The organism is Galbibacter orientalis DSM 19592, assembly GCF_000260115.1.
Classification (GTDB): domain Bacteria; phylum Bacteroidota; class Bacteroidia; order Flavobacteriales; family Flavobacteriaceae; genus Galbibacter; species Galbibacter orientalis.
The window spans coordinates 230,686-288,356 of record NZ_JH651380.1 but is presented as its reverse complement, the minus strand read 5'-3'; the positions used below and the strand labels follow the sequence as shown (position 1 = coordinate 288,356).

Below are 57,671 nucleotides of genomic sequence, written 5' to 3'. Positions count from 1 at the left end.
ATAGCCTCTGGAAATGCAGTTTGAACAGTTTGATAACCGCATTTAGGAATAAAAACAGTTACTAAACCTGCTCCAGCATGCATAGAAGCCTCACTTGACATAAGTACTGCCCCAATTTTTCCGTAGCTTCCTCCTATAATTAATGTATGTCCATAATTTCCTTTATGAGAAAAACGCCCTCTAGGCTTATACACTTGCAATACATCAAATTTACTAACATAATTCTCATTGGCAGGCTCTTTAAATATATACTCAGCATCTTGACCAATATCTAAAACCTCCCAATACTCCGTATAAATCCCAGTTTCTGGAAGCAAAAAAACAAGCTTTGGCAACTGAAATGTAAGCGTGTAATTTGACTTGATAATTGCATCATTTTTTCCTACAGCTTTATCCATATAAAGTCCTGATGGAATATCTACAGAAAGTACAAACGCTTTTGATTTATTAATATGAGTAATAAGTGCAGCCACCCAATTTTCTGCAGGTCGGTTAAGTCCTATTCCAAAAATGGCATCAACTACAACATCATTAATTCCTATAGAAGGTAAATCGTCATTTTTTGTTAAAAGTTGTGGCCAATATTTTAAATTTTTAATTCTGTCAAAATTCAGTAAAAAATCTTGCGACCTGTTATCGCTAAAATTTACAACATACACATTTACATCATAACCTTGTTCAAGCAAAAGGCGCCCAACCACCAAACCATCTCCTCCATTATTTCCTACTCCACAGAAAATGTGAATTTTTACTCCACTGTTTGCTAATTGCCTATTCATCCAATTATAAATAGCTTTTCCTGCTCTTTCCATTAAGGCATCACTAGTTATATTTTGTCTTTCGATTGTTAATTTATCAGCAACACGTATCTGTTCCGTTGAAAAAATCTTCATTATACAATAATTCTTTAGTTAAATTATTAAATTCTTAATAATAAACATTTAGTTTTTTTAATACTATAAAAGTACTACATTTGAACTCTATTACGAGTAAACACATGCAAAGTTTTAATAACATACATACTACTTCTATATTCTCTTCTGAGAATACGTGTATTATTGCAATTATTCGTAACACTACTATTATTACCCCTTTTGGGGTATAACTTTTTTCATATCGTCCATATATTATATTTGTTTGAATCCAAACATAAAAATTTTCAGTTATAGAAATTTTACCAATGCAACAATACAAGCATCAATATAATAAAGTAGCTTATTGCAGCATTCAAAACAAATTTTTAACGTTGAGTTTTCGTACAAATTATAATTATCTCATAAACGCCATAAAATTTAAATCAACCAAACTAATAAATACCATTTTGGGTTGTTTTCAAAAAGGAAGACCCCGAAATACAAAAAAAACTAACAGATGAAAGTATTAAAATTTGGCGGCACTTCGGTCGCTAATGCACAGAATATAGAAAAGGTGAAAAATATAGCTGCAAAAGCTTCTAACACAGAAAAAGCTGTTATTGTAGTTTCCGCTTTTGGTGGAGTAACAGATATGCTTGTAAAAGCTTCTCTACTAGCTGCTGCTCAAGACGAAACATACAAACAAGTTCTTGAAGAAATTGAAGCAAGACATATCAATACAGCGCAAGAGTTAATAGACATCAACAATCAAAGTAAAGTAATAAGCAACATCAAGCGTGAGCTAAATGTACTAGAAACCTTACTTGAAGGCGCTTTTTTAATTGGCGAAATTACTCCTAAGCTTTTGGATAAAATTGTTGGCTATGGAGAATTACTTTCTTCCTTTATAATTAATGAATATTTTATAAAAGAAGGATTAGAAAGCGTTCATAAAGACAGCAAAACACTCATAAAAACTGATGATGATTTTGGTAAAGCAACAGTAGATTTTAAAACTACAAACGAACTTTGCGAAAATTATTTTGGAACAGTTACCTATCAATTAATTGTAGTTCCTGGCTTTGTTGCCTCTTCCTCAAAAGGAGAATCCACAACTTTAGGTCGCGGTGGATCCGACTATACCGCTGCTATTATTGCTGCGGCTGTTCAGGCAGATGCACTAGAAATATGGACAGACGTAAGTGGTATGTATACTGCCAATCCTAAATTGGTTAAACAAGCTTTTGCTATTCCACACATTTCTTATGAAGAAGCTATGGAATTATCGCATTTTGGAGCCAAGGTTTTATATCCACCAACTATCCAACCTGTACTTTCAAAAGGAATTTCAATACACATAAAAAACACATTTGCTCCAGAAGAGGAAGGCACATTAATTACTAAAAACACCAACGGGAAAGCCCGTGCTGTTAGAGGAATTAGTCATGTAGAAAACATCTCTTTAATCTCTCTAGAAGGAACAGGTATGGTTGGAATCCCTGGTATTTCCAAGCGTTTCTTTGAAGTATTATCTGAAGCAAAAGTAAGTGTTGTATTTATTACACAAGCATCATCAGAGCATTCTATTTGCATTGGAGTAGCTTCTACGGATGCTGAAAAAGCTAAAAATGCTCTAGAAAAAGCATTTGAATATGAAATGAGTCTGAAGAAAATCAACCCTGTTGTGGTTGAAAATGATTTAGCAATTGTTGCCTTGGTGGGAGACAACATGAAGAGTCACCAAGGACTTAGCGGACGCATGTTTAGCGCTTTAGGAAAAAACAATGTCAATATTCGTGCTATTGCACAAGGAGCTTCTGAGAGAAACATCTCGGCAGTTATCAATAAAAACGATGTTAAAAAAGCATTAAACACCCTACATGAACAATTTTTTGAAGACAACGTAAAACAACTAAACTTATTTGTTATGGGCGTTGGTAATGTAGGAGAGAAATTTTTAGCTCAGATAGAAAAACAACGTAAGTTTTTAAAGAAACAATTAAAACTCAATATTCGTGTTGTAGCCTTATCTAATTCTAGAAAAATGGTTTTCAATGAAAACGGACTCGACTTGCAGAATTGGAAAGAACAGTTGGAAAATGGAGAACAAACAGGTTTAGATGTTTTTTTCAGTAAAGTAAAAGAACTCAATTTACGCAACAGTATTTTTGTAGACAACACAGCAAACGAAGTGGTTGCAAACACCTATGAAAAGTATTTAAACGATAGTATTTCTGTAGTTACTTGTAATAAAATTGCCGCTTCCTCGCCATATAAGAACTATATTCATTTAAAGGAACTTTCTAGACAATACAACGCCCCTTTCCTATTCGAAACTAATGTTGGTGCGGGACTTCCTATTATCGACACCCTAAAAAATCTAATCGCTTCGGGGGATAAAATCACTAAAATTCAAGCAGTCCTTTCTGGAAGCTTAAACTTTGTATTTAATAACTTTAATGATCAAACTAATTTTGATGAAGTGGTAAAACAAGCGCAAGAAGAAGGATACACAGAACCAGATCCAAAAATCGATTTAAGTGGGGTTGATGTAATGCGAAAAATATTAATCCTTGCTCGAGAAAGTGGTAACGAACTGGATATCGAACAAATCGAAAATGAATCTTTTCTTCCTCAGGAAAGCTTGGAAACAACAAATGTTGAAGACTTCTTAAAATCTTTAGTTAAATATAAAGATCATTTTGATAGTATTTATAAAGCCGCTGCCGATAAAGATTGTCGTTTAAAATATGTAGCACAGTTTGAAAATGGAAAAGCAAAAGTTGGACTACAACACATCCCAATAGACCATCCATTTTATAATTTAGAGGGTAGCGACAATATAGTATTATTTTTTACGGAAAGATATAGCGAGCAACCTCTATTAATTAAAGGAGCTGGTGCTGGTGCAGATGTTACTGCTTCAGGTATTTTTGCAGACATTATAAGGATTGGTAATTTTTAATCGACTAATTAAGGTTTACAAACACCCAAGGCTTAATCAATTCCCTCATGATTATATTTCGAGGCATTAGAAAGAAGCTTTAAAATCTCACTTAGTGAGTTAATTTTTATAAAAATGAATGAGATAAAATTATTCTGCCCAGCAACCATAGCCAATGTTTCTTGTGGTTTTGATGTTTTAGGACTTTGTTTAGACAGTACTGGCGATGAAATGACGATTAGAAAAATGCCAGAAAAGGGCGTTCGAATTTCCAAAATAATAGGTCAAGATTTACCACTTGAAGCCGAAAAAAATGTAGCAGGAGTTGCTGTACTTGCATTGCTTAAAGAAGTAGAAACCACCTTTGGTTTTGAAATCGAAATAAATAAAAAAATAAAACCAGGAAGCGGAATTGGAAGTAGCGCAGCCAGTGCAGCAGGAGCCGTTTTTGGAGTAAACAAACTCCTCGGTGAGCCTTTTTCAAGAGAAAAACTAGTAGAATTTGCAATGATGGGAGAAGAGCTTGCAAGTGGCGCTCCACATGCCGATAATGTAGCTCCTGCCCTACTTGGCGGTTTTACACTGGTAAAAGGATATGAACCTTTTGAAGTTTTAAAATTACATACTCCAAAAGAGATTTTTGCTACCGTTATACATCCGCAGATAGAAGTAAAAACTGCCGATGCACGGTCGGTAATTAAGCAGAATATACCTCTTAAAAAAGCAATTATCCAATGGGGAAATCTGGCAGGTTTAGTAAGCGCTCTTTATACTGAAGATTACGGATTACTTTCTAGATGCCTACACGACGAAATTGTAGAACCTATGCGCAGCCCTTTAATTCCAGGCTTTTATAAGGCAAAACAAGCTGCTAAGGATGCTGGAGCGCTGGGTAGCGGAATTTCAGGTTCTGGGCCTTCTATTTTTGCATTATCTAAAGGAGAAGAAACAGCTAAAAAAGTTGCAAAAGCAATGGCTGAAGTATATAAAGATTTTGGTGTTGATTACGATATACATGTATCTAAAATTAATACCGAAGGAGTTAAAGAATTATGAATTTGAATGATAAATTTCCGAATTTATTTATAATTCTATCCTCCTATTTTGGCAAATAGACCCAAATAAAAAATAACGATTAGCAAAAAATAAAACATGAAATATTATAGCCTTAACGATACACAAGAAAACAAAACCTTTACAAACTTTGAAGACGCTGTAGTAAAAGGGATAGCTCCAGATAGAGGTCTTTATTTTCCTAATGAAATAAAACCGTTAGATAAAAACTTCATTGAAAATATTGAAGATTTTAGTAATGAAGAAATAGCTTTTAAAGTTATTCAACAATTTATAGGTAACGAAATCCCTACAGCTATTTTAAAAGACATTGTAAAAGAAACATTATGTTTCGATTTTCCAACAGTAAAAGTAGAAGAAGATATCTATTCCTTAGAACTCTTCCACGGACCAACTATGGCTTTTAAAGATGTAGGAGCTCGGTTTATGGCACGCTGTTTAGGGTATTTTAATAAAGACAAAAAAGAAGAAACCGTAACTGTTTTAGTAGCTACTTCTGGAGATACTGGTGGCGCTGTGGCAAGCGGATTTTTAGGGGTAAAAGGTGTAGAAGTAGTTATTTTATATCCTAGCGGAAAAGTGAGCGATATTCAAGAAAAACAACTTACCACTCTCGGTCAAAACATCACTGCCTTAGAAGTAGACGGCGTATTTGACGATTGTCAGGAAATGGTAAAAACTGCTTTTTTAGATAGCAATTTAACAGCAGAGAATTTAACTTCTGCAAATTCTATTAATGTGGCACGTTGGCTCCCTCAAATGTTTTACTTTTTCTTTGCGTACAAACAATTAAAATCGCAAAACAAAGAGTTGGTTTTTTCTGTTCCTAGCGGAAATTTTGGAAATATTTGTGCCGGAATGATGGCTTACAAACTAGGCTTACCAGTTAAGCACTTTGTAGCTTCTACAAATATTAACGATACCGTTCCTCAATATATGGCTACGCAAGAATACAGTCCGAAGCCTTCAAAGCAAACCATATCAAACGCAATGGATGTTGGAAATCCAAGTAATTTTATTCGTATTCAAAGACTATTTGATAATAATTTTGAAGCATTAAATCAGCTATTTTCTTCTTTTAGTTATACTGATGAAGACACTAAAAAAACAATGCAAGCTATTTACAAAACTTCTGGTTATGTAGCCGATCCACATGGGGCGGTTGGTTATTTAGGACTTAAAAAATATTTAAATGCTGACACTAACAGTACCGGTGTTTTTCTAGAAACAGCACATCCTGTTAAATTTTTAGATGTAGTTGAAAATACGTTGGATGTTACAATTCCTATTCCAGAACAGATTAAATCGGTTATTGATAAGAATAAAAAAAGTATTACCATAAAAAGCTATGACGATTTAAAAGCCTATTTAAAAAATCGATAAAATTATTTTTTTTAATTCACTTTTGGTTTTGCTGCAGTATAGTTCGTTTAGATATTACTGCAACAAAACCATTTTCTCTCTCATTTTATATTTAATCCCATTTCATTTTCTGTAATCTTACAGCATTCAAGATTGCTAACAATGCTACCCCAACATCGGCAAATACTGCTTCCCACATTGTTGCCAATCCACCAGCTCCTAATATTAATACTATCACTTTTACTCCAAAAGCCAACCCGATATTTTGCCATACAATTTTTCGGGTGGATCTTCCTATATTTATTGCTTTTACTACTTTGGAGGGTTGGTCTGTTTGGATAATAACATCTGCAGTTTCTATAGCAACATCACTCCCTAAACCTCCCATTGCAATTCCCACATCACTTGCGGCTAGTACAGGAGCATCATTTATCCCATCCCCTATAAATGCAATCTTACTACTTTCAGAATTCTTTTGTAAAAGCTCAACTTCATTTAGTTTATCCTCAGGTAACAAACCACCTTTAGCCTGTTCAATATTTAGTTCTGATGCCACTTTTTGAGTAATAGAATCCTTATCACCAGAAAGCATTATAATATTTGTAATACCTACTTTATGTAAGTTGATTATTGTTTCTTTAGCATCTTCTTTCAACTCATCTGCAATTACTACATAACCTGCAAAAACCTCATCTATAGCTACTAAAACAATTGATTCTTTAATACTTTCTGTTTCTTTGGTAACTTGAATATTATTAGTAGTCATCAACGATTTGTTACCTACTAAAACGGTTTTATTATTTACAGTTCCTTTTAATCCTTTTCCGGCAATTTCCGAAACTTTGTTAGCCTTAAAATATTCATTCCCTATTTTATATTCTAAAATTGCTTTGGCTATTGGATGCGTAGACTGCTCTTCCATTGCCATAAGATATTTCATAAATTCTGCTTCTTCATATCCAATAGCCTTAACTTTTTTTATTTTAAAGACACCTTTGGTTACTGTTCCTGTTTTATCCATTACTAAGGTGTTTACTTTAGTTATTGCATCAAGAAAAGAAGCTCCTTTAAATAATATCCCATTATTAGATGCTGCCCCTAATCCGCCAAAATAGCCCAATGGAATCGAAATTACTAAAGCACAAGGGCATGATATTACAAGAAAAATTAAAGCTCGATATAACCAATCTCTAAACACATAATTATCTATAAAAAAATATGGAAGAAACGTTACTCCTATAGCTAAAACCACCACAATAGGTGTATAAACTCTTGCAAATTTTCTAATAAATAATTCGGTTTTTGATTTCCGTGCCGTAGCATTTTGAACCATATCAAGAATCCGAGCAATAGAACTATCTTTAAATTCTTTGGTAGTTTGAATTTCAATTACACCATCCATATTGATACTTCCTGCAAATACTCTCTCTCCTTTCAAAACACTATCTGGTTTACTCTCGCCTGTCAAAGCTGCTGTATTAAAAGAACCTTTTTTGGAAAGTAAAATTCCATCTAATGGCACTTTTTCTCCAACACGAACTTGTACTTTCTCACCGATAGCAACCGTTTCAGGGCTTACAGAAATATAATTATTAGTACGATAAACTAAAGCTTCATTTGGACGAACGTCTAACAATGCTTTTATATTGGTTTTTGCTCTCTTTACTGCAGCGCCTTGGAATAATTCGCCTATACTATAAAACAACATTACGGCAACTCCTTCTGGATATTCACCAATGGCGAAAGCGCCAATAGTAGCAATGGACATCAAAAAGAATTCTGTAAAAACATCTCCTCTTCGGATACTTCTCCAACCCTCTTTTAAAACAGGATATCCAACTGGTAAGTAAGCTATGGTATACCAAACAATCTGAGTCCATTTTTCAAAAAAATCAACATCAAAATAGTTTAATGCAATGCCAATAATGAGCATTGTAAAACTTATTACTGCTGGAATATAAGTCTTAAATCCACTTGAGGAACCATCATGATTATGACCATTTTCAGAATTAGATTTAATATCTTTTAAATTGACTTTCTTTTTTTTCATAGTTTCTTTAATTTACTACCTCGTGGTAAACTCACGCGGTCTTTATAGAATAATAATTTAATCCATTTTGACTTAAAACGTTAGGAAATAAAACCCTCAATGAGGGATTTAATCCATTTCGGCGTAAAACATCTAGGAATTAAACCTTCAATGAGGGATTAAATATTTTGTAAAACTATGGGAAAATAAGATGCAATGGAAGTGCATTTATTGTTAGCTACACTTATCGCAAATACCTTTTACAACAAGGTTTACATCTTCTGAAACAAAACCTTTAGGGACTTTTATTTGTGGTATTTTATGTTGCGTTAAACAAATAGTTTCATTACAATTATTACAATGAAAATGTAAATGTAAATCGGTTCCTATTTCACAATTACAGCCTTCTTCGCAAAGTGCATACTTTGTAATTCCTGTACCATCATCTATTTGGTGTACAACGTCTTTTTCTTCAAATGTTTTTAAGGTTCTATATAAAGTTGTTCTATCTGCCTTATCAAAAGCATTTTGAATATCGCTTAATGTTACTGCAACTTCCTTTGAAGCTAAAAACTTATAAATTAGTAAACGCATTGCAGTAATACGGATATCTTTTGACTCTAAAAATTGTTCTATTGTTGCCATATCTCGGATTCATAGATTAACACTACTTCACTACAATCTAACCACTTCTCCCGTTTTAACAGATTCATCACAAGCCAAAGCTACTTTTAAACTATTAACTGCATCTTCCAAATGACTTGCCAAATCATTGTTATTTTTAATAGCATCTATAAAAAAACGCTGCTCTCTATTACATAACTCTTGATGATCTGGTTCGTCTTGTAGATTGATAAACTCATCTGGCTTTGTAAATTCATTTTCAGCATCAATATCCGCATAATGCACTTTCAAACTTTCGGTTTTTGTATGACTATCAATATGGTCGGAAGCTCCCTCTGCGCTTGCTTTATTTGCTACGATGGAAACACTCCCTTTGGGTCCAAAAATATCTTTTATAAAAAAAGCGGTATCGCTAACCATAGGTCCCCAACCAGCTTCATACCAGCCCACAGAACCATCATCAAAACGAATCTGTAATTGTCCGTAGTTATAGTTATTTGTAGGAATATCATCCGTTAATCTAACCCCAATAGCACTTACTTGCACAGGTTTGGCGTTTGTCATTTGGCACATTACATCAATATAATGTACGGCACAATCTACAATAGGGCTCAGACTTTTCATCAGATTTCTATGTACATTCCACATATAACCATGACTCTGCTGATTCAAATTCATCCGCATAACCAAAGGTTTCCCCATATTCTGTGCTAGTTCTATAAATTTCTGCCAAGAAGGATGGTGTCTCAAAATATAACCTACTACTACTTTTTTATTTACTTTATTAGCTACGGCCACTACCCTTTCGGCTCCTTCGGCAGTACTGGCAATTGGCTTTTCTAAAAATACATGACACCCATTTTCTAAGGCCGCAATACTATATGCTTCATGTGTATCTGGATAAGTGGAAATACAAACCGCATCGGGTTTTGTTGCTTCTAATGCTTCATAATAATCGGTAAATAATTTATATTTATTTTCTAATTCAGCATTTAGAACCTCTTTACTTTTTCCTGTTGAAACTAAGCCACAAATTTCTACTTCACTCTCCATTTGATGATAGGCTTTAGCATGAGAAGCTCCCATGTTTCCACAGCCTACTACTAATATTTTTATTTTTTTGTTTTCCATGTTTCGATTTTAAAAAAGTTACGCTGTTATACAGTTATAGTCTTACGTTGAAATCTTTCAACTTTACAAACTTTCCAACTTTTAACTTATTAGCGCAAGTTTGTTTTATTCCTGAGATTATTTTAAATAATTTTGCAGCGCCAAATAGTAGGTACAATAATTTTTAAATATACAAAAATGAAGAATACAGCATTAACTGATATCCATATTGAATTAGGGGCAAAAATGGTTCCTTTTGCTGGCTATAACATGCCAGTACAATACGAAGGGGTGAATATTGAGCATGAAACGGTTAGAGAACATTTAGGTGTTTTTGACGTTAGCCACATGGGAGAATTCTTGATTAGTGGTCCGAATGCTTTAGCGCTAATTCAAAAAGTGAGTAGTAATGATGCTTCCAAATTAACTATTGGAAAAGCACAGTATTCTTGTTTACCGAATGAAAATGGCGGAATTGTAGACGATTTGATTATCTACCAAATGAAAGAGGAGCAATACCTTTTAGTGGTTAATGCTTCTAATATTGAAAAAGATTGGAACTGGATTTCTAAATATAATGATACTATTGGAGCAGAAATGCGCAATATTTCTGACGATTATTCGCTTTTAGCTATCCAAGGTCCTAAAGCTGTAGAAGCCATGCAGACGATAACCCCTATTGATCTTTCCGCTATTAAATTTTACAATTTTGAAGTGGGGGAATTTGCAGGGATTGAGCATGTTATTATTTCTGCTACTGGATATACTGGAAGTGGTGGATTTGAAATTTATTGTAAAAATACTGATGTTGAGCAGGTTTGGAATAAGGTTTTAGAAGCAGGAAAAAACCACGGTATTAAACCTATTGGACTTGCTGCTAGAGATACTCTTAGATTGGAAATGGGGTATTGTCTTTACGGAAATGATATTGACGACACTACTTCTCCGCTTGAAGCAGGTTTAGGGTGGATAACAAAGTTCTCTAAAGATTTTGTAAACTCTGAGGCTTTAAAACGACAAAAAGAAACTGGGGTAACCAAAAAATTAGTTGGTTTTGAAATGATTGAACGTGGAATTCCAAGACACGATTATGAGATTTTAAATACCAATGAGGAAGTTATCGGAAAAGTTACTAGCGGAACTATGGCTCCTTCTTTAAACAAAGGAATTGGTATGGGATATGTAACTACAGAAAATGCTGAAGTTGGAACTACAATTTACTTACAAATAAGAAAGAAAAAAGTAGAAGCTAAAGTAGTAAAGCTTCCGTTTTATAAAAAATAAATTAGTGCTCAAGACATTGCTGGAAAGAACAAAAAATCTAAACGCAAGTGCCTGAGCACATAAAGCTCGATTATAGAGTAAATTTATTTAAGAAAGAGCGTATACAAACACTCTTAAATACAAAAAGGTAACGCTTATTGAAAAGGATATTAATTTTAGGAGCAAGCGGATTTATTGGAGGGACACTTTACAAAGAACTCTGTCCTTACTTTGATACCTATGGCACCTACCACACAGGAAAAATCTATTCTAATAACAAGCATTTTTTTCATTTTGATATGGAAAACGATGATTTGTTTGAGATTTTAACCCAAGTGCGACCAACAATTATTATCTCGGCGCTACGTGGAAATTTTGAAGCTCAAATAGATACACATCTCGATTTGGTAGATTATTGTCGTGCTAGCAACAGTAAGCTTATATTTTTATCTTCTGCCAATGTTTTTGATGCTTTTAGTAATTTCCCTTCTTATGAGTACGACAAGACTTTGTCTATGAGTACCTATGGGAAGTTTAAAATAAAAATAGAAACTGCGTTGATGCAACTTCCAGAGAAAAATTATGTAATTGCAAGATTACCAATGGTCTTTGGAAGTAGCTCCCCGCGGATGAAAGAACTCAGGTATTTTATTGATAAAAACGATGCCTACGAAGTTTTTCCAGATTTGGTAATGAATGTTACCAATGCAGATAAACTCTCCCAACAAATCCACTATATTGTTAATAGAAACCGAAAAGGAATTTACCATTTGGGAAGCTCAGACCTAATTCATCATGATGAGTTTATTAAAGAAATTCTCGATACTTTAGGATATGAAAAACCATTACTTAAAAATGTATATACCTCAAATTTTGATAGGTTTTTGGCGGTGCTTCCTAAAGACAACAAACTTCCAAAGCATTTAATTTTCGGTCATTTTGATATTATAAATGAGTTGAAGGCTAAGAATTAGTATTCTTATTTATTTTTCTATCGCTTTTTTAGAAGCTTTTACCGTGCGGATGCTTTCAATAAAAACAGCACTTAATATTAAAGCACCTCCAATAATAGTGTGCCATGCAGGGAATTCTCCTAAAAACAACATTCCCATTAAAATTCCGTAAATGGGCTGTACACTGCTCATAATACTTGCTGTGGTAGCGCTAAAGTATTTAAAACTCATTAGCAATAACGTATGTCCAATTGTAGTTGTTACCAAAGCTAAAAATGCTATAGGAAGTATTTGAGATTTTACCTGAAGAAAATTAGCATTAAACAATAGTGGACTCATTAAAACAACTATTACACAAAGCTGATATAACATCAAAACAGAGCCGTTATAAGTGGCCACTTTTGGTTTCATGAGGATATTGCGGAGCGCATAAAAAAATGCAGAGGTTACTCCAAATAAAACCGCTATAAAATGTTGATTTTTAAAGCTTACTTCTGGCACTAAAAAGTAAACCCCTGTAAGCACTAAAACTGCTAATGCTAAATGCGATTTTTGAAAACGACTTTTTAAAATAATCGGTTCTAGAAAAGAAGTAATTACAGGGTAGGTATAAATAGAGAGCATTCCAATTGCTACACTAGAAAGTTGTAAAGCATAAAAATAGGTTACCCAATGGATCCCAAAAAAAACGCCACAGAGTAATACAATTTTTAAATCTTGTTTAGCATTTATTTTTAAATTAAACTTTTTGTACCTACAAAAAAGGTAGATAAAACCAACAGCCAAAATTGCTCTAAATAAAATAATCTGTTCTGCTGGCAGGGCTATATAACGTCCTAAAACTCCAGAAGTACTAATTAAAAGTACCGCTAAATTTAGTTCTAGAATATGTTTAAAATGATTTTTTTCTTCCAAAACTAACGAACTAATTCTTTAGCTTTCTCTTTAATAATCTCCCCTACTGGTCGGTTTTGAATATTACTTTCTAGCCATGAGATAATATCTAAATATAAAAAGGCACGTTTTTCATACGGGTGATTTTCATATTTCTTTAAAGTTGCATGCAGTTTTTTAAATTCATCTTTTAACTGACTAGGAAAGATTTCTCCTAAATTTCTAAGAAACTTAATCATTTCCTTTTGCACCTCATGGAGATCATTCATTTTTAATAAAAATTTATAGGTGCTTTTTAATTGAACTTCCAAATGGTAATCCATACCAGCTTCATAATGCGCAACCAAACTCAATACACGAGCAAAGCACATTAAATCTTCACGCATGGTAAGGTTTTTATTATCTATTATTTTTTTCAGATAAGAGATACACTTTTTATTATTGCCAACCCCAAAATACAAACACGCAATTTTATAGTAGAGAACCATAATATGGTGTTCGTCTAATTTATCGCTGTGTAATTTTATTCCATCTATAATTTCCTTTTCTAAATGCAATCCTTCTTCAAAAGTACCTTCTAGAAAATGAAGATTAATTTTGCTACTATATTTATAATGAAAAATTAAAACCTCTAAATTATCATTCTTCGGAAACTTATCATCCGTAACGATATGTTCTAATTTCTGTAATGCTTCCCTAAATCCACGACGATTTTTTACATAAAACATCGATTCTAACAAGTAATTATTTCCTTTTAAAAAGAATACAGGATTTAAATAAATCATTTGTTCGTTTTCATAGAAAAGTTCTACCCAACGCAACGAATATTTATAACACGATAAAAAGTCCTGAATTAAAAAACTATACCATAGTTGCGCTTTATACAACCATAATTTTTCTCTAAAATCTAATTCTGAAACTTTAAAAGTAGGTAAGTGAGATTTGTAGTATTCTGTAACCCATTTATATTCTTCATCACTTTTTACATACCCAAACTTCAACATAATTCCATATAATTGAAGCGATAGATTAGAAAGTTTACTTGTCAATACATTTTGCATACTCAATTCCTTTGCTTGAATTGCTAATTCGTCGGCACGCCCACTTATACTTCTAGTAATGTATTGTGTTTCTATAACTTTTTCTAGTTCTACAATTTCATAGGCAACTACTTTTTCTTGATTTTCAATAGCCAAAGACTTGGCCTTATCCAAAATTTTTAAGCTTTGTTTATACAATCCTTTATGGTACAAAATAGTTGCAAAGTCAAGTTGCTCCCTAATTTGAAGTCGTATATTTTGATTTACGGGATTTAAACGTAAGCTTACCAGAATTTGCTTATAAAGATGTGCCTTTAAATTGGAGAGTTGTTGTTTTTTAACAATTCCACTTTTTAAAATTTCAGCCTCTTTATAATCATGCATCTTATCCAAAAGATTGAATAAAGCTAAAAATTTTGCATCTGCATTTACCCCTAACCTATTCACATAAAGCTTAAATTGTCTCTTTTCAGATTTAGAAAGAGATTTAACCAGTATAAATAATGTGTCTTTTTGCTGACTTGTCATTGTAAAAATAAAAATTCAATTAACTGAATATCAATTATTTAACTATATAAAAGAACACTTAAGCATTGTAAAGAAATGGTTAAGTGAACTTAAAATTACGTTCACAAAATATAAATTCGTATAACAAATTTCAAATTACATTAAAAAATCAAGATGAGTAAAGAAAAAGTTCAAATCTTTGACACGACATTAAGAGACGGAGAACAAGTACCTGGATGCAAGCTTAACACAGAACAAAAGCTTGTCATTGCAAAGCGTCTTGACGATCTGGGAGTTGATGTTATTGAAGCTGGTTTCCCTATTTCTAGTCCGGGAGACTTTACATCTGTAGCTGAAATCTCTAAAATTGTAAAAAATGCAACGGTTTGTGGTCTTACACGTTCCGTTAAAAAAGATATCGAAGTAGCAGCAGAAGCAATAAAGCATGCTGTAAGACCTAGAATACACACTGGAATTGGAACATCAGATTCTCATATAAAATATAAATTCAAATCTACTCGTGAAGAGATTATTGAACGTGCTGTTGCTGCTGTAAAATATGCTAAGACGTTTGTAGAAGATGTTGAGTTTTATGCTGAAGATGCTGGTCGTACCGACAATGAATATTTAGCTCGTGTTTGTGAGGCAGTTGTAAAAGCAGGAGCTACCGTATTAAATATTCCAGATACTACAGGATATTGCTTACCTGAAGAATATGGGGCTAAAATGCGGTATTTAAAAGAAAACGTTACGGGTATTCACAAAGCAATTCTTTCTTGCCACTGTCATAACGACCTTGGTTTAGCTACCGCAAACTCTATTGCTGGAGTTATTGGAGGAGCACGACAAATAGAATGCACTATCAACGGAATTGGAGAACGTGCTGGAAATACGTCTTTAGAAGAAGTCGTCATGGTTTTACGCCAACACCCGAATTTAAATTTAGACACCAACATCAATTCACAACTCCTTTACAGCACCAGTAAAATGGTTTCTGAAAGTATGGGAATGCCTGTACAACCAAATAAAGCCATTGTAGGAGCTAATGCTTTTGCGCACAGCTCTGGAATTCATCAAGATGGGGTTATTAAAAACAGAGAGACCTACGAAATTATAGATCCTGCAGACGTAGGCGTTACCGAATCTGCAATTGTTTTAACCGCCCGTAGTGGTCGTGCTGCTTTAGCATATAGAGCTAAAAAAGTAGGTTATGAGTTAACAAAGCTTCAGTTAGACGAAGTTTATCAAGAATTTTTAACCTTTGCAGATAGAAAGAAAGAAGTTTTAGATGAAGATATTCATCAAATTATTGAAATCAGTAAAATAGATATTAAAGCAATTGCTTAATTATAATGAGTAAAACATTATTTGATAAAGTTTGGGATAGCCATGTGGTTCATACAGTAGAAAATGGACCTCAGGTATTATATATTGATAAACATTTAATCCATGAAGTTACGAGTCCGCAAGCTTTTAATGAGCTTGAAGAACGTAATATTCCCCTATTCCGTAAAAACCAAATTGTAGCTACAGCAGACCATAATGTACCTACAAAAGATCAACATTTACCTATTCAAGACCTCTTGTCTAAAAAACAGGTAGAAATGCTGACAGAAAACTGTAAAAAACACGATGTAACCCTTTACGGCTTAGGGCACCCATACCAAGGAATTGTTCATGTTATGGCTCCAGAACTAGGAATTACACAACCTGGAATGACTATGGTTTGTGGAGACAGCCATACCTCTACTCACGGAGCTTTTGGTACTATTGCTTTTGGAATTGGAACAAGCCAAGTAGCGCAAGTTTTTGCGAGCCAGTGTTTATTACTTTCGAAACCAAAAAGTATGCGTATTACCGTAAACGGAAAGGTTAAAAAAGGTGTTTTACCAAAAGATGTTATTCTATATATTATTGCTAAACTAGGTACCAATTCTGGTACTGGATATTTTGTAGAATATGCAGGTGATGTTTTTGAAGCCATGACTATGGAAGGCCGCATGACGGTTTGTAATATGAGTATTGAAATGGGAGCTCGTGGCGGAATGATTGCTCCAGACGAAACTACTTTTGAGTATGTAAAAGATCGTGAATTTGCTCCTAAAGGAGAGGAATTTGATAAAAAAGTAGCTTATTGGAAAACGCTTCCTACAGATGCAGATGCTAGCTTTGATAAAGAATATTCTTTTGATGCTGAAGACATCGAACCTATGGTTACTTACGGAACCAACCCTGGAATGGGGATAAAAATAACAGAAGCCATTCCGAGTAAAGACGATGTTTCTTTTGAGAAATCCTTAGATTATATGGGCTTTAAAAAGGGAGAAAAGCTCTTAGGAAAAGAAATCAATTATGTTTTTATAGGAAGTTGCACCAACTCAAGAATTGAAGATTTTAGAATTGCTGCGGAATACATTAAAGGAAAACAAAAGGCAACCAATGTAAATGCCTTAATTGTTCCAGGATCTCAACAAGTAGCCAAACAAATAAAAGAAGAAGGAATTCAAGATATTTTTGAAGCTGCAGGCTTTGAAATGCGCCAAAGTGGATGCTCGGCTTGTTTAGGAATGAATGAAGATAAAATTCCTGCGGGCGAATATTGCGTATCTACTTCCAATAGAAATTTTGAAGGTAGACAAGGGCAAGGTGCACGTACTATTTTAGCTAGTCCGTTAGTAGCTGCTGCCACTGCAATAGCAGGAAAAATAATAGATGTAACCGAAGAAGTTGAAGAATTAGAACTAGTTTAGAAAAGTACAGAGTTTAGATTTGCTAACTTATAGAGTAAACAGCTTCGAGGTGGAGCATTAGAAAAAATCTTGAAAACATTTCGATGCAAACCCAAGCTCTTCAATAAACTCAAAACAGGTTTTAGAGCATTAAAATCTCACTTAGTGAGTTTAATTTAAGATTATGGAAAAATTTGTAACATTACAATCAACGGCAATTCCATTGCCAATTGAAAATATAGATACCGACCAAATAATCCCTGCCCGATTTTTAAAAGCAACAAGCAAGGTTGGTTTTGGCGAAAATTTATTTAGGGACTGGCGTTACAACAAAGACGGTTCTGAAAATGAAGAATTTGTACTGAATAATAAAACATACGAAGGAAAAATACTTGTTGCTGGCGATAATTTTGGGTGCGGTAGTAGTCGTGAACACGCTGCATGGTCATTAACAGATTTCGGTTTCAAAGTAATTGTTTCTAGTTATTTTGCTGATATTTTTAAAGGCAATGCACTAAATAATGGCTTGCTTCCCATTCAAGTAAGTCCAGAAACGCTTAAAGCTATGCTTACTGCAATTCAAGATAACCCAACTACAGAAATTGTAGTAAACCTTGAAGAACAAACTATTACAGTTGCAGGAACGGCTATAAAAGAGAGCTTTGAAATTGATGCTTATAAAAAAATGTGCATGATGAATGGTTATGACGATATCGATTTTTTAGTCAGTAATAAAGATAAAATTGAAGCTTACGAAGCTTCTAGAACATTTTAATACACAAGAATATGAATTTAGATATAGCTGTATTATCGGGAGATGGAATTGGTCCAGAAGTTACCAAACAAGCCATTAAAACATTAAAAGCCGTTGGCGAGGTATACAATCATACGTTTACTTTTAAGGAAGCTCCAGTAGGCGCTATCGCTATTGATCAAACTGGAGATCCTTTACCAGAAAAAACATTACAATTGTGTTTAGATTCTGATGCCGTTTTATTTGGTGCTATTGGACATCCAAAATACGACAACGATCCAAGTGCAAAAGTACGTCCTGAGCAAGGTTTATTAAAACTAAGAAAGTCTTTAGGATTGTTTACCAATATCCGCCCTATTAAAGCTTTTCCTACACTTATTGAAAAGTCTCCTTTAAAAGAAGAGCGTATTTTAGGAACCGATCTTACCATTTATAGAGAACTAACCGGAGGAATCTATTTTGGAGAGAAAAAGTTAAATAAAGAAGGAAGTGTAGCTTCAGATTTATGTGAATATTCTGATTATGAAATAGAACGCATTGCTCATTTAGCTTTTAAAGCAGCCCGTACTCGTAGAAAAAAATTAACCTTGGTTGATAAAGCTAATGTATTAGAAACTTCTCGTTTGTGGCGTAAAGTAGTTACCAATATTGGTAAAAGTTATGCAGATGTAGAATTAGACTTCCTTTTTGTTGATAATGCAGCGATGCAAATGATATTAAATCCGAGTCAGTTTGACGTTATTTTAACTGAAAACATGTTTGGAGACATCATTTCTGATGAAGGAAGTGTTATTGGAGGTTCTATAGGATTATTAGCGTCGGCATCTGTAGGAGACGAAAATGCGATGTTTGAGCCTATTCACGGTTCTTTTCCACAAGCTACAGGAAAAAATATTGCTAATCCAATTGCTTCCATCCTATCTGCTGCAATGCTTTTAGAACATTTTAAATTATTTGAAGAAGCAAAAGCCATAAACAAAGCTGTTGAAAAAGCTTTAGAAATGAATGTTGTTACTCCAGATATCGATGCAGATAGTAAGAAAACAACTTCTGAAGTAGGGAATTTTATAGCAGATTACATAGCGAATGCTGAAGAAATAATTAATTACAATCAGGAAAATATAGATTACGGAAAGTCTACTATTATATAAAATAGTACTTTTTTAACAATTTATAAAAGAGGCTGTCTAAAAAGTATCCAAACACTAAGTGCTATCCTGAGTTTATCGAAGTTAACTACTGATTGTCAGTTGTTTAAGACTCAGGCAAGCTCAGTTTGACAACTACAAATTACTTTTTAGACAGTCTCTTTTTTTAGTAAGCCGTCAGAGTATATTTTATTTCAACAATAAAGTAACTTCATGAACTAACATATAAAAAAGTACTGGACAAATAAGCAAATAGCATTCTGTAAAATACAAATCAGATTTCCTTAAACACATCAAAATTCAACACCCATAACTAAACCTCTCTATCATAATTTGTTATGTACACAGTAGTAGGTTGTATATTTTCTGGTGCTATTTCTTGAATCTCTCCATTCTTAGCAATAATCAATGGACTTTTTTTATAACGCTTAAATTCCACTAATTTTTGATAAGCTTTTTCAAGTCCTGCAATTATTTTTTTTCGATCTTCCTTTAATTCACTTTTTTTATCCATTGTATCTGTCTTTTAACTTTTCCCAAATTTTAATATTTCCTACTTCAACATCATCTTTACCTCCTTCTGCTATAATTTGATATGGTTCTCCAGAATTATCAATAAATATCCAATCATCGACCAAGCCTTTAAAGATAGTAAAAAAGTTATTTAATCCATTTTCATACCTTCTACGAATTATATATTCTGGAATATTATGTCCTCCTTCTTTCACTCTCGTTTCAACCCGCTTTATGGCAAGGGCTTGAGAACTGAGCCAAAAAAAATAAAGTGATACAAAAAATCCATTTTTCTGAGCTTCAACAACTAAGCTCCTATAACTTTTTGTAGCTAAAGTTGTTTCAAATGCAAAATCCTGTTCTGAGTTAATTAGGGTTTTAATTCTATATAGCATTAATCTTCCTGCCTGAATTCCTTCCTTTTCAGGTTTAAAAGGAGACAATCCTTTAGCAATTTCATCAGCATTAATAAATTCATCACATTCTAAAATTTCAGGCAAAATAGTATATGAAGCAGTTGTTTTTCCTGCTCCTTACACCCTGCTATAATGTATAGTTTTTTCAACTTTTTCGTGATTCCTTATAACGATTTACAAAAAATAGTATGAATTATCTAACATTGATTATTCAAAAGACAATCAGCTAAATATTTTCAATTTAAACCTTTTAAACGATATTTTTCAGGAAATAGTGTAGTTTTATTTACGGTTATAAATTAGCTTAAAAACACGTCAGTCGCTTCTTCATTTTACATCTATTTTCATGTATATACCCATAATCAGACTTCCATTTAGACACCATAAGAAACACCAATACTTTATGTAGCCTTTTTTACATACACCCATGCTTTCGTACCAGATTCAAAGGTTTCGAAAACTCTTTCATAATCATCAACTTCATACAAATCTGTTTGCGCTAACTCTTCATCTGTAATTTCAAAAATCACCCCTTCTACTTTATCTTCAGAAGAAAAACTTTTAATTAAAATAGGATGAAATTCCTTATTACTTTTTGCTAAAACTATTGGATCTGTAATTCGTAATTGTTCAATTTTATGATTAAAAAGTACATCATTATTCCCCTTTAATAAGCGACCATAAGTTTCTAGCTGCACTTTTTCTAATTGCAACGTACCATATGAAAATAACTTATGCATTTTAACTTGTTGGTAAAGGCGCGCCTACTGCAATATCACAACGGTGACCAGGTTGTCCATGCTCTGGGTTTAACATGCTATTGGAATTAAGTATAGAACTGTTACCCGACGGTGATGTAAGTGGAGCTCCCACAGCAATATCACAACGATGTCCAGGTTGCCCGTGTGCTGGATTTAATCCATTACCCGAATTGGACTGTACATTGTTGTTTTGAAAAGATTCTACTGGCGTTTCCTCTGCAGCAGCTTTACTATCATATCCATCCAATGTTTCTGTTGTAGACCATGTGCTACTCTTTGCTGAAAGGTAATAACCACCTATTCCTACAAAAACAATAGCTAAAAGTATAATTCCTATTTTCTTCATGAAAGCTTGTTTTAGATAATAAAAATAAGAAAATCATTTTAAATGGGAGGCGGGAGACAGGAGATTGAAAGATTTTATGACACTAGACACTATTCTATAAACATAGTAACTTTTTAACTTTTCTACTCGTCTACTCGACAAGTAATTCATTAAATTAGGAGTTTAATAACCAACCTCATAACAATATAACTTAAGAAAAGTTATTTTATATTATTTAAATGATGAAAAAAACACTAGTATTATTAGTTACAATTATCTCTATTGTTTGTCAAGCACAAAAGTCTGAAAAATATAATCTAGGATTTGAAAACCAGAGCTATGAAAAATTTCTTTCTGATGGATGGTTAAAATGGGGAAGCTATGAACTAAAAATAGATTCTATTGCTCATTCGGGTGAAAAATCTGGGAAAATTACATCTCCAGAATTAGGAGGTTCTTTTGGAAGTATTGCCTATAAAATTCCAGCATATTATTCAGGTGAGAAAATTCAGCTTGAGGGCTATATGAAAATCAAAAATGTTGAAAATGGATTTGCAGGTTTGTTATTAAGAATTGATGGTAACGGAAGTTCATTAGCTTTTGATAATATGCAAGACCAAAACATAAATGGCACTAAAGATTGGCAGAAATATACTATCACTCTGGATTTTCCTGAAGGAGCAGAAAATATATTTATAGCAGGAATACTTACAGGAAAAGGAGAAGCTTGGTTTGATGACTTTGCTCTTTTAATTGATGGTAAAAATATTCAAACGTTAAAAGAAGAAGAAAAAAAATTATCAAAAGTACAACTTGATAAAGAATTTGATAATGGTTCATTAATTGAATTTCCTAGCCTAACAACCAAAGACATTACAAATCTTGAATTATTAGGTAGAGTTTGGGGCTTTCTTAAATATCATCATCCTGAAATTGCAAAGGGCAACTATAATTGGGATTATGAACTTTTTAGATTTTTACCAAAATATATTGAAACACAAAATGATAATGAAAGAGATAAGTTAATAATTAATTGGATTGACTCTTTAGGAACGATTAATAAATGTAATAATTGTGAACCAATAGATGAAAATGCTTTTCTGAAACCTAGTTTAAACTGGATTGATAATCAAAATGAAGCTTTAAAAAACAAATTATTATTTGTCTATAACAATCGTTCACAAGGCAAACATTATTACATTAAAATGATAGCAAATGTTGGTAATCCTGAGTTTAAAAATGAAAATCCATATTTGAGAATGACCTACCCTGATGATGGTTTTAGATTGTTATCGCTATATAGATATTGGAATATGATTAACTACTTTTTCCCATATAAACATCTAATTGACGAAGACTGGAATAAAAAAATAAGAGAATACATTCCACAATTTATTAATGTAAAAGACGAATTAGAATATGAATTGGCTGCCATTCAAATTATTGGAGATATCCAAGATACACATGCCAATATTTGGGGTGGTAATGATAAAATTGAGGAATGGAAAGGTTTAAATTATCCCCCAATACACTTGCGCTTTATAGAAAATCAATTGGTTGTAACCGATTATTATAATGAAGAATTAAAAGACGAAATTGGGTTAAAAATAGGAGATATAATATCCAAGATAAACGGTACAACAGTTAAAGAAATAGTAAAAGAGAAATCTAAATATTATCCTGCTTCAAACCAACCTACCATGTTAAGAGATATTTCAGCAGACCTCTTACGCTCAAACTCCAATGAGATTGAAGTTGAGTTTATATCAGATAATTCCAAAGCTCAATCAAAATCCCTTAAACTATATCCAAAAGATAGTCTTAATATTTACCGTTGGTACAAAAAAAGTGAAGATAAATCATACAAATTATTAGAAAAAAATATAGGATATGTTACACTTCAAACTATAAAGGACACTGATATTTCCAAAATAAAAAATGATTTTAAAAACACAAAAGGAATAATAATAGACATTCGAAATTATCCCTCTACTTTCGTTCCATTTAATCTAGGTTCTTATTTTGTTTCTTCATCCACGCCATTTGTGAAATTTACGAATGGAAGCATTAACAATCCGGGAGAATTTACCTTCACAAATAATATAGAGATACCAAATCAAGGAGAAGCATACAAAGGGAAGTTAATTGTATTAGTTAATGAACTATCCCAAAGTCAAGCAGAATATACCGCAATGGCTTTTAGAGCAGGAAATAATACCACAATAATTGGAAGCACCACAGCAGGAGCAGATGGAAATGTATCAACTATTATGCTACCTGGAGGACTCAGAACAATGATTTCAGGAATTGGGGTTTATTACCCAAATGAAGAAGAAACGCAACGTGCTGGGATTGTACCTGACATTGAAGTTAAACCAACAATTGAGGGTATTAGAAAAGGAAAAGACGAATTAATTGAAAAAGCAATTGAAATTATTTTAAGTGAGAGGTTATAGTTGGAAGACGGAAGACGGGAGATTGAAAGATTGAAAGATTGAAAGATTGGAAGATTTTTATGATACTAGACACTATACCTTTAAACATAGTAACTTTTTAACTTTCTACTTTCTTACTTACAACTTTAAACTCCACAACAGCTATAACGAACAATCGTTGCATGTACCTGTAAGTACACAATTTGCATTTTGAACTTCATACCCTTCTGGAATAGAATATTGAACAGGGATTTTTAAACATTCTATGGTGTCGCAAGACAAACATCTAAAGTGAAAATGATATTTAGTCTTTTCCGATGGTTCACATTTTTTACAAATAGCAAAATATTGCTTTCCATCTTCCGCAACAATTCTATGTACTAAATCGTCCTCACAAAATCTATTCAGTACCCTGTATATCGTAGCTCTATTAATTTTAATATCAAGCTGTCTTTCTATAGCATCCTGACTCAACGCTTTTTTTGAGCTTGAAAGTAAGCTTAATACTGCTTCTTTTGTAGGTGTATTTCTTCTATTCATTTTATTGCGATTATGTTGCAATAATACGAAAAAATAGTATATTTGTCAAATATACTATTGCGACTATATCGCAATTAAATATTATAATAACTAAAAGAGTAAGACTTAGTGTAGAAATTCTATGCTAGAATCGCTACTCTTTTCAAATAAAAAATCAATAAAATGGATACAAATCAATTTGAAGTAATTATAATAGGCGGCAGTTACGCAGGACTTTCTACAGCTATGACCTTAGGCCGTTCTCTAAGAAAAACTCTGATTATAGATGCCGGAGAACCTTGTAACAAACAGACTCCACATTCTCATAACTTCCTAACTCAAGATGGAAAAACTCCACGAGAGATAACTGAAGTATCAAAAAAACAAGTTTTAAAATATGATACCATAACATTTTATGACGGTACCGCTTTAAAAGGAAGAAAAGTTTCAGAAGGATTTGAAATCACTACTAATAATGGAGCTGTTTTTAAAGGAAAAAAAGTAGTGTTTGCAACAGGAATTAAAGATCTATTGCCAGCTATAAAAGGAATTGAGCAATGTTGGGGAATTTCTGTTGTGCATTGTCCATATTGCCATGGATATGAGATTAGAGACAAAAAAACAGCCATCATTGCCAATGGCAATAAAGCTTTTCATTTAGCGTCCTTAGTAAACAATCTAACTAAAGAAATTACCATCTTAACTTCTGAAAAAAAGAACTTTGATGAGAGTCAGCTTCAAAAACTTAAACAACATAATATTAAAATTATTGAAAAGGAAATTTCAGAAATAATACATAAAAAAGGAATCCTAGAACAGATTATTTTTACAGACGGTTCCAAAGAAATTTTTGAATGTGCTTATACGGCAACAACATTCAAACAGAGTACTTCTATTCCTACAGAATTAGGCTGCAAACTTACCGAAAATGGATATATTGAAGTTGATATCATGCAAAAAACAACCGTAAATGGAGTTTTTGCTTGCGGTGATAATAGCGCTATGATGCGTTCTGTAGCAACTGCTGTTTATAGCGGAAACATAACAGGGGCGATAATAAATAAAGAATTAACTGAAGAAAGCTTTTAGTATGGTTGAAGTATTTATGACAAACATTCAGTCTGAAATTCTCTCAAAAGAAATTCTTATGCTATTAGAGGGAAATTATCCTAGTTTAGAAATTAATTTTGATCTAGAAGATTATAATAAACCCTATCCCTGCGGGCATTCGATTTTAAGAATTGAAGGAACTTTTATTAATTCTGATTCTATTATACAACTCTTAAAATCTAAAGGAATTGAATGTGGTATTTTAGAAGACAAAATATGTAATTAATATGCTTTATCCTTAGTAAGATAAAAACAGTTCTAGGCATAAAAATAATAGAGATAAGTTTTAACAACTCAAAAAACAAAGCACTCCAACGGAAGTGTAAGAAAGTTAAACCTTGATTATCGAATAAATCATACAACTTATTTTAAAACTTTTAAAGTTGTACTTTTTTTCCGTTGCAACAACTAACGGGCAACCAACAATTATTTCTATATTTGAACAAATACCTAAAACTTATAGCATGCAAAAAATATTATCCTTTCTTTTTATTGGATTAGTATTTACATTTTCTACGTATTCACAGAAGCCAAAAACCTATTCTTCTGCTGATATTTATCAAGCAGTACAAAAGCTTAATTTCCTTGGAACAGCGCTCTATATTGCCGCACACCCCGATGATGAAAACACGCGGTTAATTTCTTATCTTTCTAATGAAGTAAAGGCAAGAACTGGCTATTTATCGCTTACAAGAGGAGATGGAGGGCAGAATTTAATAGGAGCAGAATTACGAGAACTTTTAGGAGTTTTAAGAACTCAAGAGCTTCTAGCGGCTAGACGTGTGGACGGTGGCGAGCAATTTTTCTCGCGTGCTAACGACTTTGGGTTTTCGAAACATCCAGATGAAACCTTAGAGATTTGGAATAAAGACGAGGTACTTTCTGATGTTGTTTGGGTTATTAGAAACTTTAAACCCGATGTAATTATCAACCGTTTTGACCATAGAAGTCCGGGTACAACACACGGTCACCATACTTCTTCGGCCATGTTAAGCGTTGAAGCATTTGACCTTGTGAATGATAAAAATAGCTATCCAGAACAATTAAAATATACAGACCTTTGGCAGCCAGAACGTATGTTTTTTAATACTTCTTGGTGGTTCTATGGAAGTCAGGAAAAATTTGAAGAGGCCAATAAATCAAAAATGCTAAGTGTAGATATTGGCACCTACTACCCTACACTTGGGCAAAGTAATAACGAGATTGCTTCCATTGCTCGTAGCCAACATTTAAGTCAGGGATTTGGTGGGATTTCTGCCCGTGGTTCTGAAAAAGAATATATTGAACTGTTAAAAGGAAGTTTTCCAAGAAACAATACTATTTTTGATGGTATTAATACTACTTGGGGGCGTGTAGAAGGCGGAGAAGCTATTGCCGAAATATTATTAGATATAGAAGCTAATTTCAATTTTAAAAATCCATCAGAACATCTTGCAGATTTAGCAAAAGCCTATCAATTAATTTCTAATTTAAAAGATGATTATTGGCGGGAAATTAAATTAGAAGAGATTAAAAAAATTATAGAAGCCTGTAGCGGCTTATTTATAGAAGCAACAACTGCACAAGCTTCTGCTGTACCTGGAGAAAACATCAGTATTAACGCTTCAATTATTAATAGATCGTCCTCCAATATAACGCTTAAAAACATAAGTATCTCTCCTAGTGATGTTGTACAAATTATCAGTAAAAAATTAGAAAACAATAAATTTATAACTACCAATCAAAAAATTACTATTCCTGAAAATAGTGAATACACAGCACCCTATTGGTTAAAAGAAGAAGGTACATTAGGAATGTACAAAGCGCCGCAATTACTAAGAGGAAAACCAGAAACTCCTAGATTAGTTAAAGCTACATTCACCATAAATATCGAAGGAGTTAGTATTCCTTTTGAAAAAAATATCGTTTATAAATTTTCAAAGCCTGATAAAGGTGAAATTTATCAACCCTTTGAAATTCTTCCTAGGGTTTCCACTTCTGTAGCTAATAAAGTAATTATTTTTTCTGATGAAAAATCTAAGGACATTCCAGTAACCATTACTTCTGGAGCAGATAATATTTCAGGAAACATACATTTAAAATACAATAGCGGATGGAATGTGAGTCCTCAACAAATAGATTTTTCCATTGCTAAAAAGGGTGATACAAAAACAGTTATTTTTACAGTAACCCCTCCAGCAGATGAAAATCAGGAAACTATTACACCTATCATAAAAATAGATGGAAAAGAATATACTCAGGAACTAGTAACCATAGCTTACGACCATATTCCTACGCAATCGGTTTTACTTCCTGCTAGTTTTAAAGTGGTGCGTTTAAACATAAAGAAAACAGGAGAAAACATTGCTTATGTTGCTGGTGCTGGAGATGAAGTACCAGAAAGTTTACGTCAAATAGGATATACTGTAACTGTAATACAGCCAGAAAATATTAGTAGTGGATACTTAAAAAATTTCGATGCAGTAGTAATGGGGATTAGAGCATATAATATTCATGAATCTCTTAAATTTAAACAACATATTCTTTTAAATTATGTAAAGGAAGGTGGCAATTTAATTGTTCAATATAATACTGCCGGGAGAAACGGACTTGGAATGGATAATCTGGCACCCTATTTGTTGCAATTATCTCGAGACCGTGTAACCGATGAAAATGCTGAAGTTACTTTTAACGCACCAAACAATCCGTTATTAAATACTCCCAACAAAATATCTCAAAACGATTTTACTGGTTGGGTACAAGAACGAGGATTATATTTCCCTGACAAATGGGGAGAGGAATTTACCTCAATTTTTTCGATGCACGACAAAGGGGAAAGTAAAAAAGACGGTAGCTTATTGGTTGCTCCATATGGAAAAGGATATTATATTTACTCAGGATTGAGTTTCTTTAGAGAACTCCCTGCTGGTGTTCCAGGGGCTTATAAAATATTTGCCAATATGCTTTCTATTGGAAAAGAAGAAAGTACAAATTTAAACCCAATAAAAGGATAGTCATGCTTAGTAAGTTTGTTTGGAAAAGAGAGTATTCTATTGTATTGATTATGAATGCGATTTACATTTTTGTTTTTTATCTAATTATGATTTCAAACAAATAGTACTATGGAATTAATCGATTGGATAGTACTAACGGGTACCCTACTATTTATTGTAGGGTACGGTTATTTAAAAACCAAAGGAAGTCAAAACGTATCCGACTATATTTTAGGTGGTAATGAGGCAAAATGGTATACCGTTGGCCTTTCTGTAATGGCAACACAGGCTAGTGCTATTACTTTCTTGTCTACTCCTGGACAAGCTTTTCATGACGGAATGGGGTTTGTGCAATTCTACTTTGGACTTCCACTGGCCATGATAATTATCTGTGTGGTCTTCGTCCCTATTTATCATAAATTAAAAGTCTATACTGCCTATGAATTCCTAGAAAATAGATTCGATTTAAAAACACGTTCCTTAGCTGCCATTCTCTTTTTAATACAACGTGGATTGGCTGCAGGAATTACCATATATGCGCCTTCTATAATATTATCTGCGGTTTTAGGCTGGGAAACAAAAACTCTAAATATTGTTATTGGGATTTTGGTAATAATATATACTGTTTCTGGTGGGACAAAAGCGGTAAGTGTTACGCAAAAGCAGCAAATGTTTGTTATAATGACAGGAATGTTTACGGCTTTTTATTTAGTAATGAGTTACCTCCCAGAAGATATAACCTTTAGTAAGGCTATGAAAATAGCGGGTGCTAACGACAAACTTAACATCCTTGATTTCTCTTTAAACCCTAAAAGTCGTTATACATTTTGGAGTGGAATTACGGGAGGCCTCTTTTTAGCCCTCGCCTATTTCGGAACCGACCAAAGTCAGGTACAACGCTATTTATCGGGGAAGTCAGTTAGAGAAAGTCAGTTAGGACTTATTTTTAACGGTCTGTTTAAAGTACCGATGCAATTTTTTATACTGTTAGTTGGAGTTATGGTTTTTGTGTATTACCAATACAATCATTCTCCTTTAAATTTTAATCCTGCTGCAGTAGAAGCGGTACAACAATCGGAATATGCCGATCAATATCAGCAATTAGAAAAGCAACATTTGGCGCTCGAAAAAGATAAAAAAATGGCTCAAGAGCGATTTTCCGCAGTTTTAGATGTTAAAGATTACGAATTAATTGTAGCTGCTAAAAAGCAAATTCAAGATATCAATAAAAAAGAAATAAAAAGTCGCCAAGACGCTAAAGCTCTTATTCAAAAAGTAGATGAAGATTTAGAAACCAACGATAAAGATTATGTTTTTATACATTTTATACTGAATAAAATTCCAACAGGACTTATGGGGTTATTGTTAGCTGTAATATTTTCGGCTGCCATGTCTTCTACAGCATCCGAATTAAATGCTTTAGGAACCATTACTACCATTGACCTTTTTAGAAGAAGACAAAAGAAAGAACACGATGAAAAATACTATTTAAATGCTACTCGTTGGTTTACATTTGGATGGGGGATTATAGCCATTTTGTTCGCTAATTTTGCTTCGCTTTTAGATAATTTAATCCAATTAGTAAATATTATCGGTTCTATTTTCTACGGAAATGTACTCGGAATATTTTTAATAGCATTTTTTATAAAATTTATTCGTGGAAATGCCGTTTTTATAAGCGCCATTGTCACACAAATAGCCATCATCCTTATTTACTATTTTGCCATTCATCGATATGATGCAGGAGATGAAAAACTAGGATATTTATGGCTAAACTTTATTGGTTGTGCCATGGTCATTATTATTGCTATAATCTTAGAAATTTTAAACAGAACAACCAATGCTATCAAGAAATAAAAAAATAAAATGGGGAATTCTAGCCCCTGGTCGTATTGCTACTAAATTTGCTCAAGACTTACTAACGGTTAAGGATACAGAATTATATGCTGTTGCATCTAGAACACTAGAAAAGGCTGAAGAGTTTAAAGAAACCTATGGCGCTAAAGTAGCCTATGGAAATTATATGGATTTAATTACAGATCCTAACGTTGATGCCATTTACATTGCCACACCTCATACTTTTCATAAAGCATATTCCATTGATTGTTTACTGAATAAAAAAGCGGTACTCTGTGAAAAGCCCTTGGCTTTAAATAGTGCCGATGTAGATGTGATGCTGCAAACGGCAAAGCAAGAAGGTGTTTTGTTAATGGAAGCGTTATGGACTGCTTTTTTACCTCATTACCAAGATGTTCTTAATTTTTTAGAGGAAGGGAATTATGGAAAAGTAGTATCTATTGATGCTGATTTTGGGTTTTATCGTGAATTTGATGCCTCTACTCGATTATTCGACAAACAATTAGGTGGCGGAAGTTTATTAGATATTGGAATCTATCCTATTTTTTGCGCAATGTCTATTCTAGGCAAGCCAGATGACATCCAAGCAAATGGCACCTTTTTTGAAACAGGAGCAGACTCTTCTTGTAACATGATTTTTTCTTATAAAAATGGAGCTGTTGCTAGGCTTTCTTCAACATTAAAAGAAGAAACTCCCACAGAAGCTACCATAAAATGTGAAAAAGGAACTATAAAATTACATACGCAATTTCACAGACCTACTTCTGTAACTTTTACTGATGCAGATGGAAAACAGACAACCAAGGATTACGATGTAAATACATTAGGATATAATTTTGAAATAGCTCATTTTAACGAACTTTTACGCAGTGGAAAAACAGAAAGTCCTATTATGACTCATAAGTTTAGTCATCAACTCATGGAAATTATGGATAAAGTAAAAGAAGAAATTGGCTTGAGTTACTGCTATTAAATTGTAAGTAAAAGAAAAAGCAACTACCTAGAGACAAACATAGGTATATTCAAATCTAAATAATGAATTTAGTTAAAGCTGCTATTAACGACAATAAGTTACTCACAGAAATAACTATTGCTTCCAAATCTCATTGGGGCTATTCTGAAGTTGAAATAAAAAAATGGATTCCAGAGCTTACTATCACTTCGGAGTATCTACAAAAGAATTATGTATACAAACTTATAGCTTCTGATAAGCTTGTTGGCTTTTTTGCTTTTATTATACGAAGTAAGGACACTATTGAATTAGATTTCTTTTTTGTTTCTCAAAAACATATTGGAAGTGGTTATGGTGCAGTATTAATGAATCATTTTTTAGCAAAAGTAAAAGAACTAAAATATCACAAAGTATTTTTAATTGCCGACCCAAATGCTGAAAAATTTTACGCCAAATTTGGTTTTAAAGTAACCAATTATAAAAAGAGTAATATTATAGGAAGATTACTACCTGTAATGGAAAAAACATTTGAATAGGAAACTAAAATTTTCTAATCAACTACCTCGAAGCAAGCCTACGAGATATTCAAAGAAAAATAATTTAATCCATTTAGACGTAGAGCCCTTGGGTAAACTCAAGACAGGCTCTAGGAATAAAACCCTTAATGAGGGATTCAAATGTCTTTTTAGGCTTGCTTATTAAGCATTATTATGTTCAATGGTTTTATAAGATGCAATAATATCTTTTACCAAACGGTGGCGAATTACATCTTTATCATCTAAGTATAAAATTCCAATTCCTTGCACGTCTTTTAACACCAAAATAGCTTCTTTAAGTCCCGAAGTAATTCTACGAGGTAAATCTATTTGTCCTGGGTCTCCAGTAATAATAAACTTAGCATTTTTCCCCATTCTGGTAAGAAACATTTTCATTTGTGCATGACTCGTATTCTGTGCTTCATCTAAAATAACAAAAGCATTATCCAATGTACGTCCACGCATAAAAGCCATCGGAGCAATTTGTATTACTCCTGTTTCTATATAATTAGCAAGTTTTTCAGCAGGAATCATATCTCGTAATGCATCATAAAGAGGCTGCATATATGGATCCAATTTTTCTTTTAAATCTCCTGGCAAAAACCCAAGACTCTCCCCTGCTTCTACAGCTGGGCGTGTTAATATAATTCGGCGTACTTGCTTTTCTTTTAATGCTTTTACAGCCAGCGCAACCCCTGTATATGTTTTTCCAGTTCCAGCAGGACCTATAGCAAAAACCATATCATTTTTACGCATCAACTCAACTAAGCGTTGCTGGTTGGCTGTTTGCGCTTTTATAAGTCTTCCGTTAGCACCATGCAATAAAATTTCGCCATGGATTTTAGCATCTATTTCTTCTTGCCCACCTTCACTAGTTAGAATTCGCTCAATGGTATTTTCATCTAGCTTATTATACTTACCAAAATGCGTGACCAACATATCTAGTCGCTTATCAAATTCCTCTAACAATTCTTCATCGCCATAGGCCTTTATTTTATTTCCGCGAGCTACTAATTTCAGCTTCGGATAATACTTCTTTAATAAGTCAATGTTAACATTGTTTGGTCCAAAAAAGTCTTTTGGATTAATTTCTGTGAGTTCGATGATAAGTTCGTTCAAAAGCCAATTTTTAAGTGAGTATTCATCTAAAAGTATTCGTATAAAAAATACGTATAAAAATGGAAAATCTATTACTTTTTAGTAGGTTTGTGCTAAACATTTATCCAAACCTAAGTTTGTTACCATTTCTAACAAACTTAAGCAAAAAAACACTTTCTTAAATTAAAAAAATATCAACATTTCAATAAATGGCTATAATAACTTTAACTACAGATTTTGGTGTGCGAGACCACTTTGTAGGCGCTATAAAGGGATTTATACTCAGTGAAATAGAAGGTGCTACCATTGTTGATATCTCACATTTAGTAAGTCCTTTTAACATCGTGGAGGCTTCTTATATCTTAAAAAATGCCTACAAAACATTTCCAGAAGGAACTATACATATTATTGGGGTAGATTCTGAATTAACTCCAATAAACAAACATGTAGCTGTAAAAATAGATGGACATTATTTTATTGGTGCAGACAACGGAATCCTTTCTTTTTTAGCTAAGGAAATAAACCCTGAAAAGATGGTCGAAATTAATATTCACGACCGTATTGAGAGTGTGTTCCCCGTTTTAGATGTTTTTGTAAAGGTTGCAGGACATATTTCAAGAGGTGGTACTTTGGAAGTAATTGGAAAATCGATAGGTGAATTGAAAATGTTGAAAGGTTTATCGCCAATTATTAACAATGAAGAAAACCAGATTACGGGAACTGTAATTTATGTTGACAATTACGGAAATATAATTACCAATATTTCAAAGCAAACTTTTGAACGCTATAAAAGGGGACGTAATTTTGAACTATGGGCAAGGAATCATAAATTCACAAATATTTATTTTAAATACAGTGATAGTATTAACTTTGATGCAGAAAACGTAACCAATAAAGATGGTGAGAAATTGGCTATTTTTAATTCAGCAGGACTAATAGAGATTGCCATTTATAGAAGCAACTTAGATACCGTTGGAGGAGCTTCTACGCTTTTAGGCCTTTCTTATAGAGATACGATTACGGTAAATTTTAAGAATTAAGGGAGCGAATTTTGAATTTTGAATTTTGAAAAAAGTATTGAGCATGAAAAACTCACAAAACAATTTAACATTTTAACTAGATCACTCTTAGGTTTTTAACATAAAAAGCTTTCAACCAAAAAATATAAACCATTAACTATCAACTTTCAACCTTTAACTTTTTAACTATAAACTATAAACTAACTAAGTGACAGCAATTATAAAAAGAGAAATAAGTAGTTTTTTTTCCTCCCCCATTGCCTATTTGGTTATTGGGTTATTTTTAGTTCTTAACGGCTTATTTTTATGGGTATTTCAAGGGGATTTAAATATTTTTGAAAGCGGATTTGCAGATATGAATCCCTTTTTTCAATTAGCACCTTGGGTTCTTATATTTTTAATTCCGGCGGTAACTATGAAGTGTTTTTCCGAAGAGAAAAAAACAGGAACTTTAGAATTACTACTTACCAGTCCAATTAGCAAAACACAAATTGTTTCAGGGAAGTTTTTAGGGACTTTTTTACTGATTTTTATCGCCTTAATCCCTACATTACTATATGTGTATACCATTTGGCAACTTTCCAATCCAGTAGGAAATATAGATTTAGGAAGTATTATAGGTTCTTATTTTGGACTCCTATTTTTGGTATCTAGCTATACAGCTATTGGTGTTTTTACCTCTTCTCTTACAGACAATCAAATCATAGCTTTTATTGCTGCTGTTTTTCTCTGTTTTATTATGTATTATGGCTTTTCAGGGATTGAAAAGAGCTCATTTATAGAAACTTTCAGCTTAAAATACCATTTTGATAGTATTAGTCGCGGTGTAATAGACGTTCGAGATATTATTTACTTTATAAGTATTACAGTTTTCTTTTTAGTAGTAACCATTTTTAAATTAAAGTAACTTGAAAACTATTAAAAATAACGCTACAAAGATTGCCCTATTAATTCTAATCCTTATTGGAATTAATTTTTTAAGCTCTTTTTTAGTATGGAGGTTCGATCTTACAAAAAATAAAAGATATACACTTTCGGAAGCTTCAAAAAATACTGTAGAAACAGCAAATCAAGTTATTATAATTGATGTTTTACTCTCTGGAAATCTCCCTTCAGAATTTAAACGTTTACAAACCGAAACAAAACAACTACTAGAAGAGTTTACGACTGTAAATAATAAAATTAGAGTCAATTATATAAACCCATTAGATAACAACAATTCAAAGCAACAAAATATACAATCATTACAAGAACTAGGCCTCACCCCTGCTTCTGTAACTGTTGAAGAAGGAAATAGCATGTCTCGAGAAGTAGTTTTTCCTTGGGCTTTGGTAAATATGGGGGAGAAAACCGTTAAAGTTTCGCTATTACAAAATACTTTAGGTTCTAATAGTGAGCAACGAATTAATAATTCGGTACAGCAATTAGAATACGCTTTTGCAGATGCTTTCAAACAGCTTACCATTACCGAAAAAAAGAAAATTGCAATCTTAAAAGGGAATGGAGAAATTCAAGATAAATATTTAATTGATTTTCTAATTAATCTTCGTAATTACTACCAACTAGGAGAATTTAATTTAGATTCCCTTAAAAACAATCCGAAGCAAGTACTAGAAAATCTAAATCGTTTTGACGCTACTATTATTGCTAAACCAACAGAGAGATTTTCTGAAAATGAAAAATATATTTTGGATCAATTCGTAATGAATGGAGGAAAAACCCTTTGGATGGTAGACGAAGTGGTGGCCGATCTAGATAGCCTTCAAAACGAAAATTTTTCATCTTTTGCATATCCCCAAGATTTAAATCTTGACGATATACTGTTCCGATATGGGGTGAGAATTAATAAAACCCTGATCCAGGATTTAATCTCCTCACCCGTTACCGTTACCGACCAAAATGGGGAAATTCCTATCAATTGGTTTTACTCGCCTATGGTTTCACCAACCAATAATCACCCAATAAACAAAGGCGTTAATGTAGTAAAATTAGAATTTGCCAATGGTATTGATACACTTCCAAATGCCATAGATAAAACTATTTTATTACAAAGTTCCCCACAGTCTAAAGAAGTTGGAGTTCCTAGAGCCTATAGCTTAGACGAGTTTGATACACAGCAGGACATTGCTACTTTTAATGACGGAAATAAAACTTTAGGAGTTCTATTGGAAGGAAACTTTACTTCAGCATTTAAAAATAGAATTAAACCATTTAAAATTGACGGAAATAAAGAGAATGTAGGATCTAAAAATAAAATGATTGTTATCTCCGATGGAGATATTGTAAACTACAATTATGTTAATAAAAAGCCATTAATTAATGGTGTTGATAAGTGGACCAAACAGGTTTATGGAAATAAAGATTTCTTAATAAATAGCGTTAATTACCTTTTGGATGAAGATGGACTTATAAACATTCGTTCCAAAGAGATTGCCTTATCATTTTTAAACAAGGAAAAAGTGTATCAACAAAAAACAACGTGGAAGCTTATAAATATTGGACTTCCCATAGTTTTAATAGTTCTTTTTGGCATGTTATTTAATTACTTCAAAAAGAAAAAATACACAGTTTAAATGTTGATAAGTTATTTTCTGTAAAAAAATCAATTAAGATATCTTTGTAAGTGTTAGAAAACTGAGAATTCAATGAAATTTATAGTATCAAGTTCATATTTATTAAAACAACTTCAAGTATTAGGAGGTGTAATCAACAACAGCAACACATTACCAATACTCGATAATTTTTTATTTGAATTAAATCAAAACCAACTTACAGTATCGGCTTCAGATTTGGAAACAACAATGAGTTCGGTGCTAGAAGTAGATTCAGATTCTGAAGGAAGTATTGCTGTACCAGCAAAATTATTGTTGGACACCTTAAAAACCTTTCCAGAGCAACCACTTACTTTTGTGGTTGAGAACAATAATACCATAGAAATAAGCTCCAATCATGGTAAATATGCGTTGGCATATGCGGATGGTGCTGAATTTCCTAATTCTGTAGAGTTAGCAGACGCCAGTTCTACCACCATTTTAGGAGATATTTTAGCAACAGCAATTAGCAAGACTATTTTTGCTTCTGGAAATGATGATTTACGCCCTGTAATGAGCGGAGTATTTTTCCAGTTTTCTCCAGAAAACTTAACATTTGTTGCTACAGACGCTCATAAATTAGTAAAATATCAACGTCATGATGTTACTGCTTCTCAGGTTGCAGAATTTATCATGCCAAAAAAACCTTTAAATCTTTTAAAAGGGATTTTAGCTGGTAGTGAGAGTGATGTTACGATTGATTATAATGAGAGTAATGCTAAATTTACTTTTGATAATATCGAATTAGTTTGTAGACTTATTGACGGTAAATATCCTAATTACGAAGCTGTAATTCCAAAAGAAAACCCAAATAAACTTACTATAGACCGTTCACAATTTTTTGGTTCTGTAAGAAGGGTTTCTATTTTCTCAAACAAAACAACACATCAAATACGTTTAAAAATTGCTGGAGCTGAATTAAATATCTCTGCAGAAGATGTAGATTATAGCAACAAAGCAGAAGAACGTTTAACGTGCGATTACCAAGGAGATGATATGGAAATTGGGTTTAATTCTAGATTTCTAAATGAAATGCTAAATAACTTAACTTCAGATAATGTATCTTTGGAAATGAGTTTACCAAATAGAGCAGGTATTTTAACTCCTATTGATGGTTTAGATGAAGGAGAGCATGTAACAATGCTGGTAATGCCTGTTATGTTGAATAACTAGTAAACAAACACTAACTAATTATATTTAATAAACCCCGTTTAAATTGTGTGTTAATTTATAACGGGGTTTTTATATTTTAAAAAGCTACGATCCTATTTTATAATTTGTAAACTAAAAGGATAGTATACCTCTTCTCCATTATTTACTTTAATTGCATTTACAATAGGGAATACAAAAGCAATAATTCCGACCGCAATTAAGGTTAAAATTCCTAATCCGAAAAAGAAAATCAACGGAATACTTACCAAAGAGTAAATAATAATACTTAATTGAAAATTGATAATAGACTTTCCATGATTGTCCATATTCATTACACTTTCCTTATTACAGAGCCATAAAACTAATGGTACAATAAGTCCGCCAAATCCAGTTATATAATCTAATAACTGACTCAAGTGTGCGGCTACTAATAATTGATTGTCTGTTCGTTGCATTTTAATTATGATTGATGGTTTATATTTAAAAGACGAACAGAAATAAAAAATGTTACAAAATATTACTCAATAATTAAGATTTATTATTTAAACACTCAAAAATGTACACTAACACGGTTTACTCCTTTCCGTATTTTTCTTCACTTACAATACCTTCCTGAGAGTCTTCCTCATTAGAATTTTTCTGGTTTTTAATACTTAATTTATTAGAAAAATCAATTGTTCTAATTGGAAATGGAATAGTAATACCATTTGCATCAAAAGCTTTTTTAATTGCTATAATTGCATCTCCTTTAGCTTTAGCTGTTTGCAATCCGGTGGTAGAATTCATCCAAAATCGGGTTTCAAAATTTATAGAGCTATTATCAAACTCCGTATAAAAAAAGATAACTTCCTCTTTATTCTTAACAGAATCGAATTTTTCTGATATTGTTTTAATCACTAATTCTTGAACAAATTCCAAATCAGAATCATACGCAACACCACATGAAACGGAAATTCTAGTTTTAGAAGTTATTGAATAATTTTTTAGAGGATTTTCAATCACCATTTTATTAGGTATAGAAACCATATTATTATCCTTTTCACGGATAGTTACTGTACGTAAGTCAATATCTACAACTTCCCCTGAATAATCATTACATTCTATCCAATCGCCCATTTTAATATAATCAACAAACGAAAGTACAATCCCAGAAAAAGTATTCGCAATAGTTCCTTGTAGTGCTAAACCAATTGCCAAACCAGCTACCCCTGCTCCCGCTAAAAGCGAAGTAAGCACTTTATTAAGATTAAGTATCCCAAGAGCCAAGAAAAGTCCAGCTAAAATAACGGTAACAGAAATTAATCTAGCAGAAACTTTTTTAACGGTTCCTTGCATTGAAGATTTAGCAAGGAGCCTTAACATTAAAGAGTTTACATAACGTGAGAGAAAAAACGAACCTGCAAATACAATAATTGCTAGTATAACATTAGGAAGGCTCACAACTATTACATCTAGCCATGAGCCTAACTGTTCTATCATTTTATCCCACGCACTTTCTAATCTTTCTTCCATAGAATAACGTGAAAATTAGTGTTAATTATTTTAATCCTTGGTTTGTTTTCATTCTCCAAGCGTCTAGCATCCAAGAAGTTTTCTCCAATTCTCTAATGTATGCGCCAATTAAATCAATAGTACCCTCATCTCCACCTTTATCTGCTGTTTCAACCACTTTACGCATCTGTTTTAGAATAATTCCATGGTCTTCTAATAAAATTTCAATCATCTCGATATCAGTTTTATCACTATCAGATTCTTTAATACTAGAAGTCTTTAAATAATCAGAGAAATTACTTACTGGTTGATGTCTTAAAGTTAAAATTCGCTCAGCAATCTCATCTACTTTCAATTTTGCATCATCATAGAGTTCTTCAAACTTTTCATGTAAGTCAAAAAAGTTTTTCCCAAAGATATTCCAATGGAAATTTCTAAGCTTTTGATAGTATAAATGATAATCTGCTAATAGAACATTTAACTCTTTAACTGTATCTTGTGTTTTATCTTTATCTAAATTCAAATAATTTTTCATTGTATTTTTTTTGGTTTTAAAATTATATCCTAAAGATACAAATTACACCTACAAAAACTTCCATTTTAACAAGATTTAACTTGCAATGTTAACCAAATTAATAAGTTATTTTTTACAATATTACTTCATATAGTATTTGTATTTTTACACAAATTTTTGTGTATGAATATTCAAGACAATATTATTGCCTTGGCAACCCCATCGGGAGCTGGAGCAATTTCTGTACTACGTATTTCTGGAAAAGAAGCTATTTCTATTGCTGATGCTCATTTTAAATCCATCAGAAAAAAGAAACTATCAGAACAGAAATCGCACACCATACACTTAGGACATATAATAGATGGGCAGAAAATACTTGATGAAGTTTTGGTTTCCATTTTTAAGGGACCTAATTCTTACACTGGGGAAAATGTTATAGAAATATCCTGCCATGGTTCTCCATTTATTCAGCAAGAAATTTTACAACTTTTTTTAAGGAATGGCTGTAGAATGGCAGATGCTGGAGAATTTACCATGAGAGCTTTTTTAAACGGAAAATTAGATTTGAGTCAAGCCGAAGCTGTAGCCGATTTAATTGCATCCGACAACGAAGCGAGTCACCAAATAGCCATGCAACAAATGCGTGGTGGATTTAGTAGTGAAATTAAAAAGCTTCGGGAGGAGCTCTTAAACTTTGCCTCTTTAATTGAATTAGAACTTGACTTTGCTGAAGAAGATGTTGAATTTGCAGACAGAACTCAGTTTATTGAATTACTTAATAAAATTCAGCTTGTATTAAAAAGGTTAATCGACTCCTTTGCTGTAGGAAATGTTATAAAAAATGGAATTCCAGTAGCCATTGTTGGAGAGCCTAATGTAGGAAAATCCACGCTTTTAAATGCTCTTTTAAATGAAGAAAGAGCAATTGTAAGTGATATTGCTGGAACTACCAGAGATACTATTGAAGACGAAATAAGCATTGGAGGCATAGGATTCCGTTTTATAGATACCGCTGGAATACGAGACACCAAAGATGTAGTAGAAAGCATTGGTATTAAAAAAACCTTTGAGAAAATAGAACAAGCACAAGTAGTTGTTTATTTAATAGACAGCACCAAACTTATAGGAAACAAAGATTTTATAAAAAATATCCGCCTTGAATTAGAGAAAATCAAGAATAAATTCCCACAAAAGCCCTTGGTAATTATTGCCAATAAAAAAGACCAAATCTCAGAAGATTTACAGGATTTTATACTCACCGAAATAGCAGATATAGCCCATACAAATGCTAAAACTAAAGCTTTATTAATAGCTGCCAAAGGAAACTCTGGAGTTGAGGAGTTAAAAAATATACTTTTAGAATTTGTAAATACAGGGGCACTAAGAAATAATGAAACCATTATTACCAATTCTCGTCATTATGACTCTTTATTAAAAGCTTTAGAAGAAATTAATCATGTACAAGATGGAATGGCAAATGGTATTTCTAGCGATTTATTAGCCATTGATATCCGCCAAGCACTATACCATTTTGGAGAAATAACTGGAGAAATAACCACAGACGATTTATTAGGAAATATTTTTGCTAATTTCTGTATTGGCAAATAGACAGGACTTTTTTTCGATATCAATTGTGATTAAATGACTGTAAATCAAATAATTGTTGATAACTTATTAAATCTTATTTTCTCTTAATATAGCCATTTTTATACTTTTATTGTGTCTCATGTGTGTCTCAAAAATGGTGAGACACAAAAATTTGTGTCGCAATGATAAAAGCTCATTTAAGAAAGAAAAAGTTAAAAACAGGAAAGCAGAGTTTGTATATCGAGTATTATAAAGGTACCCAAACACTGGCTAATGGAAAAATCAAGCACCTTAGAGAATACGAATACCTTCAACTCTATTTAATACAAAACCCAAAATCAGCTGACGAAAAGAAAAAAAATAAAGAACAACTAGAGTTAGCTAAACAAATCTTAGCTATTCGTCAAGCTGAAATCTATCAGGGTAAGTTTAAAATTCAAAACAACCATAAAGGCAAAACCACTCTTCTATCCTTTTATGAGCAAAAAAAAGAAGAACGTTACCAAACCAAAGGAAATTATGATAATTGGGATGCTGCTCAAAAGCATTTGGAACGATATTGTCCCGCTCATATCACTTTCAATGATGTTGATGTGGAATTCATTAAAGGATTTAGAAAACACCTTGATACAGTTGCTGTTACCAAGAGCAAAAAAAAGCTTTCACAGAATACCAAGCATACCTATTTCAATAAATTCAAGGCTTGCTTGAATGCCGCTTTTGATGAAGGATATCTGAAAGAAAACCTCATTAAAAAAGTCAAAGGGTTTTCTATGGGAGAATCGACGAGAGAATATCTCACTCATGGCGAACTTCAAAGATTATCGCAAACACCTTGTAAGTTCCCTTTACTAAAACGTGCCTTTCTCTTTTCAGCATTGACCGGAATCCGGTGGTCCGATATCAATAAATTAAAATGGTCTGAGGTACGTGATGAAGGCATAGATGGCTCGGGAAATGCTATTTTCAGAATTGTTTTCCAACAAAAGAAAACCGAAGGGGTCGAATATTTGTATATCTCCCAACAGGCCAAAGAGCTTTTGGGTAAAAGAAAAGATTCTAAGGAACGTGTGTTCAAAGGACTTCGCTACAGTGCACATATGAACCTTCAATTACTTCGTTGGTGTATGTTTGCCGGTATTACAAAGCACATCACGTTCCATTCAGCGAGACATACCAATGCGGTATTGTTGTTAGAGAATGGTGCGGATATCTATACGGTTTCAAAACGATTAGGACATAAAGAAATAAGGACTACCGAGATTTATGCCAAAATTATAGATAAGAAGATGAAAGAGGCTGCTAACTTGGTTCCGAAACTGGAATTGGATGGCATCGGTTAAACATGTACTAAAATACCTAAACTGACTTAAAGTGAGTATTCTTATAGCCACAAAAACACATTTCCTTGATTTTGATTGTTAATAACTTTGATTTTAGTGTTTTGAGGTGATTCTGCTTACCAGCAATTCATATCCTTTCGTATTCGATTTAATTAGCACCATAAATTCTAAATTCATTTGCAACGAAATAAAAACAATCGATTAATATTCAATAGCTTGTGGATAAAAAACTTCTACTCTACAAAGTTTACTTTATCTTTTTTTCTACTTTTATTCCAAGAATTCTACGAAAAGAAACAAAGCGCTTTGTTCATTACTAATCTTTAAATCAGATACAATGGACAACATTAAATTAGAAGAAAGACTCGATAGAATTGAAAACCTCTTGCTAGGTTCTAAAAAGGTACTCACCTTGGAAGAGGCTTGTGATTATACAGGCATATCAAGAAGTTATCTTTATAAGCTAACGGCTGCTGGTAATATCCCGCATAGCAAACCGAATGGAAAAATGATATTCTTCGATATCGATCGCCTTAATGGGTGGCTTTTAAGAAATGATCGCAAATCTGCATGTGAGATCAAAAATGAGGCATTGGATTATGTCCTGAAGAAACGATAGTTTTTAGCTCTAATCGCTATTTACATTTACCTCATTAGCCTGTATTTCACATGCAGGTTATAAATCATAGTTATATGAAAACAATACCATACATAAGGGTAGGTACTACATTTTACAAATTGGTGAAAGCACCCACAATAGCAGGACATTTTGATGAATTACTTGTCCCCTGGAATGAGCATATTATTAAGCAGGATCACGGGAAGGATTTTTTAAGTAAGGTATCTAAATATGATGGTTTCACATGTATTCCAAGTCATTTAGATTTTAAAAAAGAATATCACAACTTTTATAATATCTATTCACCGCTTAGAAATACTCCTAAAGAAGGAAATATAGAAAAGACCTTATCCTTTATACATCATATTTTCGGAAAACAAAAAGAACTTGGTTTGGATTATTTACAATTATTGTATCAAAAACCAACGCAAATTCTCCCTATACTTTGTTTGGTTTCCAAGGAAAGAATTACGGGAAAAAGTACTTTTTTAAAATGGTTAAAAGAGATATTTGAGAACAACCTTACTTATCTAACCAATGATAGTTTTGGCAGCCAGTTCAATTCAGATTGGACAAACAAGCTTCTTATCTGCATAGATGAAGTGCTTTTCAATAAAGAAGAACTGACCGAGCGTATTAAATATCTCAGTACCACCAACAGAAATAAATTGGAATCCAAAGGCAAAGACAAAAGAGAAGTTGAGTTTTTCGGCAAGTTTATTCTTTGTAGTAATAATGAAGATAATTTCATTAAAATAGATGCCAATGAAACCCGATTTTGGATTCGGAAAATACCTTCCTTAAAAAAGGAGGATACTAATTTTTTGGAGGCACTTATAGAAGAGATCCCTGCTTTTCTTTATTTTTTAAAGAACCGTAAACTTCAAAATAGTCAAACAACTCGGATGTGGTTTACACCAAAGGATATTTACACCTCTGCGCTTCATAAGTTGATTAAGCATAACAGAAACAGAGTAGAAAAGGAATTGGCGAGTATCCTTTTAAGTGCCATGGATAAGTATGAACTCGATTCCATTGCTATATGTCCTATTGATGCCTTGCACATGTTAAACAAGACAAGAGTAAGAACAGATCTTACACAATTAAGGAGGTTGCTCAAAAAAGAGTGGAAACTGGAGAATCAGAAAAATTCCAATAGCTATCAAAGAATTACCATTTGGAGCAATGGCGATATCAATATGGAAGATGCAAAAGGAAGGTACTTCACGGTGGAAAAAGAATTTTTAATTAAAAATTTTGATGAATTGATGACAGAATAAGTGAATGTCAGGTTTCATAAGGGCTACGGCTGTCATCAAATTGTCATCATTCTTTCATCAAAATAAAAAGTGATGACAGGAATTTAGGTATTACAATCAAAAATGATGAAATGATGAAAAATTGATGAAGCTGTGAGGTCAATCTATTAAAGGGATAAACGTGTTTTTTCATCAAATCATCAAAAAAACTTACAAAATAAAGCATATGAAAAAAGAACTATTGAATTGTGAAACAGCCCGCAATATTTGCATTGTTCAAACACTTGCAAAACTAGGGCATTTTCCTACTCGAAAATCGGAGAAAGAAGCTTGGTTTTTAAGTCCTTTTCGGTCTGAATCAAAAGCCTCTTTTAAAGTGTCTTTACGTTTAAACCGATGGTATGATCATGGAGCTGGTATTGGAGGCAATGTTATTGACCTTATCTGTCTGATAAAACAATGTTCGGTTAAAGAGGCTTTGGAGTTATTGGATCATGAAGCTTTTAATTTTTCTTTTCATCAGCCGCCTCGTCTAGAAAAAGAGTCTGGAATTGAAGTTGTTCAAGTGAAGCCCATCCACCACCCTGCCCTACTCGATTATCTTAAATCACGAAGAATTAAACTATCGGCAGCACGGTGTTATTGTAAAGAAGTTCATTATAAGATGGAGGATAAAAAGCATTTTGCCATTGGACTCAAAAATGTTTCTGGGGGTTATGAGCTTCGAAACAAATTATATAAAAGCAGCGTTTCTCCCAAGGACATCACCCTTATTAAAAATCAACAGTCCAAGCTCCTCATATGTGAAGGCATGTTTGATTTGCTTTCCCTGACTTGTTATGACCCTACCCTTTCTAAAAAAGCAGACCTCCTTGTTTTAAACTCGGTGGCATTTGTTAAAAGAGCTGCTGATTACTTGAAAGATTACAAGCAAGTAGCCCTCTATTTGGATCGGGATAAGGCAGGTAAAAAAGCGACCGAATTTTTATTGGGTGTACATTCAAGGGCTGTAGATAAATCTGAATTATATAAAGGCTATGAAGATGTAAACCAGTGGTGGATAACTAAAGCGGATGGGTAATTGCGAAGCAATTTCAAGATGTGTTTTTGTTGCCACAAAAACCATCTTGCTTTACTCCCGAAGGTCGCAAAGGGTGCAGCATTAAAAGTGAAATACTTCCTCATATAAATAATTAAATCATGGCAAAAGCCAAAGTAAAAATAAAAGCAACCTATGTCAAATTTCGGTGTACCCGATTTGAAAAGAGATTGTTACAGGTCAAAGCAAAAAGAGCGAACCTCAGTTTGAGTTCTTATTGTCGGATGACGGCTTTGGATGACAAGATCATTGAGCGGTTTACCGAAGAACAAATAGAGGTTTATAAAACCCTTATTCAGTACCATCATCATTTTAAACGCATTGGGAACATGTTTAAAAAAAGGAATCCCAAGCTAACCGATGAAGTTTACCAACTCGCTGAAGAAATCAAAAACCATTTGCAAAATTTTAAAAAATGATAGGAAAAGGAATGGCTATAGCACATACAGGGGCTTCCATGCGTTACGGAATGAATCAGGAAAAAATGTCAGAAGTGGTCTATAAAGCACACTTAGCGGGAGAGACTCCATCAGCGGTAACTCAGGAATTTAAGATTATACAAGATACCAATTCCCGTTGCCAGAAAAACACCTTGAGTTTTGTACTCAGTCCAACTGTGGAAGATGGAAAGAAATTGAGTGTAAAAAAGCTGGAGGAGCTTACCAATAGGTTTGTAAAACAAATGAAACTACAACAGCATCAAGCCATGGCTTTTGTACACCGAGATAAACAACACCTTCATGTTCATTTGTATGTAAATCGCATTGGATTTGATGGAAAGGCTTATAATGACAGTTATATAGGAAAGCACAGTCAATTGGCAGCAGAGAAAGTGGCTAAAGAAATGCATTTAACCACCACTAGAGAGGTGCAACAAGTAAAACAACAATCGCTATTACACATTCGGGCACTTATCAAACAACAACACTTAAAAACTTTACAAACCAGGCCCAAAACCGTAGATCAGTATATAAAACGCATGCAAAAACAAGGAGTTAAAGTGATTCCTGTGATTAATAAATCCAAGCAATTGCAGGGGTTTCGGTTTGCCTATAAATCGCATAACCTAAAAGGAAGTGCTGTGCACAGAGAAATGTCAGGCGGTAAAATACTACAAGCTATTTCTTATAACAATGCAAAAGGATTAAAACTATCAAAAGAGAACACCCTTAAAATAGTAAATCAAACAGTAACTCTTAATGCTAATCTAGCAGCATCCATCGCTAAAAAAGTAGCAAAACATGTTATTAAAAAAGCTATTGACACGGGGATTGGGATTGGTTATTAAAATAGAAAGCAATGGCAAAATTAGAAGAAATAGCAGCTTTGTTGACGGAGGAAATTGAAGAATTTAATGTATCGGTAGCTAAATTAGAAGGGCTGTCAAGAAAGCTTCGTGAAGTAAAAGTGAAAGCTGATACTTCACAGATTGAAGATCTGTTGGAAACACATCTAAAAAGGCAAGCGCAATTTGAAGAAGCTCAGGCTACAAACACAAAAGACTTAATTCATAGTATGGATAAGTCCATGCTATTTCCGAAATGGATAGTGGTATGTAGTATTATATACATCGTAATTTTATTAGTATTGGGTTTTAGCACGCTAAGTTACCGACATACGAATCAGCAATTAAAAGATAAAAACGAACGTATAAAAAGACATTATCAAAGTTTTATAAAGGCATCTCCTGAAGTTGAAGCACACTATTTGAATTGGATGAAACCTCCTGAAAACCAAGCGAAATAGTATTAGTTATGGTAAGATTTGGGGATTCATTTTCCCAGTAAAGAAAGCCTAGTTTTCTTTTTTCAAAAGCTTGTATGACTCATCCAAAAATTCCCCTTCTTCAAAGGGCAAAAGATTGTTTGCCAGTTCTAAAGTCCTACGAATATCTATACCATGATCTTTAATCCTGGGCGGTGAAAATGTATCGCCTTGTGCCGCCAAGATACTTACATCGATCAATGCTTCAATGGTAATAAACAAATCGGTGTATCCATCAAATTCCAAAAAGGAGGGTTTATATTTTTCTTTCCGCAAATTGGAAGGCTCCAATGTGTTTAATTTATTTTTGGCCAATACTCGTAATTCCTTGATTTGTTTCTTTTTCATAGCGTTTATTATTTTAATTCTAATTGTTTCATCATAATGTTCCCCTCGTCCAAAAACTCCATTTCTTCATATGGCATAAGCTGGGTAATCAATTTCAGAACTTCACTCGTATTGAATTCCGGCTCCCCTATAAACTCATTAGTAACATAATCTGCATGTAAAGCCATAATACATGTCTTAAGCAAATACAAAATAAGATCCATGGCTTCCTTATAGCTGTCCAATGGTAATAGCATCATATCCCTTAAATATATACAGCCAGCAAAACCAACACAAAATGCATTTATAGAACGGTTTAATGGATCCTATAGAAGAGGCGTCCTTAATAAATATATTTTTGATAACTTAGATCAAGTACGAGAGCAAACACAAATTTGGATGGATGATTATAACCATTATCGTCCACACAATGCTTTAGATAATCTATCCCCAGTAGCCTATGCAAAACTTAACAGTTCTGTCGATATCGACAGAACTGTTAAAAACAAGTATCTTTGACAATCTAGCAGTTCTAATTGGGGGGAGTCTACACTTGGCCGAAAATGCCGGCTATGGCTTCGACAAGATCGAAACCAACTGGGAACAATACAACCATACAGCACCCGAGTATGATATTAGTTTTGATGCTACCATTTTAAAATTTTATACCCAAAAAGAGGAAGCTGGAGTCAAAACTTCGGGGAAGCTTCGGAGAAGCTTCAGGAAGCACTTAAAAGCGACACCGTTGATAAGGGGTTGATATTAAGTATTTTAAATACGGATGCTGAAAAATATATAAATGCATTAACTTCAGATTTTCCAAAAACTTCGGAGAAACTTCGGAGAAGCTTTTAAAGGGTAGCAGCTTTAACACAGTGAAATTATTAATGCTTATGGAAGCTGATAGCACCATAACAGCAGAAAGAGCAAGTAAAATACTTGGGGTTTCTTCAAGAACCATAGAAACATATATTGCTAAATTGAAAGAATCACAATTAATAGAACGACAAGGGTCTTATAAAGAAGGGACTTGGAATACTATAAGGGAATAAACCTACATTTTAGGCAATAAAAAATAATTTGTCCAGTTTTTTATGAAATTAACTGGACATTTTTTATATTTACAAAAAGTTAAATCCATTGAAAGTTACTGATTATATAGTAGATATTATAAATAGATTCCCAAAAGGCTATGTATTCACCTATGAAGATTTTTCAGTCGAGGTGAATAAAAAGGAAGCCGTGATTAAGGCTCTTAATCGTATGGCAGCTTCAGGGCGTATTACAAAACTCTCAAAAGGAAAATATTACAAACCGGAAAAAACCGTATTTGGTGAATTGGTTCCGGAGCAATATCAAATTGTAAAAGACATCTTGGAAGATGATGGAAAGATAATAGGGTATCTCACAGGATTAAGTATTTACAATAAATTGGGGTTGACGACTCAGGTAAGTAATACTATTCAAATAGGGAAAAATGAAATCCGTCCAACCTTTAGCCGTGGGCGCTATACTATTGCTTTTATTAAGCAAAAAAATACGATTACTAAAGAAAACATTCCTTTATTACAGTTATTGGATGCCATTCGATACATCAAAAAAATTCCTGATACTACAATGGTGTCTGCATGTAGAAGGTTATTTGCCATAATAAAAGATTTGCCCAAGGAAGATTTATATACAATGGTTCGTTTATCTAAAAAATACCCTCCATCTACCCGGGCGCTTCTTGGGGCTATACTAGATGAACTTGGACAAGTTGAAATAACAGAAATACTGCAAAAGACGTTAAATTCAATTACATCATATAAGTTTCCGGGAATAAATACAGTATTATCGAACACCGAAAACTGGAATATTAAATGAAACTACACGAAAATAAAAAGCTCTTTACACAGGCTGTCAGGTTTACAGCCCAGGAAATGGACATCCGAGACGTTTATATAGAAAAAGATTACTGGATTACTTATGCTTTATATACTATTTTTACCCATGAAATTGGAAAAGAAGCTGTTTTTAAAGGTGGAACAGCATTGTCCAAATGTTTTGGTTTAATTGACCGGTTTAGTGAAGATATTGATCTAGTTGTTCTAAGGAATGAAGGAGATTCTGGTAATAAACTCACTAATAAAATTAAGAAAATCAGTAAGGTAGTATCTTCTGTACTGAATGAGGTAGAGTTAGAAAATGTTACTCAAAAAATGGGCATGAACCGAAAAACAGCTCACTCCTATAACAAAGAGTTTAAAGGAGATTACGGTCAGGTTCGAGATGTGATAATTGTAGAAGCTACCTGGTTGGGATATTTTGAACCCTATACCGAGAAAATGGTAAACTCCTATGTTTATGATATGATGAAAAATACTGGCCAGTTACAAATGATTTCGGAATATGGATTGGAACCTTTTGAGGTAAAAGTACTCGATCCCAAAAGAACCTTATGTGAGAAAATAATGAGTTTGGTTCGGTTTTCCTATGAAGAAAATGCAATAGAGGACTTAAAAAAGAAAATACGCCATACTTATGATTTATGCCTAATGCTTCAAAATGAAGGGCTTTCAAAATTCTTTTATTCAAGAGCTTTTGAATCTATGTTGCTTAAAGTCGCTAACGACGACGTAGAAAGCTTTAAAAATAATAATGCCTGGTTGGCCTACCATCCAAATGAAGCCTTGATTTTTTCCAATTTGAAAAATGTGTGGAGTCAATTAAAAAATATTTATAGTGGCAATTTTAGAAAGTTGGTTTATACCAATGGCAGGTTTCCTAATGAAAGTGAAGTTGAAGAAGCATTGATGAAAATTAAGGAAAGATTGAGTTCAATACCATGGGATATTAAAATTTAAATTATCCTATTTAATGAAGATAAGTAAGTGGTGCAATATGTAATGCAATAGGAGGCGCAATGGAAAGTTTAACCGAAAGACAGGTAGAAATCTTAGAATTAATAAAGGAAAACAACAAAATAGCTTACCTGGACGTCGCCCAACGATTAGAAATAAACAATTCTGCTGTACAAGCACATTTCAACACTCTAAAGGAAAAAGGCATCATCAAAAAATTGGAGGTACTAGAAGGTATTGGGAAGTTTTAAAAAGATAAAGTCCATCATAAAAATTTGTAAGCCTATAATCTTAATATTAAGATATTTTTGTCAGGTTATAATTTTACTTTTAACGGAAGTTTGTCAGGATAAAACCTTACGTTTTGAACTAAAAGCAGTTCAACAACCAAATAGAACTATTGATAACCTTTGAAAATGACAATCCCGGACTAGCCAAAAAGTAGTAAACAAAAATATAGGTTAACGGAAAAAGGAAAACAGATTAAATGATTTTGAAGGCGATTTTATAAATTTCAACTTGAGTATAAATTTTAGCCAAAAAATGAAAAAGATATTACCGGCTTAAAAAAACAGTATTAATTTTTTGTTTCTCATTTGTACCTCATACCCTGTTAACTCCTGTAAAATAAGGAAAGTTACATATTGTATCGGGAAATAGAAATTAATTAAAACTAAAAAAATAATAAATGTTATCTATAACTCAACTATCACAAATATAAACGCAGGCATTATTATTAAGTATCATATGCAAATTTTAAGCTTTTTCTGTTAATTCATTATATCCTGTTTTTTGTAATATTATTTCGTTATTCAAAATATGGTTTTATCTTTGCTTATCAGTAATTGAAGTTTAAACGATGCGAATAGTTACCTACAAAAGAATAAAGGAGTTTATAGTATTGCACGCAGACAGTGAAAACCCTTTAAACTTTTGGTATCATACGGTAACTGGATAGAGCGGGCAAAGTGAACCACCTACAGCGGATGAAAGTGAGCATAGCAAAGTAAGTGCTCAAAATCGATTCATTTGTGGTTAAATTTAGTCTTTATTTTTCATTTTTTTACGCATAGATTCTCCTTTAATATCTATTCTGTGTGCATTATGTACAAGACGGTCTAAAATGGCATCTGCGATGGTTTGTTCTCCTATAATTTCATGCCATGCTTCCACTGGTAATTGTGAAGCGATAATAATACTGTGTTCTCCGTGCCTATCTTCGATAATTTCCATAAAGGAATGCCTATTTATGGCATCTAAAGCTTTAAGTCCAAAATCATCAATAATCAGTAGGTCTTGTTTTTCTAGTTTATTGATTTGTTTTAGATAAGAGCCATCTGCTTTTGATGTTTTAAGCATGGTAAAAAGTTTATTCGTGTTATAATACATGACCTTATATCCCAATGAACACGCCTGATGACCGATAGCTGATGCCATATAGCTTTTTCCAGCACCTGTACTTCCCGTGATAAGGATATTCTGTTTTTGCTTTATAAACTCACAGCTAGCAAAGCGTTGTATTTGATTTTTATCCAGATGTCTTGAAGCATCAAAATCGATAGCTTCCATAACGGCACTGTACCTAAAACGCGCCGCTTTTGTTAACCGTTCTATTTTTCTGTTTTGACGATCATCCCATTCGCTTTGGAGCAGATATGCGATGAGTTCATCATTGGTGTAGTTTATACTTTGTGGCGATAAACTGCTGTCAAAGGCTCTGTACATACCGTATAGCCTTAGTTGTTTCATGTGTTCCAATGTCTGTTTATTCATTGTTTTTGGCTTAAATTTATTTGTAATAATGACTTCCCCTAATATTGCTATGGTTTGGGATATCTGGTTGGTCTTCGATATTTTCATCTAAAGTGTCCCAGCCGTTTTTAAGGATACGTTCTATGATATTATAGTTATGAGCACCATAGTCCAAGGCACGCTTGCAGGCATTGTCCAACCTCGTATTGCCTACCTTCTTAGTGAGGTGCAATATGCCCAGACATGATTTATAGGATTGCTCTGGGTGTTGTTTCTTTTCTAATATGTTAATGATTAGCACCTTGCAATGTTCACCAACCTGCTCTGCCCAGGCAATGAATTTTTCACTGCTCCACTCGCTGATAAAGCGGTGATGGGAAGGCATGTGTTCCTTTATCGTGCTATACCCATATTTTTGTTTGTTTCTTGGATGGACTGTAAGTAGTTCCTGTTGGTAGAACATCTCTATGGTGCTATCTGAGTAAACCACTTTAATACGTTTGCCTATATGCTGATAGGGCAAACTATAATAGTGTTTGTCTTTGCTAAAATAAATGTGGCTGTTTTTATGAACCGTTGCATTAGCGTAACGTTTAATCTCATAGCGTTTTGCTGGCAATGGTTTAAGCTGATGTTTTTCAATCTCTTCAAATAACGAATAGCGAGAATATTCACGCCCCCTAAAAGATGTGTTGTTATGGGTTTTAAGAAGTTCTAATATAGCCTTATTCAGTGCAGTTTTAGTATGAAAAGTTTGGTTGCGCAGTGGCGCAAAGACCCGTGTATATATAATACGCACGGCATTTTCGACGATGGCCTTGTCCCTAGGCCTGTAGGCCCTGGTTGGAAGTACCGAGGTTTCATAATACTCAGAAAAATCAATAAAAGTTTCATTTACTTTTGGTTCGTAACGACTGCTTTTAGTGACTGCTGCCCTCAAGTTATCGGGCACTAAAGCCTGTGGTACACCGCCATAAAACCAAAGTGCGTTTTCTATACAAGCTATAAAATCTTCTTTCTTTTGACTCTCACAGGCCTCAACATAAGTATATTGGCTACTGCCCAATACACAGACAAAGACCTCTAGATCTTGTATTTCACCTGTGTAACGATCTACTATGGAAAGCTTCTTGCCCGTAAAATCAATGAAAAGTTTATCGCCCGCTTTGTGTGTAAAATGCATCACTGGAGACACTTCTTTAACCCACTCACGATACCAATACCTAAACTGGGAAAGTTTGTAGCCATCTGGATGTTTGGAAAGGTACTCTTGCCAAAGCAACTCTTTGGTTACCCCTGTTTTGCGCAGTTCTTTGTCAAAATAGGGAAAATACGTCTCTAGGGTCAATAGTTGCTGGCTCTTACCTTTTTGGTTGGTTTTAAAAAGTCTGTTCAGCTCCTCGAGCGTCATGGCGGACACTTCGTAATCGGTAAGCCGATAGCGCTTAAAAAAGTCAATGTACTTAGTGATGGTATTACGCGACAGCCCTGTGATTAGGCTTATTTGGCGCTTACTGATTCCTTCACTGAAGAGTTTGAAAATCTGTTTTATTTTTCGCATATCTATTTGTTTGTTGGCCATAATATCTTTTTATAAAAAAAGATATTTAAAGCTTTACAAATAGAATCGATTTTTTAGTGGTTCACTTTCGTCCGCTGTAGGTGGTTCACTTTCACCCGCCGCACTATGCTCAATTTAATCCGCTGTGGGTGGTATACTATGCCCGTTTTTTGCATTAGATCTTTATTTTCTGGAATGCTTAAGGAGCGTCTTGCTGAAATTGAGTTAGAAAAAAACACGCCTATTTTGTCTTCCACTGCAGGCTTAGGAAGTTTTTTAGCAGATAAAGAGTCATTCTATGTAAGAGGAATCTTGAAGGAGAATCAAATAGAAGAAGGTGTTTCTGTTTTACTAAGAGAAAATATAAGAATTAAAAAACATGGTTTTACTGAGACTGAATTAAAGAGGTACAAAGCATTTCTTTTAAATAATGCATTATTATTTGAAAAGGAAAAAGGAAAAATTCCTTCTAAATATTACGTAGAAGAATTAATAGATAATTTTACTTATAGCGATCCTTTCCCTGGAGAAAGCTTTAGATACAACTTCTATAAAGAGATACTTCCTTCTATTACGCTTGCAGATATTAATAAACTTGGAAAGGAATGGGTTGTAAGTAAAGGATTGAGTATTATTTTAAAAGCACCTGAAAAAGAAGGGCTTGATATTCCTTCAGAAGGAACAATAAAACAACTGTTGAGTAAAATTGAAACGGAGAGTATAGAGCCTTATATAGACTCTTTAGCAAAAAAAGAAATCGCCATTACAATTGATAAAGAAGGGGAAATTATTGATAGTTCTTATAATAAGAAAATAAACGTTTCTAAATGGAAATTAGAAAATGGCATTACAATTATTGCAAAACCTACTACACTTCAAAATGACTTAATTTCTCTTAGCGGATTTCGCCCAGGAGGGAGTTCGTTAGCTGCAGATTCCATATATGTTTCAGCAAGAAATGCAGGAAGTATTATAGGTTCAAGCGGAATACTAAATATATCTGGGTTAGAATTAGAGAAACTTAATATGGGAAAAACCATTTCCTTAACTCCTTTTATAAATTTTTATGAAGAGTTATTTTCAGGAAGTAGCACTGCTGAAGAGCTAGAACGTATGCTTACAATGTTACATTTATATTTTACAAACCCTAATAAGGATATATTACAATTTGAAGCGGACAAGCAACGTATGATTGCTGGCACTAAAAATGACTCACTAAATCCTGATACTGTATTTGATAATGAGATTAGTCGAATTATGACGAATAATCACCTAAGAGGTATTCCTATTACCGAAAAACAGATAGAAAATGAATTAAATTTAGATACTGCTTTTGATTTTTATAAAAACCGTTTTTCATCTGCCAATGGTTTCACTTTTATTTTTGTAGGAAGTTTTGACCTTCAAAAGCTTAAAGAATTGAGTAAAAAATATTTAGGAACACTTCCTTCAAATCAAACTGAAAAAAGTGATTGGAAGGATATTGGATTACGCAGAATTACAGGGGTACATAAAAATACTATTCTAAAAGGAAACGAAAATAAATCAAAGGTAGATATAAGATATACTGGAACCCTTGACTATACATTAGAAAAAGAACTCTCCATTAGTCTTTTAGGAGATTTATTAAAAATAAAACTTACTGAAGAATTAAGAGAAAGTATGTCTGGAGTTTATGGTGTTCAAGCTTCTGGGTATTCTACTGATACTCCGTATAATTGGTATCGAATGCATATACGCTTTACCTGTGCTCCTGAAAACAGAGATGTCTTAATAAATAAGGTACATGAAGTAATAGCTGATATTAAAAAAAAGGGGGCTTCTGAAAAGGACGTAAAAAAAATTATAGAAACAAGGATTAATCGCGCTAAAGATGGATTAAAATATAATCAATATTGGAGTTCAAAGCTTAAAAGTGCAGAGATATACAATTGGAATCCTGAAGATATTTTGGATTATAAGAAGAATTTAGAAAAAGTAGACTCTAATTACTTTAAAAAAGCAGCCAACACATATTTTAATAATGATAATTATGTAGAAACAATTTTAATTCCTGAGAATCTTAATCAATAGAACCATATTTTAAATTTCATTTTTTCATATCATTTTATCAATAAAAGAAGGAGGTTTTATCTCCGACAAAATACTTACTTTTAAAAGTATGAAAGATAAAACCAATAAAAAAAATCCAGTGAAATAAGCTTCACTGGATTTTTCATTTTTATCTAGTACAAGATTAAAATCTTCCTAAATTCATTACTTTATGCCAAACTTCTACAAAGTCGTTTACAAATTGCTCTTTAGCATCTTCAGTAGCATAAACTTCTGCTAAGGCTCTTAATTCAGAATTAGATCCAAATATTAAATCGGCACGGGTAGCAGTCCATTTAAGTGCTCCTGTTTTACGGTTTTTACCTTCAAACAATTCATCATTGTCTTCAGAAACTTTCTCCCATTTAGTGTCCATAGCTAATAAATTCACTAAAAAGTCATTTGATAATGCTCCTGGTTTAGCGGTAAACACTCCATGTTTAGATTGATCAAAGTTGGTATCTAAAACTCTCATTCCTGCTAATAGCACTGTCATTTCTGGTGCTGTAAGCGTTAATAGTTGAGCTTTGTCAATTAACAATTCTTCTGTAGAAACATCAAATTTAGTTTTTCTATAGTTTCTAAATCCATCTGCATAAGGCTCTAAATATTCAAAAGCCTCAATATCTGTTTGTTCTGCAGATGCATCCATACGTCCAGGTTTAAAAGGTACTGTAACATTATGTCCAGCTGCGGCGGCGGCTTTCTCAACTCCTACTGCTCCTGCAAGTACAATTAAATCTGCTATAGAAACTTTTTTTGTTCCGCTATTAAATTCGTTTTGAATATCCTCTAAAACTGATAAAACCTTAGACAATTGAGCTGGATTATTTACCTCCCAATCTTTTTGTGGAGCTAAGCGCACTCTTGCTCCGTTGGCGCCTCCTCTTTTATCGGAACCTCTGTAGGTAGAGGCAGATGCCCAAGCTGTAGAAACTAATTCGGATACTGTTAAATTAGACTCTATTATTTTAGTTTTCAAAGTAGCTACATCTAAATCGTTTACCAATTCATGATCTACAGTAGGAATAGGGTCTTGCCATATTAATTCTTCCTGAGGTACTTCTGGTCCTAAATAGCGTTCTATAGGCCCCATATCTCTGTGTGTAAGTTTAAACCAAGCTCTTGCAAAAGCATCAGCAAACTCATCAGGGTTTTCATAAAAACGTCTTGATATTTTTTCATATTCTGGGTCAAAACGCAATGATAAATCTGTTGTCAACATTGTTGGTAAATGCTTTTTTGTAGGGTCGTAAGCATCTGGAATTGTAGGCTCTGCATTTTTAGCAACCCATTGTTTAGCACCCGCTGGACTTTTAGTCATTTCCCACTCATATTTAAATAGATTATCAAAGAAATGATTACTCCATTTTGTTGGAGTTTGAGTCCAAGTAACTTCTGGTCCTCCAGTAATGGCGTGGGCACCAACTCCCGATTCATAACTACTTTTCCATCCAAAACCTTGATCTTCTATAGCTGCTGCTTCTGGCTCAGCTCCGATATACTCTCCTGGATCTGCTGCTCCGTGAGTTTTTCCAAAGGAATGTCCTCCAGCAATAAGCGCTACAGTTTCTTCATCGTTCATTGCCATCCGCTTAAACGTTTCTCTAATATCTTTAGCGGCTGCTATTGGATCTCCATTTCCATTTGGTCCCTCTGGATCCACGTATATTAGTCCCATAACAACTGCTGCAAGCGGATCTTCTAAATCTCTTTCTCCAGAATAACGGTTATCATCCAACCACTTGGTTTCAGATCCCCAATAAACATCTTCTTCTGGTTCCCAAACATCTTCTCTTCCTCCAGCAAAACCAAAAGTCTTAAATCCCATTGATTCTAAGGCTACATTTCCTGTAAGAACCAATAAATCTGCCCAAGAA

53 protein-coding genes and 1 pseudogene (2 of these 54 only partly in view) are annotated in these 57,671 nt (G+C 33.3%); 34 read left to right on the top strand and 20 right to left on the bottom strand.

The window, feature by feature from the left end:
* Positions 1 to 893: the 5' portion of a bifunctional ADP-dependent NAD(P)H-hydrate dehydratase/NAD(P)H-hydrate epimerase gene (locus tag JOOMADRAFT_RS18550; protein WP_008616129.1), read on the bottom strand. 655 nt of this gene lie to the left of the window's left edge; 893 of the gene's 1,548 nt are visible here — the first part of the coding sequence; it begins with the start codon at positions 891 to 893; the stop codon falls past the left edge of the window.
* A 478-nt stretch (positions 894 to 1,371) separates the two neighbouring features.
* Between JOOMADRAFT_RS18550 and thrA the strand changes: the two genes are divergently transcribed.
* From thrA to thrC, 3 genes are all read left to right on the top strand, one after another.
* On the top strand, positions 1,372 to 3,819 hold the full coding sequence (gene thrA / locus JOOMADRAFT_RS18540) for a bifunctional aspartate kinase/homoserine dehydrogenase I (protein ID WP_008616127.1): 2,448 nt from the start codon (positions 1,372 to 1,374) through the stop codon (positions 3,817 to 3,819).
* A 114-nt stretch (positions 3,820 to 3,933) separates the two neighbouring features.
* Entirely contained in the window at positions 3,934 to 4,854 is a 921-nt protein-coding gene (locus tag JOOMADRAFT_RS18535; protein ID WP_008616125.1) for a homoserine kinase, read from the top strand.
* A 96-nt stretch (positions 4,855 to 4,950) separates the two neighbouring features.
* Positions 4,951 to 6,255: a threonine synthase gene (thrC, locus tag JOOMADRAFT_RS18530; RefSeq protein ID WP_008616123.1), complete on the top strand. Its 1,305-nt coding sequence runs from the start codon at positions 4,951 to 4,953 to the stop codon at positions 6,253 to 6,255.
* A 91-nt stretch (positions 6,256 to 6,346) separates the two neighbouring features.
* Here the strand turns inward: thrC and JOOMADRAFT_RS18525 are convergent, their stop codons facing one another.
* From JOOMADRAFT_RS18525 to JOOMADRAFT_RS18515, 3 genes are all read right to left on the bottom strand, one after another.
* Positions 6,347 to 8,284: a heavy metal translocating P-type ATPase gene (locus JOOMADRAFT_RS18525; protein ID WP_008616122.1), complete on the bottom strand. Its 1,938-nt coding sequence runs from the start codon at positions 8,282 to 8,284 to the stop codon at positions 6,347 to 6,349.
* Positions 8,285 to 8,497: 213 nt separating this feature from the next.
* Positions 8,498 to 8,908: a Fur family transcriptional regulator gene (locus JOOMADRAFT_RS18520; protein ID WP_008616121.1), complete on the bottom strand. Its 411-nt coding sequence runs from the start codon at positions 8,906 to 8,908 to the stop codon at positions 8,498 to 8,500.
* Between the two features lie 30 nt (positions 8,909 to 8,938).
* Positions 8,939 to 10,018: a Gfo/Idh/MocA family protein gene (locus JOOMADRAFT_RS18515; RefSeq protein WP_008616120.1), complete on the bottom strand. Its 1,080-nt coding sequence runs from the start codon at positions 10,016 to 10,018 to the stop codon at positions 8,939 to 8,941.
* Positions 10,019 to 10,195: 177 nt separating this feature from the next.
* On the opposite strand from JOOMADRAFT_RS18515, the gene gcvT reads away from it, so the two are divergent.
* Together gcvT and JOOMADRAFT_RS18505 are read left to right on the top strand one after the other, a co-directional pair.
* Positions 10,196 to 11,281, top strand: a complete 1,086-nt coding sequence (gcvT, locus tag JOOMADRAFT_RS18510) for a glycine cleavage system aminomethyltransferase GcvT (protein WP_008616119.1) — start codon at positions 10,196 to 10,198, stop codon at positions 11,279 to 11,281.
* A 137-nt stretch (positions 11,282 to 11,418) separates the two neighbouring features.
* Complete coding sequence (locus tag JOOMADRAFT_RS18505) at positions 11,419 to 12,234, top strand: sugar nucleotide-binding protein (protein WP_008616118.1); 816 nt, start codon at positions 11,419 to 11,421, stop codon at positions 12,232 to 12,234.
* A gap of 9 nt (positions 12,235 to 12,243) precedes the next feature.
* Here JOOMADRAFT_RS18505 and JOOMADRAFT_RS18500 read toward each other — a convergent pair whose 3' ends face one another.
* Positions 12,244 to 13,128: a DMT family transporter gene (locus tag JOOMADRAFT_RS18500; RefSeq protein WP_008616117.1), complete on the bottom strand. Its 885-nt coding sequence runs from the start codon at positions 13,126 to 13,128 to the stop codon at positions 12,244 to 12,246.
* Between the two features lie 2 nt (positions 13,129 to 13,130).
* Positions 13,131 to 14,675, bottom strand: a complete 1,545-nt coding sequence (locus JOOMADRAFT_RS18495) for a hypothetical protein (RefSeq protein WP_008616114.1) — start codon at positions 14,673 to 14,675, stop codon at positions 13,131 to 13,133.
* A 153-nt stretch (positions 14,676 to 14,828) separates the two neighbouring features.
* Here JOOMADRAFT_RS18495 and JOOMADRAFT_RS18490 point away from each other — a divergent pair, with 153 nt between their 5' ends.
* The 4 genes from JOOMADRAFT_RS18490 to leuB all read left to right on the top strand — a co-directional run bounded on the left by JOOMADRAFT_RS18490 (position 14,829) and on the right by leuB (position 19,288).
* A complete protein-coding gene (locus tag JOOMADRAFT_RS18490) occupies positions 14,829 to 16,001 on the top strand; it encodes a 2-isopropylmalate synthase (RefSeq protein ID WP_008616113.1) in 1,173 nt (390 codons plus the stop codon).
* A gap of 5 nt (positions 16,002 to 16,006) precedes the next feature.
* Positions 16,007 to 17,404: a 3-isopropylmalate dehydratase large subunit gene (gene leuC, locus JOOMADRAFT_RS18485; protein ID WP_008616112.1), complete on the top strand. Its 1,398-nt coding sequence runs from the start codon at positions 16,007 to 16,009 to the stop codon at positions 17,402 to 17,404.
* Positions 17,405 to 17,567: 163 nt separating this feature from the next.
* The gene (gene leuD / locus JOOMADRAFT_RS18480; RefSeq protein WP_008616111.1) at positions 17,568 to 18,158 is read left to right on the top strand and encodes a 3-isopropylmalate dehydratase small subunit; all 591 of its coding nucleotides are present in this window, start codon (positions 17,568 to 17,570) and stop codon (positions 18,156 to 18,158) included.
* A gap of 11 nt (positions 18,159 to 18,169) precedes the next feature.
* Complete coding sequence (leuB, locus tag JOOMADRAFT_RS18475) at positions 18,170 to 19,288, top strand: 3-isopropylmalate dehydrogenase (RefSeq protein WP_008616110.1); 1,119 nt, start codon at positions 18,170 to 18,172, stop codon at positions 19,286 to 19,288.
* Positions 19,289 to 19,598: 310 nt separating this feature from the next.
* Here leuB and JOOMADRAFT_RS18470 read toward each other — a convergent pair whose 3' ends face one another.
* From JOOMADRAFT_RS18470 to JOOMADRAFT_RS18455, 4 genes are all read right to left on the bottom strand, one after another.
* Positions 19,599 to 19,799 carry a hypothetical protein gene (locus tag JOOMADRAFT_RS18470; RefSeq protein WP_008616109.1) on the bottom strand — a complete coding sequence of 67 codons (201 nt, stop codon included), beginning with the start codon at positions 19,797 to 19,799 and terminating at the stop codon, positions 19,599 to 19,601.
* Positions 19,792 to 20,298, bottom strand: coding sequence for a zeta toxin (locus tag JOOMADRAFT_RS18465; RefSeq protein ID WP_394359006.1), 507 nt, complete (start codon positions 20,296 to 20,298; stop codon positions 19,792 to 19,794). Before JOOMADRAFT_RS18465 ends, JOOMADRAFT_RS18470 begins: the two co-directional genes overlap by 8 nt.
* Before the next feature lie 317 nt (positions 20,299 to 20,615).
* On the bottom strand, positions 20,616 to 20,954 hold the full coding sequence (locus JOOMADRAFT_RS18460) for a gamma-glutamylcyclotransferase family protein (RefSeq protein WP_008616107.1): 339 nt from the start codon (positions 20,952 to 20,954) through the stop codon (positions 20,616 to 20,618).
* Between the two features lies 1 nt (position 20,955).
* The gene (locus tag JOOMADRAFT_RS18455; protein WP_008616105.1) at positions 20,956 to 21,321 is read right to left on the bottom strand and encodes a hypothetical protein; all 366 of its coding nucleotides are present in this window, start codon (positions 21,319 to 21,321) and stop codon (positions 20,956 to 20,958) included.
* A 221-nt stretch (positions 21,322 to 21,542) separates the two neighbouring features.
* Between JOOMADRAFT_RS18455 and JOOMADRAFT_RS18450 the strand changes: the two genes are divergently transcribed.
* Entirely contained in the window at positions 21,543 to 23,756 is a 2,214-nt protein-coding gene (locus JOOMADRAFT_RS18450) for a S41 family peptidase (RefSeq protein WP_008616103.1), read from the top strand.
* A gap of 141 nt (positions 23,757 to 23,897) precedes the next feature.
* On the opposite strand, the gene JOOMADRAFT_RS18445 is transcribed toward JOOMADRAFT_RS18450, so the two are convergent.
* The gene (locus tag JOOMADRAFT_RS18445) at positions 23,898 to 24,275 is read right to left on the bottom strand and encodes a Fur family transcriptional regulator (protein WP_008616094.1); all 378 of its coding nucleotides are present in this window, start codon (positions 24,273 to 24,275) and stop codon (positions 23,898 to 23,900) included.
* A gap of 162 nt (positions 24,276 to 24,437) precedes the next feature.
* Here JOOMADRAFT_RS18445 and JOOMADRAFT_RS18440 point away from each other — a divergent pair, with 162 nt between their 5' ends.
* The 6 genes from JOOMADRAFT_RS18440 to JOOMADRAFT_RS18415 all read left to right on the top strand — a co-directional run bounded on the left by JOOMADRAFT_RS18440 (position 24,438) and on the right by JOOMADRAFT_RS18415 (position 31,681).
* On the top strand, positions 24,438 to 25,343 hold the full coding sequence (locus JOOMADRAFT_RS18440) for an NAD(P)/FAD-dependent oxidoreductase (protein WP_008616093.1): 906 nt from the start codon (positions 24,438 to 24,440) through the stop codon (positions 25,341 to 25,343).
* A gap of 16 nt (positions 25,344 to 25,359) precedes the next feature.
* Positions 25,360 to 25,590, top strand: coding sequence for a hypothetical protein (locus tag JOOMADRAFT_RS18435; protein ID WP_245547718.1), 231 nt, complete (start codon positions 25,360 to 25,362; stop codon positions 25,588 to 25,590).
* Positions 25,591 to 25,828: 238 nt separating this feature from the next.
* The gene (locus JOOMADRAFT_RS18430; protein ID WP_008616091.1) at positions 25,829 to 28,357 is read left to right on the top strand and encodes a PIG-L family deacetylase; all 2,529 of its coding nucleotides are present in this window, start codon (positions 25,829 to 25,831) and stop codon (positions 28,355 to 28,357) included.
* A 108-nt stretch (positions 28,358 to 28,465) separates the two neighbouring features.
* Complete coding sequence (locus JOOMADRAFT_RS18425) at positions 28,466 to 30,193, top strand: sodium:solute symporter (RefSeq protein WP_008616089.1); 1,728 nt, start codon at positions 28,466 to 28,468, stop codon at positions 30,191 to 30,193.
* On the top strand, positions 30,177 to 31,166 hold the full coding sequence (locus tag JOOMADRAFT_RS18420) for a Gfo/Idh/MocA family protein (protein WP_008616088.1): 990 nt from the start codon (positions 30,177 to 30,179) through the stop codon (positions 31,164 to 31,166). Before JOOMADRAFT_RS18425 ends, JOOMADRAFT_RS18420 begins: the two co-directional genes overlap by 17 nt.
* Before the next feature lie 62 nt (positions 31,167 to 31,228).
* Positions 31,229 to 31,681: a GNAT family N-acetyltransferase gene (locus JOOMADRAFT_RS18415; RefSeq protein ID WP_008616087.1), complete on the top strand. Its 453-nt coding sequence runs from the start codon at positions 31,229 to 31,231 to the stop codon at positions 31,679 to 31,681.
* A 162-nt stretch (positions 31,682 to 31,843) separates the two neighbouring features.
* Here JOOMADRAFT_RS18415 and JOOMADRAFT_RS18410 read toward each other — a convergent pair whose 3' ends face one another.
* Positions 31,844 to 32,800 carry a PhoH family protein gene (locus JOOMADRAFT_RS18410; protein WP_008616086.1) on the bottom strand — a complete coding sequence of 319 codons (957 nt, stop codon included), beginning with the start codon at positions 32,798 to 32,800 and terminating at the stop codon, positions 31,844 to 31,846.
* A 188-nt stretch (positions 32,801 to 32,988) separates the two neighbouring features.
* On the opposite strand from JOOMADRAFT_RS18410, the gene JOOMADRAFT_RS18405 reads away from it, so the two are divergent.
* The 4 genes from JOOMADRAFT_RS18405 to dnaN all read left to right on the top strand — a co-directional run bounded on the left by JOOMADRAFT_RS18405 (position 32,989) and on the right by dnaN (position 37,562).
* Positions 32,989 to 33,819: an SAM hydrolase/SAM-dependent halogenase family protein gene (locus tag JOOMADRAFT_RS18405; RefSeq protein ID WP_008616084.1), complete on the top strand. Its 831-nt coding sequence runs from the start codon at positions 32,989 to 32,991 to the stop codon at positions 33,817 to 33,819.
* Positions 33,820 to 34,006: 187 nt separating this feature from the next.
* Entirely contained in the window at positions 34,007 to 34,705 is a 699-nt protein-coding gene (gene gldF, locus JOOMADRAFT_RS18400) for a gliding motility-associated ABC transporter permease subunit GldF (RefSeq protein ID WP_008616081.1), read from the top strand.
* Position 34,706: 1 nt separating this feature from the next.
* Positions 34,707 to 36,371, top strand: a complete 1,665-nt coding sequence (gene gldG / locus JOOMADRAFT_RS18395; RefSeq protein WP_008616079.1) for a gliding motility-associated ABC transporter substrate-binding protein GldG — start codon at positions 34,707 to 34,709, stop codon at positions 36,369 to 36,371.
* Between the two features lie 72 nt (positions 36,372 to 36,443).
* Entirely contained in the window at positions 36,444 to 37,562 is a 1,119-nt protein-coding gene (gene dnaN, locus JOOMADRAFT_RS18390) for a DNA polymerase III subunit beta (protein ID WP_008616076.1), read from the top strand.
* Positions 37,563 to 37,654: 92 nt separating this feature from the next.
* Here the strand turns inward: dnaN and JOOMADRAFT_RS18385 are convergent, their stop codons facing one another.
* The 3 genes from JOOMADRAFT_RS18385 to JOOMADRAFT_RS18375 form a co-directional block, all read right to left on the bottom strand.
* Positions 37,655 to 37,996 carry a DUF4870 domain-containing protein gene (locus JOOMADRAFT_RS18385; protein WP_008616075.1) on the bottom strand — a complete coding sequence of 114 codons (342 nt, stop codon included), beginning with the start codon at positions 37,994 to 37,996 and terminating at the stop codon, positions 37,655 to 37,657.
* 118 nt (positions 37,997 to 38,114) lie between these two features.
* Complete coding sequence (locus JOOMADRAFT_RS18380) at positions 38,115 to 39,053, bottom strand: mechanosensitive ion channel family protein (RefSeq protein WP_008616074.1); 939 nt, start codon at positions 39,051 to 39,053, stop codon at positions 38,115 to 38,117.
* Between the two features lie 25 nt (positions 39,054 to 39,078).
* A complete protein-coding gene (locus tag JOOMADRAFT_RS18375) occupies positions 39,079 to 39,567 on the bottom strand; it encodes a Dps family protein (RefSeq protein WP_008616073.1) in 489 nt (162 codons plus the stop codon).
* A gap of 162 nt (positions 39,568 to 39,729) precedes the next feature.
* Here JOOMADRAFT_RS18375 and mnmE point away from each other — a divergent pair, with 162 nt between their 5' ends.
* The 8 genes from mnmE to JOOMADRAFT_RS18335 all read left to right on the top strand — a co-directional run bounded on the left by mnmE (position 39,730) and on the right by JOOMADRAFT_RS18335 (position 47,199).
* Positions 39,730 to 41,154 (top strand): tRNA uridine-5-carboxymethylaminomethyl(34) synthesis GTPase MnmE, encoded by a 1,425-nt coding sequence (mnmE, locus tag JOOMADRAFT_RS18370; protein ID WP_008616072.1) that lies wholly within the window; start codon positions 39,730 to 39,732, stop codon positions 41,152 to 41,154.
* Between the two features lie 161 nt (positions 41,155 to 41,315).
* Positions 41,316 to 42,476, top strand: a complete 1,161-nt coding sequence (locus JOOMADRAFT_RS18365) for a site-specific integrase (RefSeq protein WP_008616070.1) — start codon at positions 41,316 to 41,318, stop codon at positions 42,474 to 42,476.
* Between the two features lie 337 nt (positions 42,477 to 42,813).
* Positions 42,814 to 43,095: a helix-turn-helix transcriptional regulator gene (locus JOOMADRAFT_RS18360; protein ID WP_008610974.1), complete on the top strand. Its 282-nt coding sequence runs from the start codon at positions 42,814 to 42,816 to the stop codon at positions 43,093 to 43,095.
* A 74-nt stretch (positions 43,096 to 43,169) separates the two neighbouring features.
* Positions 43,170 to 44,375 carry a primase-helicase family protein gene (locus JOOMADRAFT_RS18355; protein WP_008616068.1) on the top strand — a complete coding sequence of 402 codons (1,206 nt, stop codon included), beginning with the start codon at positions 43,170 to 43,172 and terminating at the stop codon, positions 44,373 to 44,375.
* 205 nt (positions 44,376 to 44,580) lie between these two features.
* Positions 44,581 to 45,435, top strand: a complete 855-nt coding sequence (locus JOOMADRAFT_RS18350) for a toprim domain-containing protein (RefSeq protein WP_008616067.1) — start codon at positions 44,581 to 44,583, stop codon at positions 45,433 to 45,435.
* A gap of 119 nt (positions 45,436 to 45,554) precedes the next feature.
* Positions 45,555 to 45,872: a mobilization protein MbpA gene (gene mbpA / locus JOOMADRAFT_RS18345; RefSeq protein ID WP_008616066.1), complete on the top strand. Its 318-nt coding sequence runs from the start codon at positions 45,555 to 45,557 to the stop codon at positions 45,870 to 45,872.
* A gap of 11 nt (positions 45,873 to 45,883) precedes the next feature.
* Positions 45,884 to 46,741, top strand: a complete 858-nt coding sequence (locus JOOMADRAFT_RS18340) for a relaxase/mobilization nuclease domain-containing protein (RefSeq protein ID WP_008616065.1) — start codon at positions 45,884 to 45,886, stop codon at positions 46,739 to 46,741.
* An 11-nt stretch (positions 46,742 to 46,752) separates the two neighbouring features.
* The gene (locus JOOMADRAFT_RS18335) at positions 46,753 to 47,199 is read left to right on the top strand and encodes a DUF6730 family protein (RefSeq protein WP_008616064.1); all 447 of its coding nucleotides are present in this window, start codon (positions 46,753 to 46,755) and stop codon (positions 47,197 to 47,199) included.
* A 48-nt stretch (positions 47,200 to 47,247) separates the two neighbouring features.
* Here the strand turns inward: JOOMADRAFT_RS18335 and JOOMADRAFT_RS18330 are convergent, their stop codons facing one another.
* Together JOOMADRAFT_RS18330 and JOOMADRAFT_RS18325 are read right to left on the bottom strand one after the other, a co-directional pair.
* Positions 47,248 to 47,565, bottom strand: a complete 318-nt coding sequence (locus JOOMADRAFT_RS18330) for a hypothetical protein (protein ID WP_008616063.1) — start codon at positions 47,563 to 47,565, stop codon at positions 47,248 to 47,250.
* An 8-nt stretch (positions 47,566 to 47,573) separates the two neighbouring features.
* Positions 47,574 to 47,804, bottom strand: coding sequence for a hypothetical protein (locus JOOMADRAFT_RS18325; RefSeq protein ID WP_008616062.1), 231 nt, complete (start codon positions 47,802 to 47,804; stop codon positions 47,574 to 47,576).
* Here JOOMADRAFT_RS18325 and JOOMADRAFT_RS20030 point away from each other — a divergent pair.
* From JOOMADRAFT_RS20030 to JOOMADRAFT_RS18305, 5 genes and pseudogenes are all read left to right on the top strand, one after another.
* Positions 47,803 to 48,063: pseudogene (locus tag JOOMADRAFT_RS20030) on the top strand (integrase core domain-containing protein); the annotation flags it as partial. The gene JOOMADRAFT_RS18325 and the pseudogene JOOMADRAFT_RS20030 overlap by 2 nt on opposite strands.
* A gap of 374 nt (positions 48,064 to 48,437) precedes the next feature.
* Positions 48,438 to 48,596, top strand: coding sequence for an HTH domain-containing protein (locus JOOMADRAFT_RS20025; protein ID WP_157136796.1), 159 nt, complete (start codon positions 48,438 to 48,440; stop codon positions 48,594 to 48,596).
* Between the two features lie 88 nt (positions 48,597 to 48,684).
* Positions 48,685 to 49,410 (top strand): DUF6088 family protein, encoded by a 726-nt coding sequence (locus JOOMADRAFT_RS18315; RefSeq protein ID WP_008616061.1) that lies wholly within the window; start codon positions 48,685 to 48,687, stop codon positions 49,408 to 49,410.
* Positions 49,407 to 50,390, top strand: a complete 984-nt coding sequence (locus JOOMADRAFT_RS18310; protein WP_008616060.1) for a nucleotidyl transferase AbiEii/AbiGii toxin family protein — start codon at positions 49,407 to 49,409, stop codon at positions 50,388 to 50,390. Before JOOMADRAFT_RS18315 ends, JOOMADRAFT_RS18310 begins: the two co-directional genes overlap by 4 nt.
* 59 nt (positions 50,391 to 50,449) lie before the next feature.
* Positions 50,450 to 50,638 carry a winged helix-turn-helix domain-containing protein gene (locus tag JOOMADRAFT_RS18305; protein ID WP_040880281.1) on the top strand — a complete coding sequence of 63 codons (189 nt, stop codon included), beginning with the start codon at positions 50,450 to 50,452 and terminating at the stop codon, positions 50,636 to 50,638.
* A 790-nt stretch (positions 50,639 to 51,428) separates the two neighbouring features.
* Here JOOMADRAFT_RS18305 and istB read toward each other — a convergent pair.
* Both istB and istA read right to left on the bottom strand, forming a co-directional pair.
* Positions 51,429 to 52,160: an IS21-like element helper ATPase IstB gene (gene istB / locus JOOMADRAFT_RS18300; RefSeq protein WP_008612681.1), complete on the bottom strand. Its 732-nt coding sequence runs from the start codon at positions 52,158 to 52,160 to the stop codon at positions 51,429 to 51,431.
* A gap of 16 nt (positions 52,161 to 52,176) precedes the next feature.
* On the bottom strand, positions 52,177 to 53,721 hold the full coding sequence (gene istA / locus JOOMADRAFT_RS18295; protein ID WP_008612682.1) for an IS21 family transposase: 1,545 nt from the start codon (positions 53,719 to 53,721) through the stop codon (positions 52,177 to 52,179).
* Positions 53,722 to 53,826: 105 nt separating this feature from the next.
* Here istA and JOOMADRAFT_RS18290 point away from each other — a divergent pair, with 105 nt between their 5' ends.
* Complete coding sequence (locus JOOMADRAFT_RS18290) at positions 53,827 to 55,773, top strand: insulinase family protein (protein ID WP_083833529.1); 1,947 nt, start codon at positions 53,827 to 53,829, stop codon at positions 55,771 to 55,773.
* Positions 55,774 to 55,936: 163 nt separating this feature from the next.
* Here JOOMADRAFT_RS18290 and katG read toward each other — a convergent pair whose 3' ends face one another.
* Positions 55,937 to 57,671: the 3' portion of a catalase/peroxidase HPI gene (katG, locus tag JOOMADRAFT_RS18285; protein ID WP_008616058.1), read on the bottom strand. It continues 473 nt past the right edge of the window; the window shows 1,735 of its 2,208 coding nt (coding positions 474-2,208); its start codon lies beyond the right edge, outside the window; it ends in the stop codon at positions 55,937 to 55,939.

Bases quoted from the DNA above. Each gene is read 5' to 3' on its own strand.
- leuB (WP_008616110.1), top strand. From the start codon at position 18,170: ATGAATTTAGATATAGCTGTATTATCGGGAGATGGAATTGGTCCAGAA.
- istA (WP_008612682.1), bottom strand. From the start codon at position 53,721: ATGGCCAACAAACAAATAGATATGCGAAAAATAAAACAGATTTTCAAA.
- mnmE (WP_008616072.1), top strand. From the start codon at position 39,730: ATGAATATTCAAGACAATATTATTGCCTTGGCAACCCCATCGGGAGCT.
- JOOMADRAFT_RS18425 (WP_008616089.1), top strand. From the start codon at position 28,466: ATGGAATTAATCGATTGGATAGTACTAACGGGTACCCTACTATTTATT.
- JOOMADRAFT_RS18385 (WP_008616075.1), bottom strand. From the start codon at position 37,996: ATGCAACGAACAGACAATCAATTATTAGTAGCCGCACACTTGAGTCAG.
- JOOMADRAFT_RS18445 (WP_008616094.1), bottom strand. From the start codon at position 24,275: ATGAATAGAAGAAATACACCTACAAAAGAAGCAGTATTAAGCTTACTT.
- JOOMADRAFT_RS18525 (WP_008616122.1), bottom strand. From the start codon at position 8,284: ATGAAAAAAAAGAAAGTCAATTTAAAAGATATTAAATCTAATTCTGAA.
- JOOMADRAFT_RS18380 (WP_008616074.1), bottom strand. From the start codon at position 39,053: ATGGAAGAAAGATTAGAAAGTGCGTGGGATAAAATGATAGAACAGTTA.
- gcvT (WP_008616119.1), top strand. From the start codon at position 10,196: ATGAAGAATACAGCATTAACTGATATCCATATTGAATTAGGGGCAAAA.
- leuD (WP_008616111.1), top strand. From the start codon at position 17,568: ATGGAAAAATTTGTAACATTACAATCAACGGCAATTCCATTGCCAATT.
- dnaN (WP_008616076.1), top strand. From the start codon at position 36,444: ATGAAATTTATAGTATCAAGTTCATATTTATTAAAACAACTTCAAGTA.
- JOOMADRAFT_RS18435 (WP_245547718.1), top strand. From the start codon at position 25,360: ATGACAAACATTCAGTCTGAAATTCTCTCAAAAGAAATTCTTATGCTA.
- JOOMADRAFT_RS18340 (WP_008616065.1), top strand. From the start codon at position 45,884: ATGGCTATAGCACATACAGGGGCTTCCATGCGTTACGGAATGAATCAG.
- JOOMADRAFT_RS18490 (WP_008616113.1), top strand. From the start codon at position 14,829: ATGAGTAAAGAAAAAGTTCAAATCTTTGACACGACATTAAGAGACGGA.
- JOOMADRAFT_RS18515 (WP_008616120.1), bottom strand. From the start codon at position 10,018: ATGGAAAACAAAAAAATAAAAATATTAGTAGTAGGCTGTGGAAACATG.
- istB (WP_008612681.1), bottom strand. From the start codon at position 52,160: ATGAATAAACAGACATTGGAACACATGAAACAACTAAGGCTATACGGT.
- JOOMADRAFT_RS18440 (WP_008616093.1), top strand. From the start codon at position 24,438: ATGGATACAAATCAATTTGAAGTAATTATAATAGGCGGCAGTTACGCA.
- leuC (WP_008616112.1), top strand. From the start codon at position 16,007: ATGAGTAAAACATTATTTGATAAAGTTTGGGATAGCCATGTGGTTCAT.
- JOOMADRAFT_RS18365 (WP_008616070.1), top strand. From the start codon at position 41,316: ATGATAAAAGCTCATTTAAGAAAGAAAAAGTTAAAAACAGGAAAGCAG.
- JOOMADRAFT_RS18420 (WP_008616088.1), top strand. From the start codon at position 30,177: ATGCTATCAAGAAATAAAAAAATAAAATGGGGAATTCTAGCCCCTGGT.
- JOOMADRAFT_RS18520 (WP_008616121.1), bottom strand. From the start codon at position 8,908: ATGGCAACAATAGAACAATTTTTAGAGTCAAAAGATATCCGTATTACT.
- JOOMADRAFT_RS18330 (WP_008616063.1), bottom strand. From the start codon at position 47,565: ATGAAAAAGAAACAAATCAAGGAATTACGAGTATTGGCCAAAAATAAA.
- JOOMADRAFT_RS18415 (WP_008616087.1), top strand. From the start codon at position 31,229: ATGAATTTAGTTAAAGCTGCTATTAACGACAATAAGTTACTCACAGAA.
- mbpA (WP_008616066.1), top strand. From the start codon at position 45,555: ATGGCAAAAGCCAAAGTAAAAATAAAAGCAACCTATGTCAAATTTCGG.
- thrA (WP_008616127.1), top strand. From the start codon at position 1,372: ATGAAAGTATTAAAATTTGGCGGCACTTCGGTCGCTAATGCACAGAAT.
- JOOMADRAFT_RS18535 (WP_008616125.1), top strand. From the start codon at position 3,934: ATGAATGAGATAAAATTATTCTGCCCAGCAACCATAGCCAATGTTTCT.
- JOOMADRAFT_RS18325 (WP_008616062.1), bottom strand. From the start codon at position 47,804: ATGATGCTATTACCATTGGACAGCTATAAGGAAGCCATGGATCTTATT.
- JOOMADRAFT_RS18310 (WP_008616060.1), top strand. From the start codon at position 49,407: ATGAAACTACACGAAAATAAAAAGCTCTTTACACAGGCTGTCAGGTTT.
- JOOMADRAFT_RS18405 (WP_008616084.1), top strand. From the start codon at position 32,989: ATGGCTATAATAACTTTAACTACAGATTTTGGTGTGCGAGACCACTTT.
- JOOMADRAFT_RS18430 (WP_008616091.1), top strand. From the start codon at position 25,829: ATGCAAAAAATATTATCCTTTCTTTTTATTGGATTAGTATTTACATTT.
- JOOMADRAFT_RS18305 (WP_040880281.1), top strand. From the start codon at position 50,450: ATGGAAAGTTTAACCGAAAGACAGGTAGAAATCTTAGAATTAATAAAG.
- JOOMADRAFT_RS18375 (WP_008616073.1), bottom strand. From the start codon at position 39,567: ATGAAAAATTATTTGAATTTAGATAAAGATAAAACACAAGATACAGTT.
- JOOMADRAFT_RS18335 (WP_008616064.1), top strand. From the start codon at position 46,753: ATGGCAAAATTAGAAGAAATAGCAGCTTTGTTGACGGAGGAAATTGAA.
- JOOMADRAFT_RS18470 (WP_008616109.1), bottom strand. From the start codon at position 19,799: ATGGATAAAAAAAGTGAATTAAAGGAAGATCGAAAAAAAATAATTGCA.
- JOOMADRAFT_RS18360 (WP_008610974.1), top strand. From the start codon at position 42,814: ATGGACAACATTAAATTAGAAGAAAGACTCGATAGAATTGAAAACCTC.
- thrC (WP_008616123.1), top strand. From the start codon at position 4,951: ATGAAATATTATAGCCTTAACGATACACAAGAAAACAAAACCTTTACA.
- JOOMADRAFT_RS20025 (WP_157136796.1), top strand. From the start codon at position 48,438: ATGGAAGCTGATAGCACCATAACAGCAGAAAGAGCAAGTAAAATACTT.
- JOOMADRAFT_RS18450 (WP_008616103.1), top strand. From the start codon at position 21,543: ATGAAAAAAACACTAGTATTATTAGTTACAATTATCTCTATTGTTTGT.
- JOOMADRAFT_RS18455 (WP_008616105.1), bottom strand. From the start codon at position 21,321: ATGAAGAAAATAGGAATTATACTTTTAGCTATTGTTTTTGTAGGAATA.
- JOOMADRAFT_RS18495 (WP_008616114.1), bottom strand. From the start codon at position 14,675: ATGACAAGTCAGCAAAAAGACACATTATTTATACTGGTTAAATCTCTT.
- JOOMADRAFT_RS18350 (WP_008616067.1), top strand. From the start codon at position 44,581: ATGAAAAAAGAACTATTGAATTGTGAAACAGCCCGCAATATTTGCATT.
- JOOMADRAFT_RS18460 (WP_008616107.1), bottom strand. From the start codon at position 20,954: ATGCATAAGTTATTTTCATATGGTACGTTGCAATTAGAAAAAGTGCAG.
- JOOMADRAFT_RS18290 (WP_083833529.1), top strand. From the start codon at position 53,827: ATGCTCAATTTAATCCGCTGTGGGTGGTATACTATGCCCGTTTTTTGC.
- JOOMADRAFT_RS18355 (WP_008616068.1), top strand. From the start codon at position 43,170: ATGAAAACAATACCATACATAAGGGTAGGTACTACATTTTACAAATTG.